Below are 57,500 nucleotides of genomic sequence, written 5' to 3'. Positions count from 1 at the left end.
GGATCGTAACTCGCCGGTTCATTCTACAAAAGGCACGCCATCACCCGTTAACGGGCTCTGACTACTTGTAGGCACACGGTTTCAGGATCTCTTTCACTCCCCTTCCGGGGTGCTTTTCACCTTTCCCTCACGGTACTGGTTCACTATCGGTCACTAGGGAGTATTTAGCCTTGGGAGATGGTCCTCCCGGATTCCGACGGAATTTCACGTGTTCCGCCGTACTCAGGATCCACTCAGGAGAGAACGAAGTTTTGACTACAGGGCTGTTACCTCCTATGGCGGGCCTTTCCAGACCTCTTCATCTACCTCGTTCTTTTGTAACTCCGTGCAGAGTGTCCTACAACCCCAAGAGGCAAGCCTCTTGGTTTGGGCTAATCCCGTTTCGCTCGCCGCTACTCAGGGAATCGCATTTGCTTTCTCTTCCTCCGGGTACTTAGATGTTTCAGTTCCCCGGGTCTGCCTTCTCATATCCTATGAATTCAGATATGGATACCACTCCATTACGAGTGGTGGGTTTCCCCATTCGGAAATCTCCGGATCAAAGCTTGCTTACAGCTCCCCGAAGCATATCGGTGTTCGTCCCGTCCTTCATCGGCTCCTAGTGCCAAGGCATCCACCGTGCGCCCTTTCTAACTTAACCGTTAAAAAGAATCACTATGTGATATCTTGTATTACTAATTGAATGTGATGTCTACTGTTATCTAGTTTTCAAAGAACACGTTTCGAAGGAATGATCCTTCAAAACTAAACAAGACAGGGAACGTTCTGTTTATAAGACCCAAGGTCTTATATTCCGTAAATATCCTTAGAAAGGAGGTGATCCAGCCGCACCTTCCGATACGGCTACCTTGTTACGACTTCACCCCAATCATCTGTCCCACCTTCGGCGGCTGGCTCCTAAAAGGTTACCTCACCGACTTCGGGTGTTACAAACTCTCGTGGTGTGACGGGCGGTGTGTACAAGGCCCGGGAACGTATTCACCGCGGCATGCTGATCCGCGATTACTAGCGATTCCAGCTTCACGCAGTCGAGTTGCAGACTGCGATCCGAACTGAGAACAGATTTGTGGGATTGGCTTAACCTCGCGGTTTCGCTGCCCTTTGTTCTGTCCATTGTAGCACGTGTGTAGCCCAGGTCATAAGGGGCATGATGATTTGACGTCATCCCCACCTTCCTCCGGTTTGTCACCGGCAGTCACCTTAGAGTGCCCAACTGAATGCTGGCAACTAAGATCAAGGGTTGCGCTCGTTGCGGGACTTAACCCAACATCTCACGACACGAGCTGACGACAACCATGCACCACCTGTCACTCTGCCCCCGAAGGGGACGTCCTATCTCTAGGATTGTCAGAGGATGTCAAGACCTGGTAAGGTTCTTCGCGTTGCTTCGAATTAAACCACATGCTCCACCGCTTGTGCGGGCCCCCGTCAATTCCTTTGAGTTTCAGTCTTGCGACCGTACTCCCCAGGCGGAGTGCTTAATGCGTTAGCTGCAGCACTAAGGGGCGGAAACCCCCTAACACTTAGCACTCATCGTTTACGGCGTGGACTACCAGGGTATCTAATCCTGTTCGCTCCCCACGCTTTCGCTCCTCAGCGTCAGTTACAGACCAGAGAGTCGCCTTCGCCACTGGTGTTCCTCCACATCTCTACGCATTTCACCGCTACACGTGGAATTCCACTCTCCTCTTCTGCACTCAAGTTCCCCAGTTTCCAATGACCCTCCCCGGTTGAGCCGGGGGCTTTCACATCAGACTTAAGAAACCGCCTGCGAGCCCTTTACGCCCAATAATTCCGGACAACGCTTGCCACCTACGTATTACCGCGGCTGCTGGCACGTAGTTAGCCGTGGCTTTCTGGTTAGGTACCGTCAAGGTACCGCCCTATTCGAACGGTACTTGTTCTTCCCTAACAACAGAGCTTTACGATCCGAAAACCTTCATCACTCACGCGGCGTTGCTCCGTCAGACTTTCGTCCATTGCGGAAGATTCCCTACTGCTGCCTCCCGTAGGAGTCTGGGCCGTGTCTCAGTCCCAGTGTGGCCGATCACCCTCTCAGGTCGGCTACGCATCGTTGCCTTGGTGAGCCATTACCTCACCAACTAGCTAATGCGCCGCGGGTCCATCTGTAAGTGGTAGCCGAAGCCACCTTTTATGTTTGAACCATGCGGTTCAAACAAGCATCCGGTATTAGCCCCGGTTTCCCGGAGTTATCCCAGTCTTACAGGCAGGTTACCCACGTGTTACTCACCCGTCCGCCGCTAACATCAGGGAGCAAGCTCCCATCTGTCCGCTCGACTTGCATGTATTAGGCACGCCGCCAGCGTTCGTCCTGAGCCAGGATCAAACTCTCCGATAAAGTAGTTTGACTGACTACGCACATCGCTGTGCGATTTTATAAAAATGAATTAACAGGTACGTTTTGTCTTGTTTAGTTTTCAAAGATCATTTTGTTCACTTCGTTCAAGCGACTTTATTATTATAACTCATTGAATCAGTGAAGTCAATAACTTTTTTTGAAGTTCTTTTTTTCGTTATCGCCATGTTTAGCGGCAACGAATAATAATATACCACCTTGTAAATAATAGTGCAATAGTTTTTTTGAAGAAATACTTAGGAATTTAAAAAGAGCGGCATCCCTTCATAAAAGAAAGGATGCCGCTCTTCTTTATTAGCGTTGTCTCATCTGCGGGAATAACAGCACATCGCGAATAGAAGGAGCATTCGTCAGCAGCATAACCAGACGGTCGATACCGATGCCTAAACCTCCTGTTGGCGGCATACCGTATTCCAAGGCTTCAACAAAGTCTTCATCCATTAGATGAGCTTCATCGTTACCGGCTTCACGCTCTTTTAATTGTGCTTCAAAGCGTTCTCTTTGATCAATAGGATCATTCAGCTCTGTAAACGCGTTTGCATGTTCACGGCCAACGATAAACAGCTCAAAACGGTCTGTAAAGCGCGGATCCTCTGGGTTTTTCTTAGCTAGAGGAGAAATTTCTACAGGATGTCCGTAAATAAACGTTGGCTGAATAAGCGTTTCTTCAATTTTTTGTTCGAAGAATTCGTTGATGATATGGCCTACTGTCATAGAATCTTTAATCTCTACGCCATGTTCTTTTGCATATTCACGCGCCTGCTCAACAGTAACCTCTTCCCAGAAATCAACGCCAGTCGCTTCTTTAACTGCATCAACCATATGAATTCTTTTCCACTCAGGTTTAAGGTCGATTTGTTCTTCGCCGTATTGGATCGTAGTTGTTCCAAGTACTTCTTGGGCTATATGAGCAACAAGGTTTTCAGTTAAGCTCATGATATCTTTATAGTCCGCATATGCTTCATATAACTCAATCATCGTGAATTCAGGGTTATGGCGTGTAGAGACACCTTCATTACGGAAAACACGGCCGATTTCATATACTTTTTCTAAACCGCCGACAATTAGGCGTTTTAGGTGCAATTCGATTGCAATACGCATGTAGAGCGGAATATCTAACGCGTTGTGGTGAGTGATAAACGGACGTGCAGAAGCTCCCCCGGGAATGCTGTGCATTGTTGGTGTTTCTACTTCTAAGTATCCGTGATCATCAAGGTATCTTCTCATCGCTTGAATGATCTTGCTTCGTGCGATGAACGTATGTTTGCTGTCTGGATTCACGATAAGATCCAGGTAGCGCTGACGGTAGCGCTGCTCAACGTCTTTTAAACCATGGTATTTGTCAGGAAGCGGACGAAGCGCTTTTGTCAGCAATTCAAAAGAAGTTGCTTTAACAGACAATTCGCCTACATTTGTTTTGAAGACTTTTCCGGTTACGCCGATAAGATCACCAAGGTCAGAAGACTTGAAGATTTCGTATTGATCGTCACCAACACTGTCTTTTCTTACGTAGATTTGGATTTGGCCTTCTAAGTCCTGAAGATGCGCAAAGCCAGCTTTTCCTTTGCCGCGTTTTGTCATCATACGGCCTGCGATTGTGACTTCAATTGCTTTTTCTTCTAACTCTTCTTTTGTAAGATCTTGATATGCCGAAATAACTTCCTGAGATTGATGAGTTCTTTCAAAACGGGCGCCGAACGGATCGATGCCGTTATCTCTTAACTGATTCATTTTATCGCGTCTGACTTGCAGCTGGTCATTCAATTCTTCATGGTTATGCTCTTCTTGACTCATTGTTATCACTCCATTACAGATATTATTTCATGAAAAAAGCAGAAAAACTGCCAGCGCAAAAACTGGCAGTGAGCAGCAAATAGAGGTAAGTATTATCCTACTTTTGCGTCTTGAAGCTCTTTTGCCTCAACTTCAACAGTAAATGCATCTAAAAGCTGTACAAGCTCTTCTCTTGTCTCGCAATGATTGATTTCATTACGAACCTTTGCATTGCCTTTTACGCCTTTCAAATACCAAGCAGCGTGCTTTCTCATTTCTCTTACCGCTACGTTCTCACCTTTTAAGTTAATCAGGCGGTCAAGATGCAGTTTGCATACCGCCATTTTTTCACGTACTTGCGGCTCTTCTTTTAATTCACCTGTTTCAAGGTATTGAACTGTACGGTAAATCATCCACGGATTGCCCAGTGCGGCGCGACCGATCATGACACCGTCTACTCCTGTTTCATCGAGCATACGCTTAGCATCTTGCGGTGTCTTCACATCGCCGTTTCCGATAACCGGAATTGATACTGATTGTTTTACTTCTTTGATAATGTCCCAGTTTGCCGTTCCTTCGTACATCTGCACTCTTGTACGGCCGTGAAGCGCAACGGCTTTTCCGCCCGCACGTTCTACAGCTTGTGCGTTTTTCACTGCGAAAACGTGGTCTTCATCCCAGCCCATTCTCATTTTCACTGTAACTGGTTTATCAACGGCATCCACTACTGCAGAAACCATTTCATAGATCTTATCTGGATCAAGAAGCCATTTCGCACCCGCATCACATTTTGTAATCTTTGGTACAGGACATCCCATATTTATATCAATAATATCAGCAGTTGTGTTTTGGTCTACAAACTTCGCCGCTTCCACAAGGGTTTCCTTTTTCCCTCCAAAAATTTGAAGGCTGAGCGGTTTTTCACGTTCATCAATGTACAGCATACCCATGGTTCTTGCATTGTTGTAAAGGATCGCTTTGTCACTGACCATTTCAGCACATACCAACCCAGCTCCGAATTCCTTTACAGTCAATCTGAATGCTGAGTTGCAGACACCAGCCATAGGGGCAAGCACAACCCTGTTTTTCAATTGAATATCACCGATTTTAAACATTTTTGCCCCCCCTTCATTTGTTATCTTTTTCTGGCGGCGCTAATTCCTCCGCGCTTATATTTAAAACATCTGCTGCACCTTGAATGATGGCAGCTGACGGCAATCGGTTTCCGCGTTCAATTTCGCCGAGAATAGAAACTGATATACCTAACGCTTTTGCAAATCCTTCTTGAGTATAACCTTTCAGCTTTCTGAATGCACGAATTCGTCTACCCCAGATATCTGCTTCCATACTCTTACACCTTCTTGGTCTGTTTCCGCGCTTGTTGCCTCTTTTTCAACCTGCGGGCAAATCTCCGCAAGAGGCGCAAGGACAAACAAACGCTTATACATTCTCGGATGCGGAACAATTAGTTGCTCTGTTTCAATATTTTCACGATTAAACAGCAAAATGTCAAGGTCTGCCGTCCGCGGACCCCATCTTACTTCCCTCGTTCTGCCTAATTCATTTTCTATATGCTGCGTTAGTTCAAGTAGTTCAAATGGGTTCAGCGATGTCTTGATTTCAACAGCCATATTTAAAAATTCATCTTGATCTTCGTATCCAACCGGGTCAGTTTCGTAAATGGACGACACTTGAGTGACTGTCACCGCATCATGCTGGTGCAGCAATGCCACTGCTTGCCTTAAATACGTTTCTCTATCTTCAATGTTAGATCCAAGTGCAATATAAGCTATGTTGTTCATGATTTTTTTCTCGTGATTTCAATTGCTACTGATTTATAGTGTCCGGGAATCGGCGGATCTGGCTTAATCACTTTCACAGTACATTGCTGCACCGGCTGAAATTTCTTGAGGACTGTGTCAGCAATACGTTCTGCCAGCGTTTCCACCAATTTCACAGGCTCCCCTTCTACGATATCTTTACATACGTGATAAAGCTCAGCATAGTTAATCGTATGTTCAAGATCGTCTGTTTGTCCGGCTTTGCTTAAATCCAGCTCAGCGGTTAAATCAACTTTAAACCGCTGTCCAAGCTTATTTTCTTCTTTAAACACACCGTGATATCCGTAAAACTCCATTCCTTCTACAAAGACTTTATCCATGGTGCACCCCTCCCTTATTCAGCATCGCGTCCATCATTTTCGCCATTCTGGCCATTTGTTTCACGTCATGGACCCTGACAATGTCACAGCCTTTTTGAATGCCGAGACACACGGTGGCACCTGTGCCCTCAGCCCGCTCCTCGGGCGGAAGATCCAGAACACGTCCGATGAATCTTTTTCGGGAGGTTGCCAGAAGAACCGGATACCCCAGTCCGCTTAAAATCTCGAGTTTGTTCATCACTGCCAAATTATCGTGATAGGTTTTTGCGAAACCGATACCGGGATCAAGAATAATGTTCTTCTCCTCTACTCCCGCCTCAACAGCGATTTTTACACTCTCCATTAAGTCCGACAGCATATCCGGTAATAAGTCATTGTAATTTCTCTCAGGGCGGTTATGCATGAGAACAATGGGAACATTATATTCGGCTGCAACGGAAGCCATCTTCGGATCATGTTTCGCTCCCCAAATATCATTGATGATAGATGCGCCGGCTTTAACAGCTTCATCTGCGACAGAAGCCTTGTAGGTATCTACAGAAATCGGCACGCCCAGTTCTTTTGTAATCCGCTCAATTACCGGAATTACTCTGGACATTTCCTCATCCTCTGAGACATATTCAGCGCCAGGCCTTGTTGATTCTCCTCCGATATCAATGATATGGGCACCGTCATCGATCATCTCTTTCGCATGCAGGAGCGCCTTGTCCAAGCTGTCATATTTTCCGCCGTCTGAGAAAGAGTCAGGCGTTACGTTTAAAATCCCCATCACCAGTGTCTTCTCTTTATATGATAAAGCGCTGGGCTTGGTGTGGATTACTTGTGTTTGGTCTATCGTTTGCTGCGCCATTCTCTTCCTCCCTTTTCATGAATCATGTTCTTTATTTCTTTTTTGTATAGCGTTTGAAGAGCAGATGCTGCTTCTCCGCTTTGGCCCGCATAGTTTACTTCTTCTATATTAGTAAACGGGATGATCTCAAGAACCGAGTTCGTCATCCACGCTTCGTCAGCTGTCAAAAGGGCTTTCAGCTCATATCGGCCCGTTTTTAGTTCCAGCCCTATTTTCTTTGCATTCTCCATGACAAAACGTCTCGTGACACCGTCCAGAATACCTGTATCAAGAGAAGGGGTATAGATGCAGCTGTCTTTTCTCCAGAAAACATTTGATATGATGCCCTCCGCAACAGCTCCATCCTCCGTTAGGAAAATCCCTTCAACATGCGGATCATTTCCGATTTCCCGCTTCGCATACATATTATTTAAATAATGATGAGATTTTAATCGGAACGGTCCCTCTGGTGAGTTTCTCCGTATCGATAAAACCTTTCCTTCTTTTTGTAAAGGAAGACTCTCTGGTTTCAGTTGGTTCACAAAGCATAAAACGGTTGGCTTATCGTAAGTCTGGGCAACAAAGCCTTTATCGCTGATTCCGGCTGATATGTCCAGCCTGACGCGGGCATTGCCATCCTTGATATTATTCAGCCGAAGCAGCTTGTCCAGCATCTCAAGAATCTCATGCTTCGAAACAGTATATTCGATTTGCAGATCCTTAAGAGCGCGAGCAAGCCTTTCTATATGCCAATCAAGCAAAAATGGGGAGCCTTCGTAGAGCCTGAAGGTTTCGAAAACACCGATCCCATATAAAAATCCATGGTCAAAAGGAGAAAGAACTGCATCTTTCTCCTCTATATACCGGCCGTTAACATATATCATCACGCAATAACTTCCTTGCGGTATGTCTCAATGAAATTTCTGAGCATTTCTTTCCCAAAGGAGGTCATAATGGACTCTGGGTGAAATTGCACGCCCTCTATCGGGAGGTCATTGTGGCGAATAGCCATGATTTCTCCTTCTTTCGTTTGTGCTGTTACTGTGAAACAGCTTGGCAGCGTCTCAGGTTTTACGATCAGCGAGTGGTAACGGGTCGCAACAAGGGGATTTTTTAAACCTTCAAAAATTGTCTTGCCGTCATGCTCGATATCTGAGGTTTTCCCGTGCATAAGCCGTTCCGCCCTAATCACGTCACCACCAAACACTTGTGCGATGGACTGATGTCCGAGGCATACACCAAAAACGGGAATTTTCCCTGCGAAATGTTTAATTGCTTCCAGGCTGATCCCTGCCTCATCAGGACTGCATGGTCCAGGTGATATCATCAAAAAATCAGGAGAAAGCTCTTCGATTTCTTCGATCGTGATGTCGTCATTGCGTTTCACAATCAGCTCTTCCCCAAGCTCTCCCAAATATTGTACCAAGTTGTACGTGAATGAATCGTAGTTATCAATCATTAAAATCATTTCTCCGCTCACCTCATCTAATTTTTGTCTCTTCTTTGCTCAGCTCTAATGCCTTTTGCATTGCAAAAGCTTTTTTGAATGATTCTCTGTACTCGTGCTTTGGCACAGAATCAATCACAACTCCTGCGCCGGACTGCATAAATGCCTGCCCTCCGGTTGCATAGATGGTTCGAATGACGATATTAAACTGCAGATCGTGATTATATCCAAACCATCCTATAGATCCAGTATAAAGCCCGCGGCGTGTCGGCTCAAGTTCTTCTATAATTTCCATCGTTCTTACTTTGGGAGCACCTGTAATAGTTCCTCCGGGAAACACAGAATGAATAATATCTACAGCATCATACCCATCCTGCAGTTCACCTTGAACGTTAGACACAATATGCATCACATGCGAGTATTTTTCAATCGCCATGAATTCGTTCACGCGCACAGACCCGTAACGTGATACTCTTCCCAGATCATTTCGCTCAAGATCAACCAGCATGACATGTTCAGCGCGTTCTTTTTCATTGTGGATCAATTCGTTTGCGAGCGCTTCGTCTTCATCATCAGTTTTCCCTCTGGAACGGGTGCCCGCTATCGGTCTCGTCTCCAATAGCTTGCCCTTTTTGCTGACAAGCAGTTCAGGCGATCCGCAAATAATTTGGAAATCAGGTGTTTCTAGATAGGCCATATACGGCGAAGGATTTACTTCTCTCAGGGTCTTGTAAATTTGATATGGGTGGGCAGACAGTGACTGTGATTGCCTAATTGATAGATTGACTTGAAACACATCTCCGCTGGCAATGTATTGTTTGATTTTCTCTACAGCTTGTGTGAATCCATCCTCGGTAAATGGTGCCGCGAAGGAACCGTCTGTTTCATGCTTTATCTCTCGCGAAGGGACAGCAGGAGGCTCAGCCAGCCACATCCGCTCCAGCTCAGATAGCTTCACGTCAGCAGAATCGTTATCAGTACTATTAACATGAGTAATCAGCCACAGAGACTCTTCTTGATGGTCATAAACTGCTATATCATCAAAAACAAGAAAATAAATATCTGGTGTTTCCAGATCATCTAATGAGAGCATTTTAAAATTTTCAATGTAACGTGCGTAATCATAGCTGAGAAACCCAATTGCCCCGCCTTGAAAATCCGGAAGCTCGTGATCTGTTTCTGTTTCCAGCGTTTTAAACCAGCTATGGAAGGCGCGTAATGGATCACCTTCTTTAAACAGCATCTCATCTCCATGCTTAATCGTGGTAATTCCGTCTTTTCCTTTTACAGTCGCAATTGGATCAAGACCGGCTATACTGTATCTGCCGCCTCTTGCACTTTCAAGAAGTACATGCTGATTTTTGGATTGCGCAAGTTTCTCAAATTGTTGTAAGAATGAGTCTTTTTGAAAAGGTACTTTTTTGCCTGCCGGTCTGCGTTGTGCCATTTATATCATTCCTCTATTTTCTTTTTTGCTTGTTTTTTTATTGTAAAGCAATCTTGTTAGTGAAAAAAGTGAATTTCTCTTCCAAGAATAACATTCGTCGCAGACATGGCATATTTGATGCACGAATATAAAAAAACTCCCGGTGAACCGGGAGTTTGGCTTTTTTTAATCAAATTGATAAAGTGGCGTGCTTAGATAACGTTCGCCGTTACTTGGAATGATGGCCAATACTTTTTTGCCTTTTCCGAGTTTTTTCGCTATTTGAAGAGCAGCATAAATGGCCGCGCCTGATGAGATGCCCCCGAGAATTCCTTCTTCACGTGCAGCTCTGCGCGCATATTCGAATGCTTCTTCATTCTTCACAGGGAAGATTTCATCATATACTTCAGTATTTAAGATGTCCGGTACAAATCCAGCTCCGATTCCCTGAATTTTGTGAGGGCCTGGTTTTCCTCCTGAAAGCACTGGGGAATCTGACGGTTCAACAGCGTAAATTTTGATGGAAGGGTATGCTTCCTTCAGAACTTCGCCCGCTCCTGTAATCGTTCCGCCTGTACCGATCCCCGCTACAAATGCATCAAGCTGATCCTCACCGAATTGCTCAACGATTTCTTTACCTGTTGTTTGACGGTGAATTTCTGGGTTAGAAGGGTTATTAAACTGCTGCGGCACAAAGTATCCGTGCTTCTCAGCAAGCTCTTCAGCTTTCTTAATGGCGCCTTTCATGCCTTCCGCACCAGGAGTAAGCACAAGCTCAGCACCGTATGCGCGAAGAAGGTTGCGGCGCTCCATGCTCATTGTATCAGGCATAACCAAAATGGCTTTTAATCCTTTAGCAGCAGCAACCATCGCCAGCCCTATTCCAGTATTTCCGCTTGTCGGTTCAATGATTGTATCACCGGCTTTTAATTTCCCTTCTTTTTCAGCAGCTTCAATCATAGCTAAACCGATACGGTCTTTTACACTGCTTCCAGGGTTCATGTATTCAAGCTTTAGATATACATCCGCACTGTTTTCATCTGCAAGGCGATTTAATTTAACGATTGGCGTATTCCCAATTAATTCAGTAATGGAGTTTGCTACACGTACCATTCTCGACACCTCAATTTCCGACTATTTTTATTGGTATTATGTATATAATCTATCAATTTCAAAATTTTTTGTCAATCACTTAGTACTTTTTTCCCCATAAAACCACGATACATCGGCTTCTTTCCAAAGTGTTTTGACTGTCGCTTTATCGCCTAGCTGATCCATTGCGATTTGCCGTCTGATCTGATCCTTTACTTCATCATATGAAAATGTTCTTGCCTTTAGTTTTTCTTTCAGCTGGATAACCGCATATCCGTTACTGACCTTTATCGGTTCGTCAGACCATTCATCCTCTTTGAGTGTTTTTGCTTCTTCAATATATGCTGACGGAATGTTGTCTGATGCTTCTGTGACAAAACCTAAATCTCCGCCGTATGGTGATGTATATCTGTCTGTAGACCTTTCCGCCGCGACAGCTTCAAAGCTTGAGCCGCCTTTCAGTTCTTTCAGGACTTCTCTCGCTTCTTCTTCATCTTTTACAACAATGTGCCGAATTCGATACGAATCATCAAACTGATACAGTTCTTTATTTTTATTATAGAATGATTTCAGTTCTTTGTTTGAGATATCAATATCCCTTGTTAACAATTCTTCAAGAAGGATATTATAATGAATTTGGTCTTTCCACTCTTTCTCAGTTGTATGTTCATCTTCGTAAAAAGAATTGTTGACCGCTTTAATCAGTAAAAACTCACGATCAATTTCGCTTTTAGATACTTTGAGGTTGTTCTTTTTGGCTAGCTGCTCGACGACTCGAACATTGATCATATCTTCAAGTGTCGACTTTCCATATTGGTCTTCCATTTCTTTCAGCCATTCTTCTCTTGTCACGCTTTTGCCTCCAATGGTCGCAATAGACTCACCGGAAGGCGATGCGCCTGCTTGGGATTTCGTCAGCGTATACGCAACAGAAATACAGCAAACCAACAGCGCTCCTAAAATAATGGTCCAGATTGTTCTTGATTTCAAATCTGTTTTCAGCCCCTTTTTTCAAATTCAAAAAACCCGCTAAAGAGCTTAGCGGGTAGTTTGGTCACGAAGCCCTTCCAGCTCTTCTTTTGTAAATAAGTACTTTTCATTACAAAAATGGCATACTGCTTCGGCTTGTCCATCTTCTTCTATCATATCTTGAATTTCTTTTTTGCCTAGACCTAAAATGGCTGTTTCAAAACGTTCTTTTGAACAAGGACAATGGAATTTAACAGGCATCGTTTCCAAAATCTCAGGCTTCTCGCCTAGGACTTCTTCTAATATTTCTTCTGGTGTCAAACCTTTTTGAATGAGCTTAGAAATTGGCTCTACTTGAGATAGACGCTGTTCAATTTTTGTGATGGTTTCATCATCTGTTCCCGGCATCAGCTGAATAATAAAGCCTCCTGCCGCAAGAATGGTATTGTCAGGATTCACGAGCACACCAACGCCCACTGATGAAGGAACCTGTTCAGATGACACAAGATAGTAAGTGAAATCATCACCTAATTCTCCTGAAACAATTTCTACTTGTCCTGTGAAGAACTCGCGCAAACCTAAATCTTTTACAACACTTAACGTTCCGCTAGTTCCAACTGCACGTCTGACATCAAGCTTGCCTTGTTCATTTAAATCAAAATGAACTTGCGGGTTAGAGACGTATGCTCTGACTTCCCCTTTTGCATTGGCATCAGCTACAATTGCTCCGATCGGACCTCCACCCTCTACTTTCACTGTCAGCTTATCATCGCCCTTCAGCATAGCGCCGAGCATAAGTGAAGCTGTCATTGTACGGCCCAGTGCAGCGGATGCTGTCGGCCACGTACCATGGCGTCTTTGCCCTTCATTTACCATATCAGTCGTTCTGGCTGCATAAGCGCGAACTTTTCCATCATACGCAAGTGCTTTTACTAAATAATCCATTACAAAACCTCCTATACACTTCCTACGCGGTTTCGTTCATAAATCAATTCCAGCCCTTTTAGGGTTAGGAATGGATCAACGATATCTATACAATCTGATTCATTTGCAATGAGCGGCGCAAGGCCTCCTGTCGCAATGACCTTTGGTTCCTGTTTTGCCTGCCATTTCATTCGCTTGACAATTCCTTCCACTTGACCGACATAGCCAAATAAAATTCCAGATTGCATCGCGCTTACAGTGTTTTTTCCGATAATATTGTCAGGCCGGGTGATTTCGATACGTGGAAGCTTTGCCGCACGCGAATAAAGCGCCTCTGTCGAAATCGTGATGCCAGGAGCAATTGCCCCGCCCATGTATTGTTTGTTTTCATCAATATAGCAGTACGTTGTGGCAGTTCCGAAATCAACAACTATTAATGGATTGCCGTATAAGTGTATTGCAGCAACAGCATTTACGATCCTGTCTGCTCCTACTTCTTTCGGATTGTCATATTTTATATTTAAACCCGTTTTCATACCCGGACCGACAATTTGCGGTTCGATATGAAAGTATTTTGTGCACATTCTTTCTAACGCAAACATGATTGGCGGCACTACTGAAGAAATAATAATGCCATCTATCTGTTCAAACATAAGCCCGGAATGCTCAAATAAGGAGCGTAAAACCATCCCAAACTCATCTTCTGTTTTATGCCTGCTTGTTTCTATACGCCAGTGATATTCTAATTTTCCATCATGATATACACCAAGTACAGTATTGGTGTTCCCCACATCGATAACCAGTAACAACCTCTATCACCACTCTTGAATAGTTTCTCTACTTTACTTTTTACAAACATTCTACAATACCATACACGATCAGCGGCGCATTTGTAAACAAATCGATCCCAGAATTGGATGATCGTAAAAGCCGCAGCCGGGCCCCTGATTTACATAAAAAAACTGCCAGCATCAGCCGGCAGTTTTTAGAGAGAAAGCGAACTACTCTTTTGTATCGTCTTGCTTTTCTTCTGTTTTTGTCAGAATGTTTACTTTCACATCATCGTTCTTTTCATCATCAGAGAAATTGCGCTCAGGCAATGTTCCATGATCGACGAGATGTTTGATTTGTTCAGCGTCAAGCGTTTCTACTTTCAGAAGCGTTTGAGCAATCAATTCAAGCTTGTCACGATTTTCAGTCAGAATTTGTTTCGCGCGCTCATAACATTCTTTGATGATGCGCTGAATTTCCTGATCAATTTCGTAAGCGATTTGATCACTGTAGTTCTGTTCGTTGTTGAAGTCACGTCCTAAGAATACTTGACCGCCCTGAGACTGTCCAAATTGTAACGGTCCCAGTTTTTCTGACATACCGAATTCTGTAACCATGCGTCTTGCGATATTCGTCGCACGCTGGAAGTCATTGTGCGCTCCTGTGCTGACTTCGCCGAAAATAATTTCTTCAGCTACACGTCCGCCCAAGAGGCCGACAATTTTATCAAGCAGCTCCGGCTTTGTCTGGAAGTAACGGTCTTCTCTTGGAAGCATAACTGCATAACCGCCAGCCTGGCCCCGGGGAACAATCGTTACTTTATGAACCATATCAGCCTCATCTAAAACGAGTCCGATAACTGTGTGTCCGCCTTCGTGATAAGCCACGATATTGCGTTCTTTCTTGGAGATGACACGGCTCTTCTTAGCAGGTCCGGCAATTACACGGTCCGTCGCTTCGTCAATATCACGCGCATCGATTTTTTTCTTGTTTTGACGAGCCGCCACAAGTGCAGCTTCATTCAATAGATTTTCTAAGTCGGCGCCTGAGAAACCTGGTGTTCTCATAGCAATTGATTTCAGGTTAACCGTTTCATCCAGCGGTTTGTTTCTCGCATGGACTTTCAATACAGCTTCACGGCCAATGACATCTGGGCGGTCCACTGTGATTTGACGGTCAAAACGTCCCGGACGAAGTAAGGCTGGGTCCAAGATGTCCGCACGGTTCGTCGCAGCAATGATGATGATTCCTTCATTGGCGCTGAATCCGTCCATTTCAACAAGCAATTGGTTAAGCGTCTGTTCACGTTCATCGTGTCCTCCGCCGAGACCAGCTCCACGCTGGCGTCCGACTGCGTCAATTTCATCGATGAAGATCAAACAAGGCGCATTCTTTTTCGCATTTTCAAACAAGTCACGCACACGGGAAGCACCGACACCTACAAACATTTCAACGAAATCAGATCCGCTGATGCTAAAGAAAGGTACGCCGGCTTCACCCGCACAAGCTTTTGCCAGCAATGTTTTACCGGTTCCCGGAGGCCCGACTAAAAGCACGCCTTTTGGTATTCTCGCACCAAGCTCGGCAAACTTGCGGGGATCCTTCAGAAATTCAACAACTTCAACGAGTTCTTGCTTTTCTTCGTCAGCCCCTGCAACGTCTTTAAATTTGACGCGTTTCTTTTCCTCTGTATACAACTTCGCCTTGCTCTTACCAAAGTTCATGACACGGCTGCCGCCGCCTTGAGCCTGATTGAGCAGGAAGAAAAACAGAATAAAGATAATGACAAACGGGATGATGGTCGTCAGGAATGTCACCCATCCACTTGTTTCTTGAGCGGGCTCAACCTTCACATCTGTCTTTTTCAAAGCATTAAATATCTGGTCTGCTCCCTTTCCTTCAGGAACATGAGACAAAAAGTATTGATCTTTGTCGTAGTTTTTCAGCTGCCCTTTTACCTCATAAACACCTCTGACAGGCTGAACCGATACGCTATCAACTTTCCCGTCATCCAGGTTTTTGATAAACGTACTGTACGACATATTTTCTGTTTTCGGATTTGAGGTCTGGAAGTAGCTCACAACCCCGATGACTACTAATAAAATAAGTAAATAAAAAATGGTATTACGGAAGACCCGATTCATTCCTTACCTCCTCCCACAGTAAGCACAACTATGTTCAATAGTACCATAGAAAATCATTCCAATACAAACAATAACCACCTCGGAAGCAGGCTGCCGATCAGCTTTCATAAACTGCCGGTTTTAACACTCCGATGTAAGGCAGATTGCGATAGCGCTCAGCATAATCAAGTCCGTAACCCACTACAAACGCGTCAGGAACTTCGAAGCCTACAAAGTCTGCTTTGATGTCCGCTTTTCTTCCGCTTGGTTTATCCAAAAGGGTAACAATCTTTATTGATTTTGCTTTACGGTATCGGAAGAGCTCTACTAGATAACTTAAGGTTAACCCACTGTCGATAATATCTTCAATAATTAAGATGTCCCGGCCCTCTACAGATGTATCCAAATCTTTAATGATTTTTACTTCTCCAGAAGAAACCGTAGAATTTCCGTAGCTTGATACATCCATGAAATCCATTTCCAAATATGTATCAATATGTTTGATAAGATCCGCCATAAAAGGAAGTGCCCCTTTTAACACACCGATTGCCAACGGAAACGTATCTTGATACTCGCTCGTTAATTCTGCGCCTAACTCTTTTACTTTCTCTTGTATCTCTTCCTCTGAGATCAGTACTTTCTCGATATCATGTTTCATCATGACTTTGCTTGCCCCCTACACTTTTCATGCTGTCTATATTGTAATACAATGCGGTCGCTGTTTGGAATCACAAGATCTTCAAAAATTGATTTTTTCAAGCCCGGTATCCAGATAATTTCACCGCTTGCGTCCGTTACAATCGGCCAGTTGTCTCTTTCTCGGAGAGGCAGTTTCTTATCAATAAATATATCCTTTACCTTTTTCGAGCCGTTCATCCCTTTTAGTTTGATCCGGTCTCCAGCTTTTCTCGTCCGGATCGTTAAGGGGAACCGCACCTTTTTTTCACTTGTGATAAAAACAGCATTCCCATGTTCTTCAGGCGGATCCGCATAATGCTTTGCCTCTATCAGAAATCCATTAGGGAGCACTGCCGTTTCATTAGCAGCTCCGCTTATTTGGTATTCAAAGGGAACATTTTTGCACTGCCATTGTTCAAATGTAAACAAACATGTCTGATATGATTTGACCACCTTCAGCCCTTTTGGAAAGTCCAATATTCCTGAAGGGCCGCTCTTTTCCGCCCAATCGAGAAACTGCTGAATGTGATGAGCTGAAAAGGATGATGGAACGTTTTCATAAAGATAGTTTAATATTAGTTGAACTCCTCTTCTTTGTAAAGGCATCGGGAGGGCAAGCAATTGAGAGGAATTGATTTCAACTGATGTATTAGACTGGCTTGTGATTACTTTATTCATTTCATCTTTCGTTAATGACTGTAAGAATTGCTCATCTTCCGTCAGTGCCTCACTCACTTTCTGAAACCTTTTATGCACATCCGGCGACTCCTGTTTCAAAAACGGGAGCACTGTTTTTCTGAATCTGTTTCTTGTGTAGTCATCTTTGGCGTTGCTTTCATCCGTCCGGTAGCCCAAGCCGTTTTCACGGCAATAGTGAAGGATCTCTTCCTTTGTAATGGTTAAGAACGGCCTGATGATCCGCCCCGTCCCAAAACGTCTGACCGGCTGCATTCCCGCAAGTCCCGCTCCAAGCGTGCCCTTAGCCAATCTCATAAGCATCGTTTCAACCTGGTCATCACCATGATGCGCAAGCGCCAGATAGTCCGCTTGATGCTTCAACATGATTTCCTCAAAAAACTGATAGCGGCAATCACGTGCCGCAGCCTGCTTATTGAGACCTTTTTCCTGCGAATATGCTGTTACATTGATTTGAGCCGTTTCGCACGTGAGCTGTTCAGCTTCACAATAAGCTTGGACAAAACGCATGTCTTCCTCAGATTCCGCGCCCCTGAACCGATGGTCGACATGAGCTGCAATAATATTCGCTGAACGGCCGCATAGCTTATGCAGTGCGCGAAGAAGAGCCATTGAGTCCGGACCGCCGGAAACGCCTACAATGATTGTCGCCCCTTTTAACGTAAGATTATATTTGTTTAAAAAATCTTTGACACTTTTCACAATGTCCTCCTCACAATGAGCAGGTTTTTTAAAGATATTCATATCCTATCACTTTCAATCCTTCCAAGCAAAGAAGAAAGCATAGGCTTTGCAGATTGTGCCATTCAGATTAAGAAAAAGATAATGTAGGCGAAATAAAGCGCCAAAACGCTGATCACGATAAGTGTTGTTTCAAATAACCCCCCCGACTTAGGCGGCTTCTGTTTAGGAGTATATCGCGTTTTCGTTACTTTTCCTTGGCGCGGTTTTTGCTGTGCTTGTCTTGTAACAGGCTGCGGCGCTGCTTTTACAGCTTGTTTTCTCTGTACTGCTTTTTGCCCCGCGTCGAGCATATCCTTCTTCATTTCATCTGCGGATTGATAATCTCCGTTCAATGCTGAAAAAAGCACTTTTTTATACTTTTTCAGCAAAGGGTGCCCTTCGATTAGAGACCTGAGCTGTTCCTTAGGCTGGTTTGTTTTCTTGAATTCTTTTTTATGCACACTGTTGATCATAATCATGGCAACTGCAAACAGATCGTAGGTTGGCTCTGCTTTTCTTGTTCCATACCCCCAATACCCTCTGTCGTAAAACTCGGTATACTCTTTTATCGCCCGGCCTTCCTTTGTCGTGCCGCCTACATCAATGCAGCGGATTCTAGCGGGCGGACCGGTTACGATCAGATTATCAGGTTTAAGATCGCCAAATATCCATCCCTGCTGGTGAAGCACCGATAAGCTGGATAACAGTTGAATCATCAATACCGGTATCCATTCTGCTCCTTTATCATTGACATAATTCAAAAGCAACGGGCCTTTTATGTATTCCATTGCATAAAACGAAACTTTCGTATTGGCACTTGGGATGTAGGCATCATCCGTATCAAAAAAAGAAGGCCCCATCGTAACAGACTGGGCCTTTGAGAAAGATTTCAAGACATTCACTTCAGAAGTAATAGACAGGCTGTCATCGCTCACCTTTAAGGCAACATGTCCATCTGATGCTTCTGCCAAATACACAATTCCATTGGCCCCTTTTCCAAGCTGTTTACGCAATGTATAAGTGTTTCCGTTCCACTTGCCTTTGATTGTCGTACCAGGCCTAAGGCTACATGCCAAACTCGTCAAAGCGTCGTTCATCATCTGCCAGCATGCTCCTTCTTGAGCGGATTTTTTCAAATTGCTGCGTCGCTTCACGTATCGCCGGACCTGTCGGCGTGATGCCGCCTGTTGAAAGCTTTGCAAAGAGTGTGGAAAGAGATTGCAGCTTTGGTGTCCAGTTCAGCACAAGCTCGACCTCTTGTTTTTTCCCGGGAAATATACACATCGCAAATTCGTTATTCCCGATTCGGGAATTGAGGCTGACAGACAAATCAATCAGCGCCTCTTTTACTGTAGGAAGCTTAGGCGCCATACTTGCGCTTGTATCAACCAGAACCAAAACCTGAAGATGCACCGTTTCTCCGAGCTCGTCTACCACTTCCATGACTTCGCCGCGTTTTTCGGGTGAAAGCTCCTCCATTTCCACATTCTTTCCTAGAATTTGTTTCAGCTCTTGATTGACTACACCTTGTAATGTTTGCGTCATTGCTTTTTTTGTTACCATTTGTACGGTTTGAGAAAGCTGAGATGCATAAACGACCTGATGCACGCCCCCTCCGGCAAGCGCAATCCCTTCGACTTCCTTCATTGCCTCAGGGTCAATTTGGTTTTCTTCCATTATACCTATGACATTTACCGTAATCCCCTGCTCTTTAGCAAAAGCAGCCATTGCTAGCGGGTCTTCCCCATGGTTCGAGCAGCCATCCGTTATCAGCAAAATTTGATTTAAATGTCCGTTATTCACATTCATTCCTCCTGGAGAATACGAGGATTCTCAGATTCATATATTCCCATCTTCGCCAGAAGAAATTTGATTTATACGGAAGCGTTATGAAATTTCTTGTTTGTTTTGAAAGATGGCAGGAACAGGTATAGATGCCCACTTCGGTGTATTGTGGTCAATCCGGACGACAACAACTGTCATATCGTCCTCAATTTGGCCGGATCTCGTGCGGATGACTTCCTCCATGAGTAAATCGGCAATCTCCTGCGGATCATTTGTTTTTAACCCCTTCATTTTGCGTTTCATCCATAAATCATGATTTTCTACATGCTTAGGGCCCTCAAAAATGCCGTCACTCATCATAATCAAGAGGTCACCCGCTTTCAGCTGTTCACTCACAACCTCCACATCAAATTCATTAATAATACCGATTGGCAGATTGCTCGCTTGAACTTTCATTACCTGGTCGCCCCGTTTGATAAAGCTAGGCGTCGATCCGACCTTTAAAAATTTACAGCTGGCATCTTGAAGATCGATAATAGATAGGTCAAGCGTGGAATATATCTCGTCAGTTGTCCTCAGGGACAGTATGCTGTTGATCGTTTTAATTGCTATTTTTTCATCAATGCCGGATTCAAGGATTTTCTCCAGAAGCTTGATCGTTTCATTGCTTTCGAAGTGTGCCCTTGCGCCATTGCCCATTCCGTCACTGATTGCCGCAGCATATTTTCTGGCTCCTAGCTCCATCATGCTGTAGCTGTCGCCAGAGACAAGGCCGCCGCCCTTCGCAGCGTGAGCCGCACCTGTAGACACCCTGTAAGATTTTGTTGATCCAAAGGCGACATGACTGTATCCATTCGGATGCGGAGAGTGCTGTTCGGCTTTTACAAGAATTTGTTCCTCCAGAATGTCAGAAAGCATAGGGGCAATGATTTTTTCACTTTCTCCATGTCCGCTGAATGGAATGGTCATTTCGATATCAATATTTCCTTGTTCAAGACTATATATCTCCACATGCTGAATCTCGATTCCAAAATGCTGAAGCGCCTCTATGATTTGCTCTTCCTGCAGAAAGTGCTGTTCCCGCTCTCTTTTTATTTCCCGAGAAAAGTCTGCCATGACCTCAGAAACACCTAAAAGCTGTTCAGCAACAAGACGCCTGCTGTCCTGCACTTTTTTCTTAAGCGTCAAATGAGCATGATGATGTGAGAGTTCATCCTCAATCAGCTCTTCAACTTGCTTTGATTTAGAGCAGTGCTGATGAAACTCTTTTTTCAGCCTTCGGTTCGACGCATATTCTTTTTCTTCTGTTTCAAGCATAACTTGTTTCATTAAGTCATATGTTTTATCAAAGTTCTCTACCCAGCACCTGTTTTTCTTGTAGCACGTCTGACAGGAATGCTCTGTGATCTTGCTTAAAAACAAATCAACTTCGCTGTCATCTGTCTGATCGTCTGATGCTTGATAAAAGGTTGCAAAGCTTTCAGACAGCGCGTGGAACACATTGGAGAACTGGTCTACCTTTTGAGCAGTAACATCTCTGATTTTTCTTGCATATTGCTGCTGCTCTTGAAGATGCTCCACAGTTCCCGGAATATATCTCGCCACTTTCTTTGTAATCGATTGAGGTGTAAGCAAAAACAGGCCGACTGCGATTAATGACTCATAAAGTGTTGTCATCAGACCGGCAGAGCCTTCACCATATAAAGAAATAAGAAGTGATCCAACGATCAGCCCGATTGCTGCGCCCGCTTTTTTCCCTTCCTTCAGCAAACCGCCTAATAAACCGGAAAAAGCGAGCAAACTCATTTGATAGAGGTTTCCGATATTCGCCAAGCCAAGAATCAGACCGGTCACCACACCAACCGTACAGCCAATACTCGCTCCGCCAATAAAGGAAAAACTCAATACAACATAACGAGCCAGTATATGTTCTGCCTGCATCCCTTGATAGGACAAGCCGGCAAGCCCTGTCAAAACAGAAGCAATAAGTATCATAAAGCAAATGATTTCCTCTATTTTTAAAGACTGTTTTACTTTTTTCACAGTGAAAATCGGAAGGCTCTGAAGAAAAATCAGCGTTAAAATAAAGGATAGTCCAGCTTCAACGACAGCCATCACATAATCATAGGTTGTAAATGCGCCATGTTGAGCGTAAACAAACCCGGCTCTTGCTGCAGTCATGGAGAAGAACACGACAATCGGGAGTGCTTTCACGCGATCGTCGGTGATGAAGGCGGCCACTTTAGAAAATATGAAGAATGCCAGTAATGCCGCTAGTATGAGCAATGAGTGCTTCGGAGAAATGGTCAGCGCACCTGCAAGCACAGCCAGCACCGCATAAAGCGCCTTGTCTCTTCTGATGAGAAGCATTGCTCCAAAGAAAGGAAGTGCGAAAGGAAGCACCTCGGATAATATGAAAGCCCGTCCAAGCAAAAATCCGATGACAACATAAATGAATCCTTTATAGAAAAACAGTGAATGCAAATGATGAGTCACCAGCTTCGTGCCCCTGTTAAAAAACGATTGGAGTTTTTCCAAAGCTTGTCCCGCCATTGGCCCGTTCACTCTTCTTTCTGCTTTTTCCATTCCTCTCATCTCCCACCTGTTATATTCGTTGCCTGTCATTATAGCGAAAGCACAGATAGGATTTTGTCAAAAGAAGGTAACAATACCAAAGAAATCTTCGACGGTTTCTGCCTTGATATTCGTTTCTCAAAAGAATTTCCGGAATGTTGTCTAAAAATGAAAAAAATCGGCTTCTACAAGAGAAACCGATTTTTTAGGATGACCCGTACGGGATTCGAACCCGTGTTACCGCCGTGAAAGGGCGGTGTCTTAACCGCTTGACCAACGGGCCAAACAAATATGGTAGCGGCGGAGGGGATCGAACCCCCGACCTCACGGGTATGAACCGTACGCTCTAGCCAGCTGAGCTACACCGCCATATTATTGGTGCTTCTAAGCACAAGTTATATAATACAAAGGTTTGTCCTTTTCGTCAATAGAAACTTTAATGTTATAATTTTCTGACTCTTAAAGCGTGTGAGGATAATAAAAAAAGCATCCGCGGGATGAACGGATGCTTCGTTTATTTATAGAAAGCAGCAAGTTATCCTCTTCTTGCTCCGCGCCCTCCACGTTTTGATTCCGTGTTGCGTTTTAAAGATGACAAGCGATCTTCGCTGTCTTTTAAAAACTTATTCATTTTCTGTTCAAAAGATTCTTTCGGACGGAAATCATTTCTAGGTCTGGCTTGCGGACGGTCTTTAGCTTTTTTAATAGATAAACCAATTTTCCCGTCTTTTTCAACGTTGATGACTTTCACTTCAACTTGGTCGCCGACTTTTAAGTGATCATTAATGTCTTTGACATAGTTATCAGCTACCTCACTGATGTGAACGAGACCGGTTGAGCCTCCAGGCAATTCAACAAATGCTCCAAAATTTGTAATACCTGTAATTTTCCCTTGCAACTTGCTGCCAACTTCAATCGACATAAAAAAAGTGCTCCTCCTTAGGCTTATAAAAAGATCGTTTGCTTAATTATACCTAAATAAAAATTTAAGTGTCAACAAGGCTACTTGCTCTTCTTCTCCACATTGAAGATAATTTCTCCGTCTCCAGACATGAATAAGTCTCTTCTGGCAAGCTCTGTGACGTAATCCTCATCCTTCAATTTGGATATTTCTTCTTTTAAATCCGTTTGTTTTGCCTTTAAACTTTTCAGTTCTTTTTCAAGTTGTTCTTTCTTTTCTTCTTTTGCGCTAAGGGAAGATGTTTGGGACCATACAGAGCTTGCCAGCACAATTGCCGTCAGGAATACTAGGGCGCCGAATACAGTCAACCGTCTGTATAGCCCTTTGCGTCTTCTTTTCTTCAGCTGATTCTGCCGCTCTACTTGTTCTTTATAGTCATTTTGTATTTCAGATATCGTTCGTTCTCTGGAAAAATTCAAACCAGACGGTCCTCCTTTCATCTCTTCAAAAAACGTGTAATGGTCGTTCTTATGGTTACCAATAGTTTCTTCTTCTTTTTGAGAAATCCTGCACCTTTTTCAAAATAACGTCTAAAAGTTAGACGCATTCTTACAGGAAGAAGTTTCAAACATTGTTTTGCGATAAAACGGATCGGAAAACACAGAACCATGACTATTTTATATAGACACAACAAGAGAAAAATGATTAGGCGGTATGTTTTCTTTAATAGAAACGCACCCAACCAGATGATCGCTCCGAATGTCCATACAATAGGACGAAATAACACGTGCTGAATGAGTTTTTTGAAGAATTGATAAACAGAAACAACAAGGTAAATGATGAATTTCAGTATTTTTATATAGATTCGTTTGCAAAGGCTCTGATACGTCGCAACGCCCAGCAGAACCGCTAAAAAGATGTAAAGCCTGAATTCTCCCTCATTTACATGTAGCAAGACATAAAAGAAAAGCAGCCCTTGCACAATCCAGAAAAGAATATCATGAATAAATAATAGCCATCTGGCTGTTTTGGCACGAATGACAAAGAGCCGGTATGTATCAAGCGACGCCCCAAGCCAGAGGCCCATACCGGACATCGCCAGCATTGTATAGAATTGTGTCGTTAGCGTCATTTAAACAACTTGCTAAAAAACCCTTTAGCTTTATCCCCTTGTTGTTCGTCTAAGTACACTAAATCAAATACCCTGCCTTTAATAGAAACAATCCCTTTTTCTACATCTAGATTTTTCATCTGGAGGTTTTGGCCTCTGACTGAGAGCATTCCCATCACCGTTTCCAGCAGGAATTCTTCGTTATCAAAGCTCTCTACATGCTTCACTCCAGAAATATCTAAATGCTTCCGGCCTTTCATTGTCACATCATGCTGTTCCGGAACAGACGAAGAACCTTTTTGATCATAATATGAATTCATCTATTCAGCCCCCATATCCTCGATACTTTTAGCATTATTACTGCATTGTATGAGGCAGGGGATTTTTTTAGAACAAGCCTATTCGCCGAGTTTTTCTTCCTTTAGGATGGTATACATGTTTGCAGCTTCTTCTTTTTTCGTCGTGTCTTTCAACTCATTTACTTGAACCGTTACAAGCTTTTGGCCGAAGCGGACCGTTAGTTCATCTCCCGGTTTTACGTCAGAGCTTGCTTTGGCCTGGTTACCGTTAATAGCGATGCGCCCCTGGTCAGCTACTTCCTTTGCTAGTGTACGTCGTTTAATCAGCCGTGATACTTTTAAAAATTTATCTAATCTCATATTTACGATCTCCTCTCAGTTCCTTTTGCTTCATTCCACAGTTTGTCCATGTCCTCAAGAGACATGTCAGCCAGCTCGATTCCCTTTTCTTTCGCTGTTTCCTCAATATACGAGAACCGGCTTCGGAATTTGTCATTGGTCATGGCCAATGCTTCCTCCGGTTCTATTTTGTAAAAGCGGGCTACATTCACTAGTGCAAACAAAATGTCGCCAAACTCAGCCTTGAGATTGTGTTCATGAGGATCTTCAGAAACCTCAGAAGAAAACTCCTTCATTTCCTCGCTTACTTTTTCCCAAATATCGCTGACGTCTTCCCAATCAAAACCGACCTTCGCTGCTTTTTTCTGCAATTTAGCAGCTTTCGAAAGAGCTGGAAGGGTTTTCGGTACGCTGTCTAGTAACGATGATTCAGATGTATTTTTTTCGGCCTTTTTTATATCTTCCCAATTGGCCAAAACATCGTTTTCATCCTGAACCTTAACATCTTTAAACACATGGGGATGTCTTCGGACCATTTTTTCACTGATTCCTTTTATGACATCATCAATTGTGAAATAACCTTCATCTTCACCAATTTGCGCGTGAAGCAAGACCTGAAGCAAAACGTCGCCAAGCTCTTCGATCATATGGTCTGTGTCTTCTTCGTCAATAGCTTCGAGAAGCTCATAACATTCTTCAATCATGTACTGCTTTAATGACTGATGCGTCTGCTTTTTATCCCACGGACATCCATTAGGTCCGCGAAGCTCTCTGATGATGCTTCGGAACGTGGAGAATTCGTGATAAAGCAGCTTCTCTTCTTTAATCGGCGGAATATACACACTTGTTAAGTTGTTCAAGGCGACATTGCGGTCCAGCTCAAATAATGGCACTGTCCTGATCTCCTCGCCACGGCTGCCTGCTGCAGTCACAATGACGACCTCATAATCATCAGGCAGTTTCTCCATCAATGTCAGCTTGACTTCAGAAGCCGTCATTTGGTCGTAAACCTGACATATGATCAGATGATGTCTGAGCTCAAGCTCATCCGCAGACAATGTGCCGGCATCCACAAATTGAAAACCTTCAATCGGGTCAATTTGCAAGGCATTGAATGTGGCATCAAGGAAACTTTGTCCACCCGCGACTTTCACTTGAACGTTTTCCTTTTCCTGCCGCTCCGTCAGCAGCTGAACTGTTTTTTCTGCGACAAAAGGGTGTCCCGGCACAGCATAAACCACGTCCTCACGCCGCGCCGCTTCAAAGAGGATATCAGCAATTTCTTCATATACCGCCTCGAACTGATCATGTTTCTCATATATATCATCAAAGAAACGGATGTTCTTCGTTTCTTTTTCAAGCTCCTCAATTAAAGGATGATCCTTGGTTCTGACATACAGCGTATCTGCCTTCGTCAGCAGCTTGTGTATACCAATTGTCAACTGGTCCATGTCTCCGGCACCAAGTCCGACGACTGTAATATTACCTGCCATTTTGTTCTCTCCTTCTCACGATTTTGCTTAACTTGCTGCCAAAAGGCACACTGTTCAGCTCTTCATCCGTAAATATTCCCAATTTCATCATACAATAAATAAACACCGCGCCACCAATGGCAACAGCAGAAAGACTTTCAATAACTGCCGCTCCTCTTCCTGCTGCAGGAATCAAAAAAGTCCAGAGACGCATATATGCAAGCAAGACAGCCGACATCAAAAGGGCAGATCCAATGACCGGAATCATAATGCCTTTGAGCTTACCAAGCCATTCCTTTTGCCGAAGCCGATACAAGTTAAGTCCGGCGACAGCCGCAAAGGAAGCCGCTGTTGCAAGTGATGCACCTTCAATCCCATAGTGCGGAACCAAAAGAGTATTTAACACCCATTTCACTGCAACACCTGCACCTACCGCTATCGCAGGAAAAACTGTGTATCCCGCGCCCTGTAAAACTGCGGCTGCCGTAACTGCCAAGGATGCAAACAAAATAGAGCAGCTGAAAACTTGTAACGCAGCTGTCCCTTCACCATTTTGAAATAGCATGATATTGACCGGCTCAAGAATGCAAATTAGTCCAGCTGACGCCCCTGTACCCAGCACAAGACATAGTTTTAAAGAGGACGCAACTTTTTCTTTCATAATCTTCAGCTCTTTGTTCTTTACAGCCTTAGAAATATACGGAACGAGTGACGTCGCAATGCTCACCGCGAAAACCGAACCGAGCTGCAGCAAGGGCTGCCCCCGATCATAAATCCCCTTTAGGCGTTTCGCTTCTTCGCTTGCTTCACCGCCCGAAAGCAAAGCATATAAATTCAAAGCATCCACAAGCTGGATAAACAAAAGCAGCAAACTGCTTACACAAATTGTAACCGAATATAAAAACAGTTTTTTCGTCAATTCTTTTATTGTTATGACATTTTCATTTTGCCTGTCCGTTTGATTGTCACTTTTCGCTTTAAACCAAAAAAATCCGAGTATGATCAACGCAACAAAACTTCCGGCAAGAGATCCAGAAGCAGCTGCCGCTCCCGCAATATAGAGCGAGGCTCCCTTTTTGACGAGCCAAAAAGATAAGCCCAAGAGCACCGCAACCCGCAGAAACTGCTCTGTCATTTGCGATAAGGCTGACGGGAGCATATCGTGCCGCCCTTGAAAACCTCCTCTAAGCAACGCAACAAACGGGAACAGCAGAAATGCATATGCAGTCACTTGAATTAACATGGCGAGATGTGAATCTCCCATAAAAAGTGCGATTGGAACAGCACCCATATATAAGCAAAGAAATAATAAAACACCGATTAAAGACAAAAATAACGCTGATATTTTTAATATGGTGTGACGGCTTTTTTCACTATAATCATTCATCAGTTTCGAAATAATGACCGGAAATCCTGATGTGGACAGCATGACTGCAATACCAAGAAAGGGATACACCTGCTGATATATATAAAATCCAACATCTCCGACAATGTTTTGAAACGGGACTCTGTAAACGGCGCTTAATATTTTTGAGATGACTCCTGCCAGGATTAAAACAAAAGCCCCCTGCCAAATCCAATGCCGTTTAACGCCTATTGAATCGTCCATCCAAAAGCTCCTTCCCAACGTCAGGGGCAATACGGTTTACATATTACCGCGGCACAAATAAAAACGAGGTTATTATACCACATCCCAACCCTTGGAATCCTTTTTGGGCATGCATAAAAAAGAACAGCGTCCCAAGGAGAGCTGTTCTTTTCATACCTATTTTCGATAAAAGGAATAAGACCTACTGTTCCATTTGACGAGCCAAAAATCCAGCTGCTGTCTCAACGGCTTTATGCTCTACTTCGCCCATTGTCTGATCCTTTGAAAAAATCACCACAGCGCCTATCGGATCGCCATTCGCCACAATCGGGCCGACAGTATAAGAATTCATGTCCTCATCTATGCCATTAACAAGCTGTACTGATTTTGCATCACTCTCAAGGACGGAACTGCGCTGATCCATTGTTTTTTCCAGCATTTCGCTGATTGACTTATTTAAGTAGTCTTTTTTCGAGCTGCCTGACACGGCAATATATACATCACGGTCACAAATCAGCACTGAATGGCCGAGACTGTCGTAAAGCGCGTCTGCATACTCCTTTGCAAAGTCTCCAAGCTCACTGATCGGAGAGTACTTTTTCAAAATCACTTCTCCGTCACGATCTACAAAAATCTCAAGCGGATCGCCTTCCCTGATTCTAAGAGTTCTGCGAATTTCTTTAGGAATTACGACCCGACCTAAGTCATCAATACGACGTACGATACCGGTTGCTTTCATCTCTGGTGCCTCTCTTTCATTTGATGGTATATACATGTGGGAAAGACCTAAAGCAGTTACTTTATGTACCTTCCGCCTCGCTTGAAATTAGTATCCGTCACATCAAATGTAATATACACCAGAGAGTAACAAAATTTACGTTGATGAAATGGTTTGCTTTTTCACATTTTTTAAACCCTTCAGCATGCCCAGCACCGTTTCGAGCCATTCATCGGCACTGCGGCCTTTTGTCTGTACGGAGATTTTGAGTTTTTTTCCTTCCATTCCCAGTCCGATTTGTCTGCCATATTTATTGCCAAGCTCAAACAGCTTCTGGCCGTCAATTTCTGCACTTGCTTCTTCAGAAATCGTCAATCTGACCGCATCTTTATCCTGCTTAATCAGTTCAACACGTTCATGTTTCGCATAAACCTTCATTTCTGCAACAGTAAACAAGTATTCGACTTCTTTTGGATAGTTTCCAAACCGGTCGATCATTTCGTCTTGAAGTTCATTCTTCTCTTCGATTGTAGCCACAGACCTGAAGCGTTTATACATATCAATTTTCTGTTTGCCGTCTTGAATATAGGTTTCAGGAATATACGCGTCAAGCTCGACATCAATTTCTGTTTCAAACTGCACTGTCTTCGCTGTATCTCCTTTACGCTCTTCAATGGCCTCCTTCAGCATTTGTGAATAGAGGTCAAATCCGACCGAATCGATGAAGCCGTGCTGCTGGGCGCCAAGAAGATTCCCGGCTCCGCGAATCGTTAAGTCACGCATTGCGATTTTAAAACCGGAACCGAGCTCTGTGAACTCTTTAATAGCCTGCAGCCTTTTTTCAGCCACTTCTGTCAGCACTTTATCCCGGCGGTACGTGAAGTACGCATACGCCACCCGATTAGAACGGCCGACACGCCCCCGCAGCTGATAAAGCTGAGAAAGACCCATCTTGTCGGCGTCAAATACAATCAGCGTATTGACGTTCGGGATGTCTACGCCTGTTTCAATAATGGTTGTGCTGACGAGAACGTCTGATTCTCCTTCAAGGAAATTCAGCATAACGGTTTCTAATTCATTTTCTGTCATTTTCCCATGTGCATACGCTACCTTAGCGTCAGGGACAAGCATTGAGATCTCATCCGCTTTCCGCTCGATATCCTCTACCCGGTTGTACAAGAAATAGACCTGTCCTCCGCGTGCAAGCTCGCGTTCAATCGCCTCTCTGACAAGGGCGCCGTTGTATTCCACAACATACGTCTGTACGGGAAAGCGGTTTTCCGGCGGAGTCTCTATGACTGAAAGATCCCTTACGCCAAGCATAGACATATGCAGCGTACGCGGAATCGGTGTCGCTGTTAATGTTAATACATCAACATTGGCTTTAATTTGCTTGATCTTTTCTTTATGGGTTACACCGAAGCGCTGCTCTTCATCAATAATGAGGAGCCCTAAGTCTTTATAAACGACATCTTTTGATAACAGCCGGTGCGTCCCGATAACGATATCAACAGTGCCATTTTTCAATCCTTTGATCGTTTCGTTCGCTTCTTTTCTCGTTCTGAATCTGCTGAGAAGGCCGATATTAATCGGATAGTCTTGGAAGCGCTCGGTAATGGTTTCATAGTGCTGCTGTGCCAAAATAGTTGTCGGAACGAGCAGGGCTACCTGCTTTCCATCACCTATCGCCTTAAACGCGGCACGTATGGCAACCTCTGTTTTACCGTAGCCGACATCTCCGCATAGCAAGCGGTCCATCGGACGTTCTCTTTCCATGTCCTTTTTGATTTCGTGAATGGAACGAAGCTGATCCTCAGTCTCTTGATAAGGGAACGCTGATTCGAATTCACGCTGCATCTCATGGTCAGGAGAAAACGCATAGCCCTTGCTTGCTTCCCTTTCGGCATACAGCTTAATTAAATCATCAGCAATATCCTGAACGGATGTTTCTACTTTTTTCTTGACCCGCTTCCATTCGCTTCCGCCTAATTTGTACAGCTTCGGCTCTTTTCCTTCGGAGCCGACATATTTTTGAACCTGATCAATTTGTTCTACAGGGACGTAAAGCTTGTCGCTTCCCTGGTAATGAATATTTAAATAGTCTTTATGGATACCATTAATTTCAAGGGTTTCAATCCCTAAGTACTTTCCGATCCCGTGATTAATATGAACGACATAATCACCGATTTGAAGCTCGGAATAGCTTTTGATGCGCTCTGCATTAGTAAGCTTCTGTTTTCGAGGCTTCTTTTTTACACGGTTTTTAAACAGTTCTTCTTCCGTAATAACCGCAAGCTTCATTAACGGCAGCTCAAATCCCGATTGGAGCTCGCCTTCCATAATATAGACCTGTCCCTGAACAAGCGCCTTTTTGCTATCTGTCATGGCCGCTTCGATTTCATAATCAGCCAGAACTGAAGATAATCTCTGTGTACGTTCCTTGTTTGCTCCTAAGAACACAACGGTGAAGTTGGATTTTTTAAAACGTTCCATTTCACCAGCAAGCACGTTCATTTGGCCATGGAAACTCTGCATTTGTCTGCTTGATACATTGACGATATTTTGCGGACTCGTATGGTGTACATGCCGTAAAAATAAAGAATAGTACAGCAGAGGCCGTTTTTGCTCAGCCACTATTTTTTGGAAGCTGAATGACAAACTGATGTCATGCAAAATCTTCCCTTCCTCAAGAAGGTTTGTTATGAACTCCGCTTCTTCTTTTTGAAGCTGCTCTTCCATCTCATGGATCCGGCTGACTTCATCCAAAATCAGAAGTGTATTCTCAGGAGTATAATCTAGTAAACTAGCAGGCTTTTCATAGAAATATGAGAGATACTTCACCAGCTCCTGATCTGTCTGGCCTTCTGACAAGCGTTCTTTATCGTGAGAAATATTCGCATGAAGAATTTCTTTTTGCTTGTCGACCTTTAATTTTTTCAGGCTTGCGGCAAGGCCTTTATCGATTTTCTCCATCGCCCGCGCTTTTTCTTCAGGTCTGATAATCAATTCCTTTGCAGGACCGATATTGATCGAGGTAAGAGTCTCAATTGACCGCTGATCATCTGAGTTAAAGCTGCGGATTGAATCCACTTCAGTGTCAAAAAGTTCAACTCTAACTGGGTGCTCTGACGTCAGCGGGTAAATATCAATGATTCCTCCGCGAATACTGAATTCCCCGGGTGCAGAAACCATATCAGAACGCTCATATCCTACCTCTACCAGACGTGATGCAAGCTGGTCAGGTTCGATGTCATGGCCCACTTGAATGAGCATTTGGCTGTTTTTCCAGACCTCTACAGGCGGCAGCATTCTTCTGAGTGCAGCTACAGGAGCAACGACAATTGGCGCTTCTCCACTCGTTAATCTATTAATGACATCTAATCGCTGCGCCCGCAATTCAGGGCTTGCGACTGCGATTTCTGATGAAATGAGTTCATTGACGGGGTACAAAAGGACAGACCGATCCTCTAGAAGTGAAGTCAGATCATCCGTTACTTTCTGGGCTTGATATAAATTATGGGTGATTAGAAAGATAGGCTTATTCGTTTCATTAGCCAGGGCAGAAGTAAAAACAGAACGCGCGGAACCCGACAGACCCGCGAGCAGCTGTTCCTTCAGCCCCTCGTGTAAACCGTTGATGATGGATTTAAAGTCATCGCTTTCTTTTATAAAGGTTTGAATGTTGTCCATATGGCCCCTCCTCTCTGTTTCCTGTGAGAACAGAAAAACGCTTTGGTCTAGTATCTACACCAAAGCTTTTTATTGAATAAATGTGTGATGTTCGTGGTAATGCGGATTTCGGTCAAGCGCCTCTTGGCAATCTTCACATATCGTCGAAACATGGACATCTCCATTTTCTTTATAAGAAATCATATCGTTTCTTTCCTCGTTTGTTAAGTGCTGAAATCCAAGTGAGTCAGTCGATACCATAGAAGATTCGAGACTGCCTACTTTCACTCCGCAATGACGACAATAATAATGCAAAGCCATACAAGGGACCTCCTGATGAAAAAGTCATTTTGGTGTAGTATGGACTTTGTTGATTCATTTTATACCTTCGCGTTAAATTCGTTCATGACTTCTAAAAACGGTTTGCTCAGAGAAGCTTCACAAGCCTTCACAGACTTATCGATCGCTCCATCAATGTCGGGTGCCTCCTCCTTGGTGAAAGAGCCTAACACATAATCAACGACCTTCATGCCGTTTACAGGCCGGCCGATTCCGATGCGGATCCGGTCAAACTCGGATGTTCCAAGATGCTGGATCAGTGATTTGATGCCATTGTGTCCTCCGGCGCTTCCTTTCGTTCTTAAACGGATCTTGCCAGTCGGAAGATCAAGATCGTCGTAAATGACAGTCAAATCTTCGTTATCGACATCATAGTAGTCCATTAAAGGCCGCAAACATTCTCCTGATAAATTCATATATGTAAGCGGTTTAACAAGTAGAACCTTTTTGCCGGAAACAAATCCGGTTCCGTATAATCCGTTAAATTTATTTTGATTCAGCTCAATATTCCATTCCTTTGCAAGCTGATCTATCACCATAAATCCGACATTATGCCGAGTATTTTCATAGTTCTTCCCCGGGTTTCCGAGACCGGCTATCACAAGCATGGCGAATCCTCCCTTAGTCACATAAACTCCCGTCTGCATAAGCGGGCTATAATTCTTCTCATTCTAGCACAAAAGACGTAACCGCGGGAGGGTTACGCCTTAAGCTATTATTGTTCTTTGTTTTCACCTTCAGGCTGAGCATCAGCGGATTCCTCTTCATCTATCTCAGCTGCTTCCTGCTGCTGCGGAGGAAGAATAGACGCCACGACCTCATCTGATTCATGATTAAAGGAGTAGTCACCGCCAGCAGGCAAATCCGCTATAGTCAGTACTTCATTTACATCGAGGTTTGAAATATCAGCCTCAATCGTTTGCGGAATGGCTTTTGGCTTAGCCTTTACAGTAAGTGCATATAGCGGCTGCTGCAACACGCCTCCGTTTTTCACTCCAATGGCTTCTCCAGTCAGGTGAATCGGAACTTCCACCTCAATGTCTTCACTCATATTGACCACTTGAAAGTCAGCATGAGTAATTTCATTTTTCAGCGGGTCCGTTTGCAGGTCTGTTACCATGACAGAATGTTTTTCTCCGCTGACGTCAAGCGTGATGACTGTATTTTTACCTTCATCCCTCAGCGTTTTGATCAGCTCCACACTGTCTAATGATACAGGTTTGTTTCCCGTGTCTTTCCCATATATGATACCTGGAACATGTCCTGAAGTACGGATATTCCGAAGAGACGAACGAGTAAAGTCCGTTCTTTCTTTTGCCGTTAAAGTTGCCATATTCAGCACCATCCTATTATCGTTTTATTGTCCTATTACAAACAATACCCATAACGATAAGGATTTAAACCTCAAAGTAACGGTTTAGCTGAATAGATAGCTGACTGATTGCTGCTCATGAACGCGAATAATTGCCTCAGCCAGAAGCGGTCCGACTGAAAGCTGCTTAAACCGTTCAATTTTCTTTTCTTCAGGAAGCTTGATGCTGTTCGTCACAACAAGCTCTTTAATTGTTGAATTATTAATCCGTTCAACAGCAGGGCCTGACAATACAGGGTGCGTACAGCATGCATATACTTCTTTCGCTCCGTTTTCTACGAGCGCATTAGCAGCAAGTGTAATGGTACCTGCAGTATCGATAATGTCATCGATAAGGATAGCGGTCTTCCCTTCGATATTACCTACAATATTCATGACTTCCGCCACGTTTGGACGCGGACGGCGCTTATCGATAATTGCAATCGGCGCTTTTAGTCGGTCAGCCAGTTTGCGGGCGCGTGTCACACCGCCGTGGTCTGGTGAAACAATGACGATATCTTCAAGGTTTTTACCTTCAAAATATTCTCCTAAAATCGGAACACCCATTAAGTGGTCAATCGGTATATCAAAGAATCCTTGAATTTGCGGCGCATGCAGGTCAAGTGCAATCACACGAGTCGCACCGGCTGTTTCAAGCAGGTTAGCAAAAAGTTTTGCTGTAATTGGCTCACGGGATCTTGCTTTTCTGTCTTGACGTGCATAACCGTAATAAGGAATCACAATGTTAATCGTTTTTGCAGAAGCGCGTTTTAATGCATCTACCATAATCAACAGTTCCATAATATGCTCGTTAACGGGGTCACTTGTAGACTGGATGATATAACAGTCACATCCGCGAATACTTTCTTCGATATTAATTTGAACTTCCCCATCACTAAATCTTGTGACAGAACATTTCCCTAATTGAACTCCAACTATATCTGCGATTTCTTTTGCAAGCTCTGGATTCGAATTTAAAGAAAAAATCTTTAAATTCTTATCTCCGTATTGATTAGACATGGATAAACCTCCGAATTTAGGATTAATTTTTATGAATATTTTTCACATAATCGTCTTTATTTACTTGTCTCGCTCTGGCAATAGCAAGTGCTTTTCCAGGTACATCTTCCGTAACAGTTGAACCTGCAGCAACATAAGCGCCTTCTCCGACTGTGACAGGGGCAACCAAGTTGGAGTTGCAGCCGATAAACGCGCCGTCTTCAATTTTCGTCAAATATTTATTCTTTCCATCATAATTGACAGTTATTGAACCGCAGCCCAAGTTTACATCTGTGCCTACCTCAGCATCACCGACATAGCTTAAATGAGAAGCCTTGCTTCGGTCTCCGAATTGCGTCTTTTTGATTTCAACAAAATTCCCGATCTTCACTTCATTCCCGATGACAGAATCAGGTCTGATGTGAGCAAAAGGTCCTATGTTTACATCATTCCCCACTTTACTATGATTGACTACCGATTGTTTAATAACCGTACGGCTGCCAATGGAACTATTCATAATCTCCGTATGAGGGCCGATAATCGTATCTTCTCCGATTTGCACCTCACCTTTAATCACGGTTCCAGGATAAATTACAGTATCGCTTCCGATGACAGCGTCAGGAGAAATATACGTGTTCATCGGGTCAATCAGCGTTACGCCATTTTGCATATGCCGTTTATTAATACGCTCTCTCATAAATTGTTCTGCCTGAGAAAGAGCAACTCTATCATTAACTCCGAGCGTTTCTTGGAAATTACCAGTCTGGTAAGCGGCAACAGTTTCGCCTTCGTTTTTAAGAATCTCTATGACATCCGGCAAATAGTACTCGCCTTGAGCATTATCATTAGACACCAGATCAATGGCCCGGAACAGCGCTTCATTATCAAAACAATACGTACCGGTATTGATCTCAGTCACAAGACGTTCTTCTTCAGAGGCGTCCTTGTGCTCAACGATTTTTTGAACCGCTCCGTTTTCACCGCGGATAATGCGGCCGTATCCGGTTGGATCTTCTGCAACCGCAGTTAAAATCGTAGCTTTCGCTTCTCTTTGTGTATGTTCTTTCAGCATCTGTTCCATTGTCTCTGCTGTTAAAAGCGGCGTATCTCCGCAAATGACAATTGTAACGCCTTTTTCGTCAGCAAGAAATGGCTGTGCCTGTTTTACAGCATGAGCAGTGCCAAGCTGTTCTGCTTGAAGCGCGTACTCGCTTTTATCACCAAGCTGCTTTTTCACTTCTTCCGCACCATGTCCGACAATCGTGACAAGCTTCGATAAAGATAACTTTAAGGCTTCGTCTACGACGTGCTCTACCATAGGCTTACCGCAAACTGGATGAAGGACTTTATAAAGCTTTGTTTTCATTCTCGTTCCTTGTCCAGCCGCTAAAACAACTGCAAACCGCTTATCCATTTATTGGCCTCCAATATCCCTTTTATCCATAGAAAAATATATCCTAAATATCTTATGATTTCAAGGAGACTTGATGAAGTGCAAGAATTTTCTATTGAGTACAATTAAGTTTGAAAAATCAGAATTAAAAAAGGACCGCCGGAAAAAGGCTTTTGTCAGCCCTTTCAGCAGTCCTTGCTTTTTGGTTATTTTTTAAGAAGCTCCAGCTTCTTCGAATTCTAATGCTTCAGTGTCACCCAGACGATGATACTCATTTAACACGGCATCTTGAATCTTACCTCGCGTGCTTGAATTAATAGGATGAGCGATATCGCGGAACTCTCCATCAGGGGTGCGTTTACTCGGCATCGCAACGAAAAGACCATTGTTTCCATCAATCACACGAATATCATGAACAACAAATTCGTGATCCAGCGTGATGGATGCAATCGCTCTCATGCGACCATCGGTATTCACGCGGCGTAATCTTACGTCAGTAACTTCCACAGTAGTTCACCACCTTTTCCCTATATAAAAGCATTAGTGTATCAATTCCACGATTTTTTCTGAAATCCTGCTCGTTTTTAAAATATTTTTTGAAAAAATAGGATATAGTTACACAATTAGGTCATAAAGCTTTCATTTCGGGCATAAGGTAAATAAAAAAGTGATTCCGAGCTCACCCAGAATCACTTTTTCTTATTATTTTACTAATGCAATTACTTCAATCTCAACCAGTGCGTCCTTCGGGAGTCTCGCGACTTCAACACAAGATCTCGCCGGTTTGTGAGTGTCAAAATATTGTCCGTACACTTCGTTTACTTCCGCAAACTGTTCCATATCCGCGATAAATACAGTTGCTTTTACAACTGTTTCTAAAGAAGCACCTGCTTCTTCCAGCACCGCTTTTAAGTTGCTGAATACTTGATGGGTCTGCTCCTTAATATCACCGTTCACCATTTCGCCTGAAGGAGTCAAAGGAATTTGGCCTGAGCTGTAAAACATATTGTTTACGATAATCCCTTGTGAGTAAGGTCCGATTGCCGCTGGGGCATGTTTTGTGTGAACTGCTTTTGTCATGATTCCGTCTCTCCATTCTTTAAAAGATTGTCTTTAAAAAAACGCAGAAAATTGCCATTCTGAATTTCAATGGACTTCTCTTTCATGTTGATGGTTGAAAGAGTAAGCAGTGACATATATTCATCAACAAGACGTTCATCTACTCCTTCGGCTTCAACCAAAACGCCGATCCCCGCCACATTTGCGTTAAACTCATCCAACAGGTTAATCATACCATTAATTGTGCCGCCTGCTTTCATAAAGTCATCGATAATGAGTACGTTTGAACCCGTTTTCATGCTTCTTTTCGCAAGTGACATCGTTTGAATGCGGTTTGATGAGCCTGAGACGTAATTAATGCTGACTGTGGAGCCTTCTGTTACCTTGTTGTCTTTGCGAACGATAACGACAGGCACATTCAGATAGCTCGCAGCTGCGTACGCCAGAGGGATGCCTTTCGTGGCAACGGTCATGACAACATCAATTTCGCGCTCTGCAAACACAGAAGCAAACAGCTTCCCTACCTTGGAGAGTACAGATGGCTTTCCTAAGATATCCGTTAAATATACATAACCGCCCGGAAGGATACGCTCAGGATTTGCCAGCGACTGTCCAAGTGTCTGCACAAACTCTTCAGCCTCAGCCTGCTTCATTTTCGGAATATATTTGACGCCTCCGGCAGCTCCGGGAACAGTAAGCAAAGTACCGATCCCCTGCTGCTCAAAGGTTTGCTTAATAATTGTTAAATCTTCACTGATCGATGATTTTGCAGATTCATACCGCTCAGAAAAAAAGGTTAGCGGTATTAATTCGTGCGGATGGGTTAACAAGTAATTTGTTAAGTCCACCAATCTGCCGCTGCGACGAAACTTCATGAACTTACCCCCAAAATCCGAATATTTTAAGATCAATATAACTTAACATACGGATTTAATCAAGAGCGTTCTGTTCGCCGATCATTCTCACCGCATAAACCTGATCGCAGAAGCCTCTTAACCCGTTATAAATTCTCTGTACCTTCGACTCATACTGAACCAGTCCAAACACTGTCGGGCCGCTCCCGCTCATTAACACGGCATCTGCACCAAAGCGTTTCATCTGGTTTTTGATCATCGCAACTTCAGGATGCATATCTAGCGTTACAGATTCAAGGACATTGCCTAAACGGCTGCACATCTTTTGAAAACTCTTTTCCTCTATAGCCTCAATCATGCCATGTACATCGGGATGCTCTACATCATCCAGCTTCAGCTGTCTGTACACTTCAGCAGTTGAAACACCGATTGTCGGCTTCGCTAAAATGACCCAGCAGTGCGGAGGCGTGCTGATGTGTTTAATTTTCTCGCCGCGTCCTGTTGCTAGTGCAGTTCCGCCATAGACACAAAATGAAACGTCGGAGCCAATTTCTGCTCCCAGCTCAGCAAGCGTTTCTGCTGAAAGATTTAAATTCCACAGTCTGTTCAGCCCTCTAAGGGTCGCCGCCGCATCACTGCTTCCGCCGGCAAGACCGGCAGCCACCGGAATCACCTTCGTAATCATGATGGAAACTCCCTTTTTCACATTGTATCTGTCCTTGATCAGCTTGGCAGCCTGATAAGCTAAGTTTCTTTGGTCATCGGGCACAAAACGGTTGTGGGAGGAAACCCTCACTTCATCCTCTGCCAGCTCCATCAATTCAATCCGATCCGCTAAATCAATCGTCGTCATGATCATTTCGACTTCATGATAGCCATCCGGGCGTTTTCGGGTGACGTCAAGTGACAGATTGATCTTGGCTGGCGCTTTTTCTAAAATACGCATAGCTTTCACCTACTTCTCCATCTAAACATAAGTATGAACATTGTATCACATTTGAAGTACAGGATGAACATATCCATATTGCAGCCAATTATGTATTTATATCCAACACAAAAAACCGGGGAACGCCATGTTCCCCGGGTCACATCCTTATCGGTTATTCTGGTTCTGAGCCATTTGCTGTTCGGCGATTTCGATGGCGCGCTTTACCATGTTACCGGCATCGCGGGCCCGAATTTCGCCCCAGCCTCCATTTTTGACTGTGTCATAAAAACCAAGGTCTTTAGCCAGCTCATATTTAAACTCATCTGACATAACTCCACGACGTCTGCCCAAACGAAACAACCCCTTTTTTAGAAGTGATAGCCATTCGTGCACGTCACGATAATATGGTGTGACCGTTATATCTTTTGCTAAATCAGATGGAACTTTCGTTAAAATTACTGGAAACCAAAAAAGGGCAAAACAAAAAGCAGTAAACAAAAGGTTCACTGCCCGTTAAAATGCCACTGAGCTTGCGGCGTCATCATTAAATGTCAGCTCAACAGTCTCAGTCAAAATATCAGCATAACTGTATGAAACTCTTTCAAACGAGTTCTCGTCTTGATCTAGTTGTATCACAAAAACAGAAGGGTACGTCTCAGCTAAAATGCCCGAACGCTCAATCGTTTTTCGGCGGCCACCGTTTGCTTTTAACGTCAGCCGTTTACCTAAATTCCCATCAAGCGACCTTTTAATATCGGACAACGTCTTCGCCATTGCATCCACCTCACTACATTTATTGTACAACACGAGCCCATTTTTGTCAAATAAAATTTAAATTATATCAACGTTAATAAGACATTGTCAATAAAATTATTTTGACAAAATTCTATGATTCCTCAATTATTTTCCGCAAGTTTCGGTAAATTATGTATCAATATGTAAAATAAAAAACCCGCATAGATCTCCTATACAGGTTTTCAACTGTTAATTAGACTTATAAGGCATTCCAATTCTCAGCACTCCTCTTGTTTCAATACCTCCAAGCCCTTTCTCTCTTGTCAGCGTATTTCGGAGCACTTCCCATACATTGATTCGTTCCATAAACGGCGTAAAGCTGATTTTCGCGACGATATATACCGGATCAAGCGCATGAATGTTGACTCTTGATGGTGAACTCGCGAAATTTGCCCCCGCTCTTATGAGTGATTCAAAATGGGATTGGCAGGCCCCCGCAAAAATAACAAGCTGATCTAAGTGAGGGATTTTTTTTCGGGCGTTTTGAACTGTTTCAACAAAATGCTTTGAATGTCTGTATGCGTTCAAATCATCAATGCTGCCCTTTTGCTTCGAATACGCATCATGCCCTGTTATCACCAGTATGTCAGGTCGATATTTGTCGAGCAATTCTTCAATAGAAGCAGACATTTTCTTTTCATGGCAATGGATGCCGTAGACCGGCACTCCTATTTTTTTATAGACATTCAGGCATTTTTTCAGATATGCTTCATCACCGTCCAGATGTAGCACCTTGCCCGGCATATGAAAATAATGCTCCTGATGCTGATATTGGCTTGTCGCATAGTACTCCTGCTTTTCTCTGAGCAGCTTATAATCCTGGCGGAGCAATTCGAGCGATTCGTTCATTCTGCTCTCATCTTTTTTCTTCCGCATCATCTGCTCATCTTTTTTCACTGCTACCAGATCAGAAAAATCCGAATCAGCAATCAGCCTGACTTCATCACCATGCAAAATAGCGATTGAATTTCCATTGCTTGTTTGCTCTATTCCTATAATGCGAAACAAAACATCCATTTGATAGGATTTTCTGGCTACCATATCCCCTATTTGAAATTGCACGTTCCTCACTCCACACATAGACTAAGCCTCATCATGAAAGAAAGAGCCTTGAGAAAGCGCCTTTTTTCGCTGAGTCCAAGTTTTTTCTTATCATTGAATGAAAGGTCCTTCTCTAGCCTATGTAGCGGCAGTCCATGTGGTGCGCAAAACAAAAAGCCCTTTTAGAAAAGGGCTTTATACAATCCGTTAGACAGCGCTGCGAACTCCTCGATAGACAGGGATTCACCTCGGCGCTTGCCGTCAATATTTGTTTCTTCCAAAACTTGCTCAATCGCTGTTTTTTGTGCTTTTCCATCAGGCAAGTTGTTGACTAAGTTATTGAGCAGCGTTTTACGGCGCTGAGCAAAGCTTGCCTTGATTAACTGAAAGAAAAAGGCTTCGTTTTCCACGTCCACTGCCGGGCCGTCGCGGAGAATCAGCCGAATGACTGCGGAATCTACATTAGGCTGAGGAACAAACACAGTTTTCGGAACGGTCATCACCGTTTTGGCTTCTGTATAAAATTGCACCGCGATCGAAAGGGAGCCGTATTCCTTAGATGAAGGGTCTGCCGCCATGCGCTCTGCCACTTCTTTTTGCAGCATGACCACAATCCCTTTCAGCGGAAGATGTTCTTCAAGCAGTTTCATGATAATCGGCGTTGTCACGTAATAAGGAAGGTTGGCTACAACCATGATCTCATCGCAGTCTTGAAATTGTTCTTCAATGACCGATTTGACATCAGCCTTTAACACGTCCTGATGAATGACAGTGACATTGTCGTAAGGTGACAGCGTATCCTTCAGAATCGGCAATAATCGCTGGTCAATTTCAAATGCCACGACCTTTTTCGCCCGTTTGGCAATCTGTTCGGTCAATGCCCCGATTCCCGGGCCGATTTCTATGACACCTGTTTTCTCCGTCACTTCCGCGTGATCGACAATTCTGTCTAAAATGTTCGTATCAATTAAGAAATTCTGTCCTAAGCTCTTTTTAAAAGAAAAACCATATTTCTTCAGTATCTCTTTCGTTCTAATCGGTGTCGCAATATCTTTACTCATTCTGTTCCTCCCGCTTAACGGTATCGAGCGCACTCATAAAATCACTTTTTTTAATTTGAAACATTTGCAGCCGTTTTTGAAGTTGTTTGCCATTTGTATAGCCGATTTTCAACAGATCACCCAGTCGTTCGCGCCGGCGTTTGGCCGCAGATCCGCCAATCAGTCCAGCATGAATCAAATCCTCAGCTGAAATGTCACTCGGCTGCGATTCCATCTCCTCGTGCACGTTTTCTAAACATGCCCTAATGCTTTCAATCGATGCATGCTCCACACCAATTCCCCGCTTGTTTTTAGGTTTGGCAAGATGTTTTGGCAAAAATGCATGCTTACAGCCGGGTACAGCCTCTGAAATGGTTTTGCGGATCTTCTCTCCAGGGAAGTCCGGATCCGTTAAAATGATGACGCCTCTGGTCTTCTGGGCCAAACGGATTTGGTCAATAACTTGATCATCGATGGCTGAACCATTTGTTTCAATTGTGTCTGCATCAACAGCCAATTTGATGCGGGCCGTATCATCACGCCCCTCGACCACAATGATCTCTTTAATTTTCATTATTTCCTCCAAGACAAAATAAAAACTTTTGTATATTCATGAAACTTTTTCTTATGTCGAGCGTCTAATAAGCAGAAAATACACTTTGTCTATTATAACGAAAAAAACAGAGGGCGCAAAACCCTCTGAATACATAAGTATATATTAATTTAAGATTTTAATTTTGACTGTTTTATTTCCCCATCGGTACGCCGATGATTTCTTCGGGAAAAAGACGTCTATTTTGTTCCCTTTAATTGCTGAACCAGTATCCGCAGCAATGGCATATCCATAGCCCTCAACGTGGACTTTGGAGCCTAGCGGAATGACATTTGGATCTACAGCGATAACTTTGGCATTCGGGTTATTTTTTAAATTGACGCCTGTAGCTGTATGACCTGAACAACCGCTGCAGCTTGCCGTATAAGCCGTAGATGATACAGTCATGACTTTGCCTGTTGATTCATTGCTGCGGGACACAACTGTTTTTGAATCACCGGAAGCACTAACCTTTTCAATCTTTGGACTGCTTTGTTTTGTGCCGACAGCAATCACTTTATCTTTGCTTTGTTCAGCTGTTTCTTCTTTTACAAGCTCTCTGGACACTTCTTTGCCGTTTTCTTTCACGACTTCGAAATGTTTGTTAAGCTTGCCTTCTTTCCCTTTTTGGACGACCTTTTCTTTCCCTTTTTCAAGAGAAGCGTCTTCTTGCTTTTTCACATCGAACGCGATTTTCTCTTCAACTACATCGGTGACCTTTTCGATACGAGTAATTGTAACATCAGCCTTTCCTTTCGTCAGCTTTACATCTAACGCAGGCTTGATTTTATCTTCGTCTTTTATGTTCATCTTATGCTGTTTTAAAAAGTCAGCGACCGTAGTCGAAGTCGTCCAGATCTTCTTTTGTTTTCCTGCATCATTCACAGTAACTTGGAATGCTGGTTCTATGTTAATCTTCATGTCTTTCGAAATATCTGTATCTATTGCGGGATCAATTTGATCTTGTTCTTTCACATCAACATTTTGTTCGTCCAGTAATGCACCGACCGTTTTTGCTGTTGACCATAATGTCTTTTCTTCCCCGTTTATTGTAAGCTTCACAGGTTTTGCAGCCTCATACACAACATCCATATCTGCTGTGATCTTTGTCTGTTTAGCAGGTGTGATCTTGTCTTCGTCTCTTGTCTTTATATCAAGCGTATCTAAAAGATCACCGACTGTTTTTGCATGTGTGCGTATATGTTTCTTTTTGCCATTGATAGAAACTGAGACTGATTGTTTTGTCAGCTCATGAGCCGCGTATGCAGTCCCGCTTCCTGCCAAAAGCAAACAAGCAGCAACCAGAATGACTTTGCTTTTGCTAAGCTTTACGGAAAACAGCTTTTTCATTTTTTGTGTGATGAAAAACGCCTCCTTCTCCTCGGAGAGATTATATAGAGTATCTAAAAGGCTGTCAACCCTCCCCTCTCTTTCTCCCAAAAGCTCAGTATCTTCTTCATTATCCTGAATTACACTGAGAAACGGAAGAAAGACTTGTCGACAAACCTATCCTATGAGGAGAAGAAAGCATGTAGAACTTTTATAGAAAAACGCTGTAAGGGACAAGCTCTTACAAAACCCGCTAGCGTTTTTTGTCAGTTTATACGGAAAAGTCTTTTTGCATTTTCAGTCGTGATTGAAGCAACTTCTTCGAAAGTCATTCCTTTTAATTCAGCGATTTGCTCTGCCACATACTTCACATAGCTTGGCTCATTTCTTTTTCCACGAAAAGGATGAGGTGTGAGAAACGGGCAGTCAGTTTCAATCAGCAACCGGTCATTCGGAATTTCCTTCACAACTTCCTTCGGCTTCTTCGCATTTTTGAAAGTCACCGGTCCCCCAAATGATAAATAAAAATTCATTTTCATGCATTCTCTCGCCACTTCTGCACTTCCTGTAAAGCAGTGCATGATTCCGCCCACAGCTTCTGCGCCTTCTTCTTTCAAAATCGTCACGACATCCTCCGTCGCATCACGGTTGTGAATGATAATAGGAAGATTTACCTCCTTTGCTAAGGCGATTTGTTTTCTGAACACCTCTTTTTGAACATCTTTAGGAGATTTATCCCAATGGTAATCCAGTCCCATTTCACCTATCGCTACCACTTTCTCATGAGCAGAAAGCTCTTTAATCCACGATAAATCTTCCTCTGTCATATCAATTGCGTCAACAGGATGCCAACCGATGGCTGCATAAATAAAATCATATTCCTCAATCATTTCCATCGCACGAGTAATGGTCGGACGGTCAAAACCAACTACAACAATCCGTTCTACTTTTTCAGCTTTTGCCCGTTCAATAACCTCTTCCAGATCAGTATCATATTGTTCTGCATTTAAATGCGCGTGTGTGTCAAACAACATAAGTCAAAAACTCCTTTCTTGTCGAAACACAAAAGGTGTTCGACGAATTGTTACACGTGAAACACCTTTTGTTTATCACTATTTAATTCTTGTGCCTTTTGGTAACGACTGATCGATAGACACGACTTTTAATACGCCGTCTGCTTCCCCCGCAAGGATCATACCTTGAGAAAGCTCTCCTCTCAGTTTAACCGGTTTTAGATTTGTTACACAAACGAGTTTTTTCCCAACAAGCTCTTCAGGCGTATAATGCTTCGCAATACCAGATACGACTTGGCGTTTTTCAAAACCAAGATCCAGCTGCAGCTTCAATAAACGGTCCGCTTTTTTCACAGGCTCTGCCTGAATGACCTCAGCCACGCGAAGTTCTACATCCATGAATTGATCAATCGTAATTTCAGGTAAACGATCAACCTCTTGCGGCTCTTCTTCTTTTGTTTCTTCTTTAGCTGGTGCTGAGCCCTGCATTTTCCCTTTGATGTAAGCAATTTCTTCTTCTGCCTCTAAGCGAGGGAACAACGGCTCGCCTTTTTGTACTTTTGTATCTTTCAGTTGGCCGAAAGCTGTAATGCTGTCCCAAGCTTTTAAAGCTTCATCAGTAATGCCCAGCTGCTCGAACATTTTTTCCGGTGTCTTTGTTAAGAACGGCTGAAGCAGCACAGCTGAAATACGTAATGATTCAGCAAGGTGGTACATAACTGATTGCAGTTCTTCTTCTTTTGCCGGATCTTTCGCAAGCACCCATGGAGCTGTCTCATCAATGTATTTATTTGTGCGGCTGATTAGCTGCCACAATGTCGAAAGAGCCACTGAGAATTCCATGTTTTCCATTGCTTTCTCGTAAGCCTTCACCGTTTCTTCAGCGACTGAAGTGAGCGTTTGGTCAAATTCCGTCACGGCACCCTTGTAAGAACCAATTTGTCCGTCAAAATACTTATTGATCATCGCAACCGTACGATTCAATAGGTTTCCTAAATCATTCGCTAAATCATAGTTAATCCGCTCAACAAAACCTTCCGGCGTGAATACACCGTCAGATCCGAATGGCACTTCGCGAAGCAGGTAATAACGAAGCTCATCTAAACCGTAGCGTTCAATTAATGTGACCGGATCCACAACGTTCCCTTTTGATTTCGACATCTTTCCGTCTTTCATCAAAAGCCAGCCATGCGCAAATACTTGCTTTGGCAGCGGAAGATCCAGCGCCATTAGCATAATTGGCCAGTAAATGGTATGGAACCTTACAATCTCCTTACCAACTAAATGAACATCGGCAGGCCAATATTTTTGATAAAGCTCATCGTTTTCTGTATCATAACCGAGTGCTGTTAAATAGTTAAATAACGCGTCGATCCAAACATATACAACGTGCTTTGGATTTTCCGGCACCTTCACTCCCCAGTCAAAAGTGGTACGTGATACAGCCAAATCCTCAAGTCCAGGCTTGATAAAGTTGTTAATCATTTCGTTTTTGCGTGATTCCGGCTGAATGAATGTCGGGTTCTCTTCATAGTATTTCAGAAGACGATCCGCATATTTACCCATACGGAAGAAATAAGATTCCTCTTTGATCAATTCAACTGGGTGACCGCTGTCAGGGCTTTTTCCGCCGATGACCTCTCCCTTTTCATTTCGCTCGATATCAATCAGCTGAGTTTCCGTGTAGAATGTTTCATCCGGGATACTGTACCAGCCTTCATATTCATCAAGATAGATGTCTCCGTTATCAAGAAGCTTTTGAAACACCTTTTCAATCACAACTTTATGCCGTTTTTCTGTCGTACGGATAAAATCGTCGTTTGAGATTTCAAGCTGCTTCCACAGTTTCTGAATATCTGCCGCTGCACGATCCACATACTCCTGAGGTGTAATGTTTTCCTGTTCAGCTTTTTGCTGGATCTTTTGCCCATGCTCGTCCGTTCCTGTTAAATAGCGAACATCGAACCCTTTTAATCTTTTGTAGCGTGCCATTGCATCTCCCGCGACTGTCGTATATGCATGGCCGATATGTAATTTTCCGCTCGGATAATAAATCGGTGTTGTAATGTAAAATGTATTGTTTTCTTGCGGCATCTTGAAACCTCCCAATCAGAATGTCAAAAAGCTCCCGCCCAAAGGACGAGAGCGGCGATAAGTGCAAATCATATATGATTATTATTTATATTTATCCTTTATCTATGATACCATCTTAGCCTTTAAGATCAAGAATATATACGTATGCCCTGAAAAAGAATAATTAAAATTAAAAATCTTTAATGAAAGTAAAAAAAGTCTGTTCATGTCGAATTTTGTCGTATATAATCAAATGAAATAAAAAACCTTGGTTCGAAAGTCTTGATTTAAAAGGATTTTTAGTAGGATAATAGCTTTATTAAATATTTATAAAATGCTGTTATTCCGGTAGTTTCCAAGACATTACTGACTATAAGAACTAATTCTTACAATGAATAGTAAACAAAATGATTGACGATTATTGGAAACCTTGTTATGCTATGAAGGTAAGGATTTTGTCGAATAATGACGAAGAAAAATATAATTTAAACAATAATTATCTCTTGGGAGGAGAATGTTTATGAAATCTACTGGTATTGTACGTAAAGTTGATGAATTAGGACGTGTAGTTATTCCTATCGAATTGCGTCGTACTCTTGGAATCGCAGAAAAAGATGCTCTTGAAATTTATGTTGATGACGAAAAAATCATCCTTAAAAAATATAAACCAAACATGACTTGCCAAGTAACTGGTGAAGTTTCTGATGATAACCTTAAACTTGCAGGCGGTAAATTGGTTCTTAGTAAAGAAGGCGCTGAGCAAATCATCAGCGAAATCCAAAACCAGCTTCAAAACCTTAAATAATCGTTTCTTATACAAAAAACGTTCTTGTTATGACACAAGAACGTTTTTTTATTGCTGAATATGGTAAGCATCGTATACTTCACGCTTTGGAACATTGCGATCGACTGCTGCTTTTTTAATAGCTTCTTTAGAAGTAGCGCCTTTAGAGATGTAATGCTCGACATGTTCTTTCGCCGTGAGGGTTTCCCACCATTGTGTTTCCTCATCTGATTCTTCATTTTTACTGCCTTCTACGACGAGACAAAACTCACCGCGTATCTGATCCTCATTTGCCCATTCAATGACCTCGGATATCGTGCCTCTGATAAACTCTTCATATTTTTTTGTGAGTTCACGCGTTACAGCAATTTCTCGATCTCCTAATATCTCCGCCATCGCTGACAAAGTTTCCTTCAATCTGTGAGGCGCTTCATAAAAGATGATCGTTTCCTTCCGTTTTTTAAGACCCTCAAGCTCCTTCTTCTTTTCTTTTTTCTGTCTGTTGAGAAAACCGTAAAAGAAGAAAGGCTGCGGTACAATACCTGAAGCGATTAGAGCTGTTAATGCAGCATTTGCTCCCGGCAACGGAACAACATAACCGCCTATCTCCGTAAAATCCTTCACGATTTCAGCTCCAGGATCAGAAATCGTCGGCAGCCCGGCGTCACTGACAAGGGCAATGTTTTTTCCCGATTTCAGCCATTCAATGATTTTGTGCCCGCTGCTTTCTTTATTATGTTCGTGATAACTAACGAGTGGTGTTTCAATTTCATATACATGACAAAGCTTTTTCGTTTGTCTCGTATCTTCCGCAGCAATTGCATCCACTGATTTTAGCGTGTTGATCGCCCGGAATGTCATATCCTCTAAATTTCCGATTGGGGTTGGGACCAAATAAAGAATCCCCATGTCCGACTTTCCATTAAAGCTCATTTGGCGCCTTAACATATACAGCCTCCTTGCTGTTCCGCTTTTCTTCTATATAAAGCTCTTTTTTCTTTCGAGTTAGTTTTTTGAAATAATATTCCGCCTGCATGGCTTCCCGCTTCGTTGTGAAAGTTTCGGCAAAAATCAATTCAACTGGCCGTCTAACTTTGGTATACTTTGCGCCCTTTCCATCATTGTGAGTTTTCACCCGTTTCTGCAGATCGTTAGTATACCCGGCATACCAGCTATTGTCCCTGCATTGCACGACATAGAAGAAATGATTATTTGTCTCCATATAAAATGGTCCTGATTTCTTTTGTATATTCATTTTGTTCGTCATAAACGAACAGAGGGGGAAGAATTTTTAAATCCGGACGCCCGCCTTTGATGCCTTCAACCAAAATGGTATTGGCCTCTTTCCCTTGCTTCGGATAAACAAATTGCACACGCTTCGGCTCAATTTGGTAAGCTTTCATCAGTTCAAAAATCTCCAGAAGCCGTCCCGGCCTGTGAACAAGGGCTGCCTTTCCCCCTTGTTTGAGCAGCTTGCTGCTGACTGAAATGACATCCTCCAGTGTGCAGTGAATTTCATGTCTTGCAATTCTAAGATGCTCATTCATGTTTTGTTCAGTTTGTTTTGGCGTTTTAAAATACGGCGGATTGCAGGTGACAACATCATATCGATTATGTCCGAGCTTCTCCGGCATGTTTTTCAGGTCATCATGTATAATCTGAATCTGATCCTGCAGCTTATTATACTCCACACTGCGAACAGCCATATCATGCAGCCTTTCTTGAATTTCGACTCCAAGAATGTCTGCTTTTGATCTTGTACTGAGCAGCAGCGGCACAATGCCATTGCCGGTACATAGATCAACAATTTTTCCTTTTTGAATCGGAACGTACGCAAATTTGGACAGAAGCACAGCGTCCAATGAAAAAGCAAACACCGTTGGACTTTGTATGATTTTCATGTCCTCTGCCAGCAAATAATCTAATCTTTCATCATCACGTAATGAAACCATCTTCTTATCCTTTCAGTACCTTTGAAAAAGGCTCCCGTCTTATGCGGAAGCCTTTTCCTTATTTTTTATTTAAGAATGACAGACAGAAAAGACAATCTTCTTTTCGGACACTTCCATAGTGGACATTGCAGATATGAAACCCTTCTTGATACAGACGTGCCAGATTATCATACCCTTCCCCTATATCAGTTTGCTCTGTCTTCTGTGTTTTTGATTCTTTTTTATCAGCTTTGAACTTTTCAATCTGCTGCGTCGTATCGTCCAGCCGTTTGCGCAAATGCTTGTTTTCAAGCTGTAAATGATGATTTTCCTCAATCATCTCACCGATATGCTGCTTCAAATCCCCCAGCTGCCGGTACAGTGAGCCAATTTGTTCTTCTAAGTTAATGACTGTATCAAATAACTCTTTTTTATCCAAGGTTCCACACCTCGTTAATCTGTGGTTTGTGCGGATACGACGCCCTCTTCCAAGAGCTCTTCCCAAGTATATTCTATCACTTTTTCACGGTTTATCAGTTCCACCTGAAGCACCCGTTCCAGAATATTAAGTCCGACGACCTTTGCGGGGCCGTTTGCTGTTGTAATCATTTCTCCTATATCGGGAAGCTGTTCTTTTGCCGTCTCATACTCATCATTCTCATATTTTAGACAGCACATCAAGCGTCCGCAAAGACCTGAAATCTTCGTAGGATTTAAAGACAAGTTCTGATCCTTGGCCATTTTAATGGAAACGGGTTCAAAATCTCCAAGGAACGTTGAACAGCAAAGCATTCTTCCGCAAGGACCGATTCCTCCGAGCATTTTCGCCTCATCCCTTACCCCGATTTGGCGCAGCTCAATTCTTGTTTTAAAGATAGAAGCCAGATCTTTTACAAGCTCTCTAAAGTCTACTCGGCCGTCAGCAGTGAAGTAAAAAATGACTTTATTGCGATCAAACGTGAATTCAACATCGACCAGCTTCATATCCAAGCCATGTTCAACCACTTTCTTTTGGCAGATATCAAATGCTGATAAAGCTTCCTGTTTATTTTCTTCTACGATGAGAAGATCGCGCTCGTCAGCCACACGTATCACTTTTCGCAGGGGAAGCACGACATCATGCTCATCCACCTGTTTATTTGCAATTACGACCTGGCCGTACTCTACGCCTCTGACAGTTTCTACAATTACGCAGCTGTCCTGTTCTATATGAAATCCATTCGGATCAAAATAATATATTTTACCCGCTTTCTTAAAGCGGACACCAATTACATTGTACAAGCTTATCCCTCCTGCAACATTAACACCAAGTGCTCCATTAATCCTTGTACATTCACATTGGAATGAAGCCGTTTCTTTGCTTCTAAAACAGCAAGTATCTGATTCGTAACGCTTTGTTGTGTTGATTGTAGCGCATGCTGTTTTATTGATTGGAATAAGTCTTGATAAATCAATTTATCTTCATTTCCTATTTGGATGGACAACACATCACGGTATATCAATAAGAGCATATCAAGACCCATTTCTTGATGGGTTTTTTCTTTGAAAAAGGGCATCCATTGATCTTGAATAAAGAAAAAAGCATGTCCTTTCCGCTGGTGTAGGACTTCATACAATTTTATCACTTTCGCTCTAGACTCTGCAAACTCATCATTTCGACTTAATTCGACTGCTTCTGCTACATTGTTGGTCATGTTGGCCAGAAGCCTTGCGATATGAGGCGAAACATCCTGTTCGATCAGTCTGTCTTCAATTGCTTCCGGCTGCAAAGGCTGAAATGGAAGGGTTTGGCATCTTGAAATGATGGTGTCCAATAACCTTTGGGGCTGCTCAGTAATGAGGATGGCCATTGTGTCTTTATTCGGTTCTTCTAAAAATTTCAGCAGGCTGTTCGCCGCATTTGCTGTCATTTGATCTGCGTGCGAAATAATATACAGCTTTTTATGCGATTCAAGCCCTGTCTTAGAAAACTCTTCTTGCAGCGCTTGAATTTGCGCCTTTTTGATCGATAAACCATCAGGCTGAACCAGATGGAGATCAGGATGGTTCCCCGACTCTATCCGTTTACAGTTTCGGCAGTTCTCACAAGGCTCCGCGCCGTCCTTCAGGCAAAAAAAGCTTTTCGCTAGAAGCAACGCGGCATCAAGCTTGCCTGTTCCTTTTTTCCCCTCAAACAAATAAGCGTGTGATAGTCTGTCCTTCTCAATACTATTATATAAAAGCTTCATCACTCTTGGCTGAAGCTCGTTCATTTCCTTCCAGGATATTGCCATTGTATCACTCTCTATGTGTAAAGGTTAATCAATAAACCTTTTATTTCGCCAATACGCTCCAGCAAATCAATTGCCGGTTTTTCCTGATCCATCATCTCTTCCGTAAGCTGTATCAATTTGTCATCTATTTCTTTCACAAGTCCCAGCGTTCTGCTGTTTCCATACAGGTCAAAACTTTTCGATGTTTCGTGTGAAAGACCGTTGTCTACAGCTTCTTTGACAAAACGTTTCACAAGTCCTTTAAATCTCGCTAAGTCTTTAAAATTTCGGGATTTCGTCAGTCTTTTTCCAAACGCTTCTATATCCGATAAGAGCCTGGTAAGCTGATCAAATTTCAATTTGCTGCTTTGGTTTTCCATTGATGTTTTAAACGACGCTGTGATCTCAGATGTTTTCACAGAAGGAAGCTGCTTATTATCTATAAATGTACGTATATCTTTATTAATTTTCACAGTTTCAAATCCTTAAAATTGATGAAATTCATCGACTGGAAGGACAAATACTGTCGCTCCGCCAACTTCAACTTCGACTGGATAAGGGACATATGAATCAGCATTTCCGCCCATTGGAGATACAGGGGCAATCATCTGATCACGTTTCTGTCCGTTTTCTTTAATGAGACTCAATGCCTTATCGACGCGTATATCCTCGACACCAATCATAAATGTTGTATTGCCTGATTTAAGAAATCCTCCCGTCGTCGCAAGCTTTGTAACTCTAAAGTTGTGATCCGTTAAGGTTTTCAAAAGCCGGTTGCTGTCCTGATCTTGTACAACTGCCACTATCAATTTCATCTGTGAAGGCCTCCTTTAGATTGGAAACAACAATGATCTCGTTTACATTATTATATCAACTATTGGGAAACAGGTCACAATTGAATTTTTTTCAACGCTTCATTGATCACTTTTAGGACGTCCTGAACGACGAGGTCTTTGGGTTGGCTGGCATCAACTGAGTGAAATCTTTTTGGGAATCGCTTCATCAGTTCTTGGTAACCTTCCCGTACCTTTGTATGGAAGCTTAATTTTTCTAAATCAAGCCTGTTTTTCTCCCGCGAACCGTTTGCGTGAATACGTTTCAGTCCTTCTTCCGGGTCAATTGAAAAATAAACCGTCACATGGGGCATCATATCTCCGATGGCAAACTCATTAATTGACAGTACCTCATCAATCCCAAGTCCTCTTGCGTATCCTTGGTATGCAAGCGAACTGTCTATGAATCTGTCACAAAGAACAACATGCCCCTGTTCTAAAGCAGGTTTTACTTTTTCAACTAAATGCTGGCGTCTTGCAGCCGCATATAAAAGAGCCTCTGTTTTTGGATCCATTAAAGTATTGTTCTCATTCAGAATGACCTCTCGAATTTGTTCCGCAATATCTATGCCGCCTGGCTCTCGAGTTGCTGTAACCTGAAGGCCTTCTGCTGTCAGTATGTTTTTGATTTCCTGCAGAACTGTCGTTTTCCCCGCACCTTCAGGACCTTCGAATGTAATAAATAAACCGCTCATGATTTCTCCTCTTCTATATAAACAAGTAGTTGTTTCTCTTTGATTTTCATATTCCCTTGAACATGCGTTTTCATGCTAATCAAGCGGCTGAGCTTTTGCACACTTTCTTTTGTCATCCTTTCTCCCGCCATGATCATCGGGATACCCGGAGGATAAGGGATGATATCCTCTGCATTCAGCCGGCCTGCTGCTTCATCAAAGTTCACATATTCTTTCTTGAACGTTTGTAAGACTTTTTTTTGATAAGGCAAGACAGTAATGGGCTGCGCTCTCCATTCTGCAAAAACAAACATCTGATCTGGGGGCGCTTTTTCAATCTCTTCATCAATGTTTTTAATCGTTTCAGCGTTTATTCTGCGTTTTCCTCCCAATGGGAGAACGAGCAGTACTTGATTTTCATCAGCAAGCTCAGTGAACATGTTGGCACGCTCTAATATGCTTTGCAGCGTATACCCAGAATGGCCTCGTTTTGAACGAATTGTGAGCTTCAGCGGATCTGTTATCATCCGTGGATCTGCCGGTGTGACTGCTTCTGCATTTGAAAGTGAATCAAACGTTTGTTTAAGTGATTGGATCTGCTGCAGAATGTCAGAAAGCTTTTGTTCTTCTATAATATGCTGTACATATGCGCGGGCAATGTCTAATGAAGCCATAATCGGATAAGACGGGCTGCTGCTTTGTAATCGGTTTAAATACTCTGCCACCCGATTCCGATTAATTCTGCAGCTGCTGTTGAGATGTAAATAAGAACCCATCGTCATGGCAGGCAGCGTTTTATGAGCCGACTGAACAACAATATCTGCCCCCATTTTTAAAGCTGAGACCGGAAAAGGCTCCCCTAAAACAAAATGTGCGCCATGCGCTTCATCCACCAAAACAGGAATCCCGTAATGATGGGCCTCTGAAATGATTTCGGTCAAATCAGCACTATGCCCGTAATATGTCGGATTGGTCAGCACTAAGCCTTTTGCATCTGGATATGCTGCCAAAGCTTTTTTAATTGTAATAAGCGGAACATGCGTAGGCACATGCATCGCTTCATCAATGTCAGGTGCGAGATAAACAGGCTCAGCACCAGCCAAATCAACTGCATGAAATACAGATTTATGACAGTTTCTTTGAACCAGAACTGTATCACCCGGTTCACAAACAGATAAAATCATTGCTAAGTTCCCGACAGTCGTACCATTCACCAGAAAAAAACTTTCCGCCGATCCATATAATTGACTGACAAGCTCTTGAGCTTCCTTAATCACCCCAGAAGGATGATGGAGATCGTCCAGTCCTGCCAGTTCAGTTACATCAATGGTGAGAAGCGGATCGAATATCGACTTAGCGTCATCAAAAAAGACATCTCCATTGTGATGTCCCGGAACATGAAATGAATGAGAATTTCTTCTCGCATGTTGAATCAATGCTTTATATAAAGGTGTGTTCATTAAAACAATCCTTTGAATGTGTCTTCTTATACTTTATTATATCGTGCCTCTGACAGAACTTAAAGCTAGACTTACTGGTAACTATCTTTCCTTTATTGTAAGCAGCTTTTGCTTCAGATCGCCTTCCATCATCATGAGCTCTTCTTCTGCTTGACGGCGTTTGATTCGTCCTTCTTCTTGTATGGTCAGCGTTTCTTCAAGCGTGCTGATTAAGCTTTCCTGCACCTTCTTTAAAGTATCGATATCAACAAGGCCTCGTTCATTCGCCCGCACGGTTTCAATCGTATTGGTTTTCAAAAGCTCCGCGTTTTTCAACAATAGCTCGTTGGTTGTATCAGATACTTTCTGTTGCGCATCCACTGCATTGCGCTGCCTTAAAAGCGTCAGCGCAATTGCTACTTGGTTTTTCCAAAGCGGAATTGCTGTCACAATGGATGACTGAATTTTTTCAGCTAACGCTTGGTTTGTATTCTGAATCAGCCTGATTTGCGGAGCGCTTTGGATTGTAATTTGCCTGCTTAGAAGCAAATCGTGCACCCTTTTATCTAACCGGTCCGCAAATTGAAGCAAATCGTTTACTTCCTGAACGGCCATTTGGTTATGTGCACTTGATTCGGCCATTTGCTTCAGTTCAGGAATCGTTTTTGTTTTTAATTCCTCGAGCTTCAGTTCTCCTGCAGCAATGTAAACATTCAGCGCGGCGAAGTACTCTTTGTTTTTTTCATATAACTGCTCTAACAGCTTATTGTCACTGATTAAAGCATTTTTAGAGTGCTCCAGCTTCAAGCTGATTCTGTCAATCTGTACGCTGGTCTTTTGATATTTAGACAGCACCTCCTGAAGAGAATTCGATACTCTTCCAAACAAGCGTGCCAAAAAACCCTTTTTCTTAGACTGAAGATCATCAGGATTTACTTGATCCAGCTTTTTCATCAGCTCTCCAAGGATTTCGCCAATCTCTCCGACATCCTTCTTTTGAACATGATCAATCATAGTATGAGAAAAATTCAGCAGTTTAGATTGGGCTTGTGAACCGTATAAGACAATACTTTGCATATTTTTATGATCGATCTGCCCAGCGAGCTGAATTGCTTGTTCCTTGTTTTCCTCGGGAAGAACATCAACAAGGCGTACTTGCTTGTTCTCTGCCTTTATATCCTCCGCCCTAGATATCTCTATATCACCAAAAGGGTCTGCCAATAATTCATCTATATGAAGGTCGCTTTGATCTCGATTCATCGCTCTTACCCTCTTCCATTATTTCTTTAATGAATGCTTTGCTGCATCTAATTCAAATTGCAGTTCGTCAATTTCATCACCCATTACTTGAGTTAAATCTTCTTCTAAACGCTTTGTTAATTCCGCAAGTGTGATACGCGCCTCACTCAACGACAACGACAATTCTTTGCTTTTTTTCGGATGAGATGATAAAAAGGCATATTTCTCTGTCAATTCAACAATTGAATCGAGAGTTTGGTAAAAAAAGCGCTCAGCCTGATAAAACCGCTTGGGCTCTTTTTTGGTGAGGATATAAATCCTTCTGACAAGTCTCAGCATTTCTGCATTTTGTTTAAACATTTGAATGCTTTTTGCCTGAAACAAAGCTTTTCGAAGGCGTATGATTTTCTGCCTTGCTTCCTCGAGGTTTTTCTTAATGTAGGCATATTCTCTTCCTGTCAGTTCATGCCTTTTAAGAAACAACCGTCTCGCATTCCAAATGCCAGCTGTATATACGACTGCCCCTGAAGCGAGCCCATAAACAAAAGATAGGAAAAGCGACTGATTTAAACCGAAAAAGCTCAATATCCCTATAAAAACAAAAGTCGCACTGCTTGTTAAACTCCATATCAAAAAGTGAAAAAACCTCTGCATGAGTTAATCGACTCCTGTGTATATGCTCAGTTTTACTATTATTATCTACTACGTTCTATCCCTAAACAAGTTTCATCTTCTTTTTATTAACCCATTCCTTATGAAAGAGTACAAAAAAAAGACCTTTTCAGGTCTAAGAATATAAGGGCGGTGTATGAATGCTCTTTAGTTTTTTTACGTAAAAGGCATAGTCAGGATCAGAAGTTGATGTAGAAATTACTTTTCTCTCACAATCTAAACATATGAATTTCGTATAAAGATGAATGCCTCTATTCTTCTCTTGATCACAAATCACACATGTATGATTAGATTTAACAGTTTCGTCCATCGTCCCCACCTCCGTACAATTAGCCTTCCCTTAAACCGGATATTGTATACACTATTTAGATCTTTTCGAAACTTGAATTCAGTATATGGGCTATATAAGCTGTCGGTGTTTGTAT

59 protein-coding genes, 2 tRNA genes and 2 rRNA genes (1 of these 63 only partly in view) are annotated in these 57,500 nt (G+C 43.0%); 1 reads left to right on the top strand and 62 read right to left on the bottom strand.

Annotated features, from left to right (window positions below; translation table 11 throughout):
• The 49 genes from M0696_RS00490 to metG all read right to left on the bottom strand — a co-directional run.
• Window positions 1–640: ribosomal RNA gene (locus M0696_RS00490) — 23S ribosomal RNA — on the bottom strand; it reaches 2,288 nt to the left of the window's first position.
• A gap of 169 nt (window positions 641–809) precedes the next feature.
• A 16S ribosomal RNA gene (locus M0696_RS00485) occupies window positions 810–2,359 on the bottom strand.
• Together the 16S and 23S rRNA genes form the textbook arrangement of a ribosomal RNA operon.
• Window positions 2,360–2,671: 312 nt before the next feature.
• Window positions 2,672–4,171 (bottom strand): lysine--tRNA ligase, encoded by a 1,500-nt coding sequence (lysS, locus tag M0696_RS00480; RefSeq protein ID WP_014112326.1) that lies wholly within the window; start codon window positions 4,169–4,171, stop codon window positions 2,672–2,674.
• Window positions 4,172–4,263: 92 nt separating this feature from the next.
• Entirely contained in the window at window positions 4,264–5,265 is a 1,002-nt protein-coding gene (gene dusB, locus M0696_RS00475) for a tRNA dihydrouridine synthase DusB (protein WP_166854510.1), read from the bottom strand.
• A gap of 13 nt (window positions 5,266–5,278) precedes the next feature.
• Complete coding sequence (locus M0696_RS00470) at window positions 5,279–5,497, bottom strand: helix-turn-helix domain-containing protein (protein ID WP_222143861.1); 219 nt, start codon at window positions 5,495–5,497, stop codon at window positions 5,279–5,281.
• Window positions 5,449–5,952, bottom strand: a complete 504-nt coding sequence (folK, locus tag M0696_RS00465; protein ID WP_248602374.1) for a 2-amino-4-hydroxy-6-hydroxymethyldihydropteridine diphosphokinase — start codon at window positions 5,950–5,952, stop codon at window positions 5,449–5,451. The genes M0696_RS00470 and folK overlap by 49 nt, the downstream gene beginning before the upstream one ends.
• Window positions 5,949–6,311 (bottom strand): dihydroneopterin aldolase, encoded by a 363-nt coding sequence (folB, locus tag M0696_RS00460; protein WP_166854513.1) that lies wholly within the window; start codon window positions 6,309–6,311, stop codon window positions 5,949–5,951. Before folB ends, folK begins: the two co-directional genes overlap by 4 nt.
• Window positions 6,304–7,161 carry a dihydropteroate synthase gene (gene folP, locus M0696_RS00455; protein ID WP_222143863.1) on the bottom strand — a complete coding sequence of 286 codons (858 nt, stop codon included), beginning with the start codon at window positions 7,159–7,161 and terminating at the stop codon, window positions 6,304–6,306. The genes folB and folP overlap by 8 nt, the downstream gene beginning before the upstream one ends.
• Window positions 7,143–8,024, bottom strand: a complete 882-nt coding sequence (gene pabC / locus M0696_RS00450) for an aminodeoxychorismate lyase (protein ID WP_222143881.1) — start codon at window positions 8,022–8,024, stop codon at window positions 7,143–7,145. Before pabC ends, folP begins: the two co-directional genes overlap by 19 nt.
• On the bottom strand, window positions 8,024–8,608 hold the full coding sequence (pabA, locus tag M0696_RS00445) for an aminodeoxychorismate/anthranilate synthase component II (RefSeq protein WP_166854515.1): 585 nt from the start codon (window positions 8,606–8,608) through the stop codon (window positions 8,024–8,026). The genes pabC and pabA overlap by 1 nt, the downstream gene beginning before the upstream one ends.
• Before the next feature lie 13 nt (window positions 8,609–8,621).
• The gene (locus tag M0696_RS00440; RefSeq protein ID WP_248602373.1) at window positions 8,622–10,034 is read right to left on the bottom strand and encodes an anthranilate synthase component I family protein; all 1,413 of its coding nucleotides are present in this window, start codon (window positions 10,032–10,034) and stop codon (window positions 8,622–8,624) included.
• Between the two features lie 165 nt (window positions 10,035–10,199).
• A complete protein-coding gene (gene cysK, locus M0696_RS00435) occupies window positions 10,200–11,126 on the bottom strand; it encodes a cysteine synthase A (protein ID WP_166854517.1) in 927 nt (308 codons plus the stop codon).
• Between the two features lie 75 nt (window positions 11,127–11,201).
• Complete coding sequence (locus M0696_RS00430) at window positions 11,202–12,095, bottom strand: peptidyl-prolyl cis-trans isomerase (RefSeq protein ID WP_248602372.1); 894 nt, start codon at window positions 12,093–12,095, stop codon at window positions 11,202–11,204.
• Between the two features lie 48 nt (window positions 12,096–12,143).
• Complete coding sequence (gene hslO, locus M0696_RS00425) at window positions 12,144–13,019, bottom strand: redox-regulated molecular chaperone HslO (protein ID WP_019713028.1); 876 nt, start codon at window positions 13,017–13,019, stop codon at window positions 12,144–12,146.
• A gap of 11 nt (window positions 13,020–13,030) precedes the next feature.
• Window positions 13,031–13,807 (bottom strand): type III pantothenate kinase, encoded by a 777-nt coding sequence (locus M0696_RS00420; protein WP_019713027.1) that lies wholly within the window; start codon window positions 13,805–13,807, stop codon window positions 13,031–13,033.
• 192 nt (window positions 13,808–13,999) lie between these two features.
• Window positions 14,000–15,913, bottom strand: coding sequence for an ATP-dependent zinc metalloprotease FtsH (gene ftsH / locus M0696_RS00415; RefSeq protein ID WP_019713026.1), 1,914 nt, complete (start codon window positions 15,911–15,913; stop codon window positions 14,000–14,002).
• Between the two features lie 97 nt (window positions 15,914–16,010).
• Entirely contained in the window at window positions 16,011–16,553 is a 543-nt protein-coding gene (hpt, locus tag M0696_RS00410) for a hypoxanthine phosphoribosyltransferase (protein WP_019713025.1), read from the bottom strand.
• The gene (tilS, locus tag M0696_RS00405; RefSeq protein ID WP_222143867.1) at window positions 16,550–17,968 is read right to left on the bottom strand and encodes a tRNA lysidine(34) synthetase TilS; all 1,419 of its coding nucleotides are present in this window, start codon (window positions 17,966–17,968) and stop codon (window positions 16,550–16,552) included. The genes hpt and tilS overlap by 4 nt, the downstream gene beginning before the upstream one ends.
• Window positions 17,969–18,072: 104 nt before the next feature.
• On the bottom strand, window positions 18,073–19,089 hold the full coding sequence (gene prkT, locus M0696_RS00400; RefSeq protein ID WP_222143868.1) for a protein kinase domain-containing protein: 1,017 nt from the start codon (window positions 19,087–19,089) through the stop codon (window positions 18,073–18,075).
• Window positions 19,055–19,792 (bottom strand): vWA domain-containing protein, encoded by a 738-nt coding sequence (locus tag M0696_RS00395; RefSeq protein WP_061187557.1) that lies wholly within the window; start codon window positions 19,790–19,792, stop codon window positions 19,055–19,057. Before M0696_RS00395 ends, prkT begins: the two co-directional genes overlap by 35 nt.
• Before the next feature lie 84 nt (window positions 19,793–19,876).
• Entirely contained in the window at window positions 19,877–22,360 is a 2,484-nt protein-coding gene (spoIIE, locus tag M0696_RS00390) for a stage II sporulation protein E (RefSeq protein ID WP_166854523.1), read from the bottom strand.
• 199 nt (window positions 22,361–22,559) lie between these two features.
• Window positions 22,560–22,631: transfer RNA gene (locus M0696_RS00385), tRNA-Glu, on the bottom strand.
• Between the two features lie 9 nt (window positions 22,632–22,640).
• A tRNA-Met gene (locus M0696_RS00380) sits at window positions 22,641–22,717 on the bottom strand.
• A gap of 166 nt (window positions 22,718–22,883) precedes the next feature.
• Complete coding sequence (locus M0696_RS00375; RefSeq protein WP_003218379.1) at window positions 22,884–23,270, bottom strand: S1 domain-containing RNA-binding protein; 387 nt, start codon at window positions 23,268–23,270, stop codon at window positions 22,884–22,886.
• 80 nt (window positions 23,271–23,350) lie between these two features.
• On the bottom strand, window positions 23,351–23,728 hold the full coding sequence (divIC, locus tag M0696_RS00370) for a cell division protein DivIC (RefSeq protein WP_166854524.1): 378 nt from the start codon (window positions 23,726–23,728) through the stop codon (window positions 23,351–23,353).
• Between the two features lie 17 nt (window positions 23,729–23,745).
• Entirely contained in the window at window positions 23,746–24,381 is a 636-nt protein-coding gene (yabQ, locus tag M0696_RS00365; RefSeq protein ID WP_166854525.1) for a spore cortex biosynthesis protein YabQ, read from the bottom strand.
• Window positions 24,378–24,680 (bottom strand): sporulation protein YabP, encoded by a 303-nt coding sequence (gene yabP, locus M0696_RS00360; RefSeq protein ID WP_003226714.1) that lies wholly within the window; start codon window positions 24,678–24,680, stop codon window positions 24,378–24,380. Before yabP ends, yabQ begins: the two co-directional genes overlap by 4 nt.
• 78 nt (window positions 24,681–24,758) lie before the next feature.
• Window positions 24,759–25,019: an RNA-binding S4 domain-containing protein gene (locus M0696_RS00355; RefSeq protein WP_003218370.1), complete on the bottom strand. Its 261-nt coding sequence runs from the start codon at window positions 25,017–25,019 to the stop codon at window positions 24,759–24,761.
• A 2-nt stretch (window positions 25,020–25,021) separates the two neighbouring features.
• Complete coding sequence (gene yabN / locus M0696_RS00350) at window positions 25,022–26,491, bottom strand: bifunctional methyltransferase/pyrophosphohydrolase YabN (protein WP_248602371.1); 1,470 nt, start codon at window positions 26,489–26,491, stop codon at window positions 25,022–25,024.
• Window positions 26,481–28,079: a putative polysaccharide biosynthesis protein gene (locus M0696_RS00345; RefSeq protein WP_248602370.1), complete on the bottom strand. Its 1,599-nt coding sequence runs from the start codon at window positions 28,077–28,079 to the stop codon at window positions 26,481–26,483. The genes yabN and M0696_RS00345 overlap by 11 nt, the downstream gene beginning before the upstream one ends.
• Before the next feature lie 181 nt (window positions 28,080–28,260).
• Window positions 28,261–28,797, bottom strand: coding sequence for a stage V sporulation protein T (spoVT, locus tag M0696_RS00340; RefSeq protein ID WP_166854528.1), 537 nt, complete (start codon window positions 28,795–28,797; stop codon window positions 28,261–28,263).
• A gap of 135 nt (window positions 28,798–28,932) precedes the next feature.
• Window positions 28,933–32,466: a transcription-repair coupling factor gene (gene mfd / locus M0696_RS00335; protein ID WP_166854529.1), complete on the bottom strand. Its 3,534-nt coding sequence runs from the start codon at window positions 32,464–32,466 to the stop codon at window positions 28,933–28,935.
• 69 nt (window positions 32,467–32,535) lie between these two features.
• Window positions 32,536–32,766, bottom strand: coding sequence for an anti-sigma-F factor Fin (gene fin / locus M0696_RS00330; RefSeq protein ID WP_166854530.1), 231 nt, complete (start codon window positions 32,764–32,766; stop codon window positions 32,536–32,538).
• 59 nt (window positions 32,767–32,825) lie between these two features.
• Window positions 32,826–33,392: an aminoacyl-tRNA hydrolase gene (pth, locus tag M0696_RS00325; RefSeq protein ID WP_014112304.1), complete on the bottom strand. Its 567-nt coding sequence runs from the start codon at window positions 33,390–33,392 to the stop codon at window positions 32,826–32,828.
• A gap of 107 nt (window positions 33,393–33,499) precedes the next feature.
• The gene (locus M0696_RS00320) at window positions 33,500–34,117 is read right to left on the bottom strand and encodes a 50S ribosomal protein L25/general stress protein Ctc (RefSeq protein WP_014112303.1); all 618 of its coding nucleotides are present in this window, start codon (window positions 34,115–34,117) and stop codon (window positions 33,500–33,502) included.
• Between the two features lie 84 nt (window positions 34,118–34,201).
• Entirely contained in the window at window positions 34,202–35,155 is a 954-nt protein-coding gene (locus M0696_RS00315) for a ribose-phosphate diphosphokinase (RefSeq protein WP_003218353.1), read from the bottom strand.
• A gap of 22 nt (window positions 35,156–35,177) precedes the next feature.
• Entirely contained in the window at window positions 35,178–36,548 is a 1,371-nt protein-coding gene (gene glmU / locus M0696_RS00310) for a bifunctional UDP-N-acetylglucosamine diphosphorylase/glucosamine-1-phosphate N-acetyltransferase GlmU (RefSeq protein WP_248602369.1), read from the bottom strand.
• A 192-nt stretch (window positions 36,549–36,740) separates the two neighbouring features.
• Window positions 36,741–37,034 carry a septation regulator SpoVG gene (gene spoVG, locus M0696_RS00305; RefSeq protein WP_003218346.1) on the bottom strand — a complete coding sequence of 98 codons (294 nt, stop codon included), beginning with the start codon at window positions 37,032–37,034 and terminating at the stop codon, window positions 36,741–36,743.
• A gap of 195 nt (window positions 37,035–37,229) precedes the next feature.
• Window positions 37,230–37,607 carry a 2-iminobutanoate/2-iminopropanoate deaminase gene (gene ridA / locus M0696_RS00300; protein ID WP_003218344.1) on the bottom strand — a complete coding sequence of 126 codons (378 nt, stop codon included), beginning with the start codon at window positions 37,605–37,607 and terminating at the stop codon, window positions 37,230–37,232.
• Complete coding sequence (purR, locus tag M0696_RS00295) at window positions 37,604–38,461, bottom strand: pur operon repressor (RefSeq protein ID WP_003218342.1); 858 nt, start codon at window positions 38,459–38,461, stop codon at window positions 37,604–37,606. Before purR ends, ridA begins: the two co-directional genes overlap by 4 nt.
• 55 nt (window positions 38,462–38,516) lie before the next feature.
• Complete coding sequence (gene ispE, locus M0696_RS00290; RefSeq protein ID WP_166854750.1) at window positions 38,517–39,386, bottom strand: 4-(cytidine 5'-diphospho)-2-C-methyl-D-erythritol kinase; 870 nt, start codon at window positions 39,384–39,386, stop codon at window positions 38,517–38,519.
• Between the two features lie 147 nt (window positions 39,387–39,533).
• A complete protein-coding gene (locus M0696_RS00285) occupies window positions 39,534–39,719 on the bottom strand; it encodes a small, acid-soluble spore protein, alpha/beta type (protein ID WP_003218333.1) in 186 nt (61 codons plus the stop codon).
• A gap of 162 nt (window positions 39,720–39,881) precedes the next feature.
• A complete protein-coding gene (gene veg, locus M0696_RS00280) occupies window positions 39,882–40,142 on the bottom strand; it encodes a biofilm formation stimulator Veg (protein WP_003218330.1) in 261 nt (86 codons plus the stop codon).
• A gap of 210 nt (window positions 40,143–40,352) precedes the next feature.
• The gene (gene prtG / locus M0696_RS00275) at window positions 40,353–41,225 is read right to left on the bottom strand and encodes a sporulation-specific protease PrtG (protein ID WP_222143873.1); all 873 of its coding nucleotides are present in this window, start codon (window positions 41,223–41,225) and stop codon (window positions 40,353–40,355) included.
• A 161-nt stretch (window positions 41,226–41,386) separates the two neighbouring features.
• Entirely contained in the window at window positions 41,387–42,265 is an 879-nt protein-coding gene (rsmA, locus tag M0696_RS00270; protein WP_166854533.1) for a 16S rRNA (adenine(1518)-N(6)/adenine(1519)-N(6))-dimethyltransferase RsmA, read from the bottom strand.
• On the bottom strand, window positions 42,258–42,818 hold the full coding sequence (gene rnmV, locus M0696_RS00265) for a ribonuclease M5 (protein WP_166854534.1): 561 nt from the start codon (window positions 42,816–42,818) through the stop codon (window positions 42,258–42,260). The genes rsmA and rnmV overlap by 8 nt, the downstream gene beginning before the upstream one ends.
• 144 nt (window positions 42,819–42,962) lie before the next feature.
• On the bottom strand, window positions 42,963–44,276 hold the full coding sequence (locus tag M0696_RS00260; RefSeq protein ID WP_222143874.1) for a ubiquitin-like domain-containing protein: 1,314 nt from the start codon (window positions 44,274–44,276) through the stop codon (window positions 42,963–42,965).
• Between the two features lie 155 nt (window positions 44,277–44,431).
• Window positions 44,432–45,199 (bottom strand): TatD family hydrolase, encoded by a 768-nt coding sequence (locus tag M0696_RS00255; RefSeq protein ID WP_222143875.1) that lies wholly within the window; start codon window positions 45,197–45,199, stop codon window positions 44,432–44,434.
• 78 nt (window positions 45,200–45,277) lie between these two features.
• Window positions 45,278–47,272 carry a methionine--tRNA ligase gene (gene metG, locus M0696_RS00250; protein ID WP_222143876.1) on the bottom strand — a complete coding sequence of 665 codons (1,995 nt, stop codon included), beginning with the start codon at window positions 47,270–47,272 and terminating at the stop codon, window positions 45,278–45,280.
• Between the two features lie 493 nt (window positions 47,273–47,765).
• Between metG and abrB the strand changes: the two genes are divergently transcribed.
• Complete coding sequence (gene abrB / locus M0696_RS00245) at window positions 47,766–48,056, top strand: transition state genes transcriptional regulator AbrB (RefSeq protein WP_003226760.1); 291 nt, start codon at window positions 47,766–47,768, stop codon at window positions 48,054–48,056.
• A 48-nt stretch (window positions 48,057–48,104) separates the two neighbouring features.
• On the opposite strand, the gene rsmI is transcribed toward abrB, so the two are convergent.
• The 13 genes from rsmI to csfB all read right to left on the bottom strand — a co-directional run bounded on the left by rsmI (window position 48,105) and on the right by csfB (window position 57,385).
• Complete coding sequence (gene rsmI / locus M0696_RS00240; protein ID WP_166854538.1) at window positions 48,105–48,983, bottom strand: 16S rRNA (cytidine(1402)-2'-O)-methyltransferase; 879 nt, start codon at window positions 48,981–48,983, stop codon at window positions 48,105–48,107.
• Window positions 48,958–49,257 (bottom strand): GIY-YIG nuclease family protein, encoded by a 300-nt coding sequence (locus M0696_RS00235; protein WP_222143877.1) that lies wholly within the window; start codon window positions 49,255–49,257, stop codon window positions 48,958–48,960. Before M0696_RS00235 ends, rsmI begins: the two co-directional genes overlap by 26 nt.
• A complete protein-coding gene (locus M0696_RS00230) occupies window positions 49,244–49,987 on the bottom strand; it encodes a tRNA1(Val) (adenine(37)-N6)-methyltransferase (protein ID WP_003218310.1) in 744 nt (247 codons plus the stop codon). Before M0696_RS00230 ends, M0696_RS00235 begins: the two co-directional genes overlap by 14 nt.
• A gap of 58 nt (window positions 49,988–50,045) precedes the next feature.
• Window positions 50,046–50,405: a replication initiation-control protein YabA gene (gene yabA, locus M0696_RS00225; RefSeq protein WP_003218308.1), complete on the bottom strand. Its 360-nt coding sequence runs from the start codon at window positions 50,403–50,405 to the stop codon at window positions 50,046–50,048.
• Between the two features lie 14 nt (window positions 50,406–50,419).
• The gene (gene ricT / locus M0696_RS00220; protein ID WP_014112290.1) at window positions 50,420–51,247 is read right to left on the bottom strand and encodes a competence/sporulation regulator complex protein RicT; all 828 of its coding nucleotides are present in this window, start codon (window positions 51,245–51,247) and stop codon (window positions 50,420–50,422) included.
• Between the two features lie 2 nt (window positions 51,248–51,249).
• Window positions 51,250–52,239: a DNA polymerase III subunit delta' gene (gene holB / locus M0696_RS00215; protein ID WP_222143878.1), complete on the bottom strand. Its 990-nt coding sequence runs from the start codon at window positions 52,237–52,239 to the stop codon at window positions 51,250–51,252.
• 11 nt (window positions 52,240–52,250) lie between these two features.
• Window positions 52,251–52,691 carry a YaaR family protein gene (locus tag M0696_RS00210; protein WP_166854541.1) on the bottom strand — a complete coding sequence of 147 codons (441 nt, stop codon included), beginning with the start codon at window positions 52,689–52,691 and terminating at the stop codon, window positions 52,251–52,253.
• A 12-nt stretch (window positions 52,692–52,703) separates the two neighbouring features.
• Complete coding sequence (darA, locus tag M0696_RS00205; RefSeq protein WP_003218295.1) at window positions 52,704–53,033, bottom strand: cyclic di-AMP receptor DarA; 330 nt, start codon at window positions 53,031–53,033, stop codon at window positions 52,704–52,706.
• Between the two features lie 74 nt (window positions 53,034–53,107).
• The gene (gene tmk, locus M0696_RS00200) at window positions 53,108–53,746 is read right to left on the bottom strand and encodes a dTMP kinase (protein ID WP_166854542.1); all 639 of its coding nucleotides are present in this window, start codon (window positions 53,744–53,746) and stop codon (window positions 53,108–53,110) included.
• Window positions 53,743–55,185, bottom strand: a complete 1,443-nt coding sequence (locus tag M0696_RS00195; RefSeq protein WP_248602368.1) for an aminotransferase class I/II-fold pyridoxal phosphate-dependent enzyme — start codon at window positions 55,183–55,185, stop codon at window positions 53,743–53,745. The genes tmk and M0696_RS00195 overlap by 4 nt, the downstream gene beginning before the upstream one ends.
• 81 nt (window positions 55,186–55,266) lie before the next feature.
• On the bottom strand, window positions 55,267–56,424 hold the full coding sequence (locus M0696_RS00190) for a toxic anion resistance protein (RefSeq protein WP_166854544.1): 1,158 nt from the start codon (window positions 56,422–56,424) through the stop codon (window positions 55,267–55,269).
• A gap of 18 nt (window positions 56,425–56,442) precedes the next feature.
• A complete protein-coding gene (locus M0696_RS00185) occupies window positions 56,443–57,057 on the bottom strand; it encodes a 5-bromo-4-chloroindolyl phosphate hydrolysis family protein (RefSeq protein ID WP_222143880.1) in 615 nt (204 codons plus the stop codon).
• Between the two features lie 133 nt (window positions 57,058–57,190).
• Window positions 57,191–57,385, bottom strand: a complete 195-nt coding sequence (gene csfB / locus M0696_RS00180; RefSeq protein WP_166854546.1) for an anti-sigma-G factor — start codon at window positions 57,383–57,385, stop codon at window positions 57,191–57,193.
• Window positions 57,386–57,500: the final 115 nt, after the last annotated feature.

This window comes from Bacillus rugosus (assembly GCF_023238245.1).
GTDB classification, from domain to species: Bacteria; Bacillota; Bacilli; order Bacillales; family Bacillaceae; genus Bacillus; species Bacillus rugosus.
Note: the sequence above shows the minus strand (reverse complement) of the source record. Positions and strands in the feature narration are given on the sequence as shown.

Bases quoted from the DNA above. Each gene is read 5' to 3' on its own strand.
- yabQ (WP_166854525.1), bottom strand. From the start codon at position 24,381: ATGACGCTAACGACACAATTCTATACAATGCTGGCGATGTCCGGTATG.
- mfd (WP_166854529.1), bottom strand. From the start codon at position 32,466: ATGGACAACATTCAAACCTTTATAAAAGAAAGCGATGACTTTAAATCC.
- M0696_RS00470 (WP_222143861.1), bottom strand. From the start codon at position 5,497: ATGGAAGCAGATATCTGGGGTAGACGAATTCGTGCATTCAGAAAGCTG.
- holB (WP_222143878.1), bottom strand. From the start codon at position 52,239: ATGGCAATATCCTGGAAGGAAATGAACGAGCTTCAGCCAAGAGTGATG.
- ispE (WP_166854750.1), bottom strand. From the start codon at position 39,386: ATGCGTATTTTAGAAAAAGCGCCAGCCAAGATCAATCTGTCACTTGAC.
- hpt (WP_019713025.1), bottom strand. From the start codon at position 16,553: ATGATGAAACATGATATCGAGAAAGTACTGATCTCAGAGGAAGAGATA.
- M0696_RS00355 (WP_003218370.1), bottom strand. From the start codon at position 25,019: ATGAGATTAGATAAATTTTTAAAAGTATCACGGCTGATTAAACGACGT.
- M0696_RS00185 (WP_222143880.1), bottom strand. From the start codon at position 57,057: ATGCAGAGGTTTTTTCACTTTTTGATATGGAGTTTAACAAGCAGTGCG.
- M0696_RS00235 (WP_222143877.1), bottom strand. From the start codon at position 49,257: ATGGAGACAAATAATCATTTCTTCTATGTCGTGCAATGCAGGGACAAT.
- M0696_RS00375 (WP_003218379.1), bottom strand. From the start codon at position 23,270: ATGTCGATTGAAGTTGGCAGCAAGTTGCAAGGGAAAATTACAGGTATT.
- pth (WP_014112304.1), bottom strand. From the start codon at position 33,392: ATGCTTGTGATAGCCGGTCTCGGAAACCCGGGGAAGAACTATGAAAAT.
- yabN (WP_248602371.1), bottom strand. From the start codon at position 26,491: ATGGCAGGTAATATTACAGTCGTCGGACTTGGTGCCGGAGACATGGAC.
- tmk (WP_166854542.1), bottom strand. From the start codon at position 53,746: ATGAGCGGTTTATTTATTACATTCGAAGGTCCTGAAGGTGCGGGGAAA.
- spoIIE (WP_166854523.1), bottom strand. From the start codon at position 22,360: ATGGAAAAAGCAGAAAGAAGAGTGAACGGGCCAATGGCGGGACAAGCT.
- folP (WP_222143863.1), bottom strand. From the start codon at position 7,161: ATGGCGCAGCAAACGATAGACCAAACACAAGTAATCCACACCAAGCCC.
- prkT (WP_222143868.1), bottom strand. From the start codon at position 19,089: ATGATGAACGACGCTTTGACGAGTTTGGCATGTAGCCTTAGGCCTGGT.
- folB (WP_166854513.1), bottom strand. From the start codon at position 6,311: ATGGATAAAGTCTTTGTAGAAGGAATGGAGTTTTACGGATATCACGGT.
- M0696_RS00345 (WP_248602370.1), bottom strand. From the start codon at position 28,079: ATGGACGATTCAATAGGCGTTAAACGGCATTGGATTTGGCAGGGGGCT.
- dusB (WP_166854510.1), bottom strand. From the start codon at position 5,265: ATGTTTAAAATCGGTGATATTCAATTGAAAAACAGGGTTGTGCTTGCC.
- abrB (WP_003226760.1), top strand. From the start codon at position 47,766: ATGTTTATGAAATCTACTGGTATTGTACGTAAAGTTGATGAATTAGGA.
- M0696_RS00230 (WP_003218310.1), bottom strand. From the start codon at position 49,987: ATGGTTTCATTACGTGATGATGAAAGATTAGATTATTTGCTGGCAGAG.
- M0696_RS00255 (WP_222143875.1), bottom strand. From the start codon at position 45,199: ATGTTGTTTGACACACACGCGCATTTAAATGCAGAACAATATGATACT.
- glmU (WP_248602369.1), bottom strand. From the start codon at position 36,548: ATGGATAAGCGGTTTGCAGTTGTTTTAGCGGCTGGACAAGGAACGAGA.
- pabA (WP_166854515.1), bottom strand. From the start codon at position 8,608: ATGATTTTAATGATTGATAACTACGATTCATTCACGTACAACTTGGTA.
- metG (WP_222143876.1), bottom strand. From the start codon at position 47,272: ATGCCGCAAGAAAACAATACATTTTACATTACAACACCGATTTATTAT.
- darA (WP_003218295.1), bottom strand. From the start codon at position 53,033: ATGAAATTGATAGTGGCAGTTGTACAAGATCAGGACAGCAACCGGCTT.
- hslO (WP_019713028.1), bottom strand. From the start codon at position 13,019: ATGGATTATTTAGTAAAAGCACTTGCGTATGATGGAAAAGTTCGCGCT.
- lysS (WP_014112326.1), bottom strand. From the start codon at position 4,171: ATGAGTCAAGAAGAGCATAACCATGAAGAATTGAATGACCAGCTGCAA.
- M0696_RS00315 (WP_003218353.1), bottom strand. From the start codon at position 35,155: ATGTCTAATCAATACGGAGATAAGAATTTAAAGATTTTTTCTTTAAAT.
- fin (WP_166854530.1), bottom strand. From the start codon at position 32,766: ATGGCTTTGCATTATTATTGTCGTCATTGCGGAGTGAAAGTAGGCAGT.
- csfB (WP_166854546.1), bottom strand. From the start codon at position 57,385: ATGGACGAAACTGTTAAATCTAATCATACATGTGTGATTTGTGATCAA.
- rnmV (WP_166854534.1), bottom strand. From the start codon at position 42,818: ATGAAAATTAAAGAGATCATTGTGGTCGAGGGGCGTGATGATACGGCC.
- folK (WP_248602374.1), bottom strand. From the start codon at position 5,952: ATGAACAACATAGCTTATATTGCACTTGGATCTAACATTGAAGATAGA.
- veg (WP_003218330.1), bottom strand. From the start codon at position 40,142: ATGGCGAAGACGTTGTCCGATATTAAAAGGTCGCTTGATGGGAATTTA.
- ftsH (WP_019713026.1), bottom strand. From the start codon at position 15,913: ATGAATCGGGTCTTCCGTAATACCATTTTTTATTTACTTATTTTATTA.
- rsmA (WP_166854533.1), bottom strand. From the start codon at position 42,265: ATGAGTAAAGATATTGCGACACCGATTAGAACGAAAGAGATACTGAAG.
- M0696_RS00320 (WP_014112303.1), bottom strand. From the start codon at position 34,117: ATGGCAACTTTAACGGCAAAAGAAAGAACGGACTTTACTCGTTCGTCT.
- pabC (WP_222143881.1), bottom strand. From the start codon at position 8,024: ATGATATATGTTAACGGCCGGTATATAGAGGAGAAAGATGCAGTTCTT.
- purR (WP_003218342.1), bottom strand. From the start codon at position 38,461: ATGAAGTTTCGTCGCAGCGGCAGATTGGTGGACTTAACAAATTACTTG.
- M0696_RS00440 (WP_248602373.1), bottom strand. From the start codon at position 10,034: ATGGCACAACGCAGACCGGCAGGCAAAAAAGTACCTTTTCAAAAAGAC.
- cysK (WP_166854517.1), bottom strand. From the start codon at position 11,126: ATGGTACGTGTAGCAAACTCCATTACTGAATTAATTGGGAATACGCCA.
- spoVT (WP_166854528.1), bottom strand. From the start codon at position 28,797: ATGAAAGCAACCGGTATCGTACGTCGTATTGATGACTTAGGTCGGGTC.
- ridA (WP_003218344.1), bottom strand. From the start codon at position 37,607: ATGACAAAAGCAGTTCACACAAAACATGCCCCAGCGGCAATCGGACCT.
- rsmI (WP_166854538.1), bottom strand. From the start codon at position 48,983: ATGTTAAGGCGCCAAATGAGCTTTAATGGAAAGTCGGACATGGGGATT.
- M0696_RS00190 (WP_166854544.1), bottom strand. From the start codon at position 56,424: ATGAATCGAGATCAAAGCGACCTTCATATAGATGAATTATTGGCAGAC.
- yabP (WP_003226714.1), bottom strand. From the start codon at position 24,680: ATGAATTCATATTATGATCAAAAAGGTTCTTCGTCTGTTCCGGAACAG.
- M0696_RS00195 (WP_248602368.1), bottom strand. From the start codon at position 55,185: ATGAACACACCTTTATATAAAGCATTGATTCAACATGCGAGAAGAAAT.